Genomic DNA, 57,671 nt, shown 5'->3' with positions numbered 1-57,671 from the left:
TCATGGAAGTCCTCCTTTGGAGAAGCTTCCTCTGTGCGCGAGCGACGAGGCGGTTTGCGATCTATATTTTGCTCTGAGCGGATAAAGAACTCCAACTTTTTGCGTACAAGCTTTGGATTCTCTCCGTTTTGAATAGCCAGAATACCTTGCAAAAGCAAATCCATAGTGATAATTTCAATCTCACTGGCTGCTCTTATTTTGGATGCGATGGGCAGGAAAATCAGATTGGCGCTAGCAACGCCGTATAGTGTTGCGATAAAAGCAACAGCAATGGACGGACCAAGCGCAGTAGGCTCGGTCAGGCTGCCCAGTACATGGATCAGGCCCATGACAGTACCGATAATTCCCATCGTAGGGGCATAACCGCCTGCGGATTCAAATATTTTGGCGTACCCTTCATGTTTGTGTTCAATGGCATCTAACTCAAGCTCTAAAATCTGTTTGATCTGCTCCTGCTCGGTGCCGTCGATGACCAACTGAAGACCTTCACGCAAAAATGCATTCGGATGCTCTGATGAAGTACGCTCTAGCGCAAGCACACCGGATCGGCGTGAGGTGGCAGCCATGGAAACCAAATCTTCTATATATTGCTTCGTAGGATTGTCCTCACGGCTAAATGCCATCCGTAGAGCGGTGGGGATCGTCTTCAGCTTGGAAGCTGGGTAGCTGATCACAACTGCGGCGAAAGTTCCCCCAAATACAATTAGAGCCGATGTACCTTGAAGCAGCCCTGTAAATTCGCCGCCTTCCCATAAGAAGCCACCGATTAATGCTATGATCCCTGCGATGATGCCCAATACGATGGTGATATCCAAAATTTAATTCACTCCTATTCAAGACTTATCGTTTGCATCCATGGTAAGAAAGAGGTATAATACGGGAACAAACATTCTTATCCAACCATATTTCCCAAGTATCATTGCTCGGGAAATATCGACATAGAGTTACAGGCAAAGACGTTAAAGCTCGACTGGTGTAAAATCATGATGTTTCCATTTTAGACGATAAGGGTGATGCAGGGCAATGAGTGATATCGTTGTTAGCGATAAGACTTTTGAAATTCAGTCGGAATTCCAACCTCAAGGCGATCAGCCTCAGGCCATTTTTGAATTGGTAGAGGGAATTGCAGAAGGAAAGAAGCATCAAACGCTATTGGGTGCTACGGGAACAGGTAAGACGTTTACCATCGCACAGACCATTGCCAAGTTGAATCGGCCTACGCTGGTTATTGCACATAATAAGACTTTGGCTGCTCAACTGGCGAGTGAGTTTAAAGAGTTCTTTCCAAATAACTCAGTCGATTATTTTGTCAGCTACTATGATTACTATCAACCGGAAGCATACATTCCGTCTTCCGATACGTATATTGAGAAGGATTCCAGCATCAATGAGGAGATTGATAAACTTCGTCACTCAGCGACAAGCTCTCTATTTGAGCGTCGTGACGTTATTATTGTAGCGAGTGTCTCCTGCATTTATGGTTTGGGTTCCCCGAAAGAATATTCAAGCTTGCTGCTTTCGCTTAGAGTCGGCATGGAGAAACCCCGCAATCAGATTTTGTCCCGCTTGGTCGATATTCAATATCAGCGGAACGATATCAACTTCGTGCGGGGTACTTTCCGTGTACGGGGGGATGTTGTCGAGATATTCCCGGCTTCCCACGGGGAACACGCTATACGTGTAGAACTGTTCGGGGATGAAATTGAACGAATTACCGAGATTAATGTGCTTACGGGTGAATTGATCGGTGAACGTGATCATATTGCCATTTTCCCGGCATCTCACTTCGTTACTCATGAGGATACGATGAAGGTAGCATTGGTCAACATTGAGCGTGAGCTTGAAGAACGATTAGCGGAGTTGAAAGAGCAAGGGAAGCTGTTAGAGGCGCAACGTTTGGAGCAACGTACCCGCTATGATATCGAGATGATGAAAGAGGTTGGCTTTTGTTCCGGTGTTGAGAATTATTCAGGTCCACTGACGTTCCGCGAGCGAGGAGCAACACCATATACGCTGATGGATTATTTCCCGGATGATATGCTGATCGTCATTGACGAGTCCCATGTTACGTTGCCGCAGATTCGTGCCATGTATAACGGTGACCAGGCACGTAAGAATGTACTGGTAGAACATGGATTTCGTTTGCCATCTGCATTGGATAATCGCCCGTTGAAGTTTGAAGAGTTCGAGGACAAGGTAAGTCAAATCGTCTATGTATCGGCTACTCCAGGACCCTATGAGATGGAGAAATGCGAAACGATGGTACAGCAGATTATTCGTCCTACCGGGCTTCTTGATCCGATTATTGAGGTGCGTCCGAGCAAGGGGCAGATTGACGATCTCATTAGTGAGATACGGCTTCGCATGGAACGTGAGGAACGGGTACTGGTGACCACACTTACGAAGAAGATGTCTGAAGATTTGACTGACTATTTAAAAGAAGTGGGCATCAAGGTTCGGTATATGCACTCCGAGATTAAGACGTTGGAGCGGATGGCTATTTTGCGGGATCTTCGTCTGGGGACCTTCGACGTGCTAATCGGGATCAACCTGTTGCGGGAAGGTCTTGATTTGCCGGAAGTATCGCTAGTTGCAATTTTGGATGCGGACAAAGAAGGCTTCCTGCGTTCTGAGCGCTCTCTGATTCAGACGATCGGACGGGCAGCACGGAACAGTGACGGTCGTGTTATTATGTACGGCGATAAGATTACCGATTCTATGGATAAAGCGCTAAAGGAAACGGAACGTCGTCGTGCGATTCAAATTCAGTATAATGAAGAACATGGGATTACCCCGCAAACCATTCGTAAAAAGATTCGTGATGTTATTGAAGCAACTAAGGTGGCAGAGTCAAAGAATGATTACCTTCCTAATGAGACGGGTAAACTTTCCAAGAAGGAGCGTCAATCACTCATTCAGCGTCTGGAAGCAGAGATGAAAGACGCCGCCAAGAACCTACAGTTCGAGCGGGCCGCCGAGCTGCGTGACGCTTTGCTGGAGTTGCGGGCTGATTAAACATCGAGAAACATATGAAAATAAAATGTTTGATTGCTTTGCTTTTAAAAATAGTGAGAGCGGCCTATGTGGTCGTTCTCTTTGCGATATATCACTTCCATGGGATAATCCAATGCGATATAGCATGACGTGAACTACGGCTAAGGAGATGAAACATTTGGCGAATGAAAGCATCATCATCAAAGGCGCACGCGCGCATAATCTCAAAAATATTGACGTGACGATTCCACGGGACAAGTTCGTCGTCCTGACAGGGCTTAGTGGCTCAGGTAAATCGTCACTGGCTTTCGATACGATCTATGCGGAAGGGCAACGTCGGTATGTGGAATCTTTATCTGCGTATGCCCGTCAATTCCTCGGGCAAATGGAGAAACCAGACGTTGATTCGATTGACGGTCTGTCTCCTGCCATTTCCATTGACCAAAAAACGACAAGTCGGAATCCGCGTTCTACCGTCGGAACGGTTACCGAAATCTATGATTACCTGCGGTTGTTGTTTGCCCGGGTGGGTCATCCTCATTGTCCTGAACATGGCATTGAAATTACTTCACAGACCGTTGAACAGATGGTAGACCGCATTTTGCAGTATCCTGAAAAGACAAGACTACAGATTCTGGCTCCATTGGTATCCGGCCGCAAAGGTGAGCATAAAACACTGTTCACGGATATAGCCAAGCAGGGCTTTGTACGGGTACGTGTGAATGGAGAACTACGTGAATTGTCTGAGAAGATTGAGCTGGAAAAGAACAAGAAGCACTCGATTGAAGTGGTCGTAGACCGCATCGTAGTCAAGGAAGATGTGCGTGCGCGTCTGTCTGACTCTATTGAGACGGCACTGAATCTTTCAGGTGGGCAGTTGCTTGTAGACATTATGGGGCAAGAGGAGTTGCGGTTCAGCTCCAACTTTGCATGCCCGATTTGTGGATTCAGCATAGATGAACTGTCTCCAAGAATGTTCTCCTTTAATAGTCCGTTCGGCGCTTGTCCGGATTGTGATGGGTTAGGAGTTAAAATGGTAGTTGACCCTGATTTGCTCATTCCCGATCCTGAAAAAAGTGTCGAGGATGGGGCTTTTCAGGCTTGGAGTGGTGGAACTTCCACTTATTATCCTCAATTTTTACAGTCAGTATGCGAGCACTACGGTATTCCGCAGGACATTCCTGTTAGTCAATTGACAACAGAGCAAATGAACCTTATTTTACATGGAACGGGTGAGCAGAAGATCCGTTTCCGCTATGAAAATGATTTTGGTCAACGTAAGGAAGCCTATGTGACCTTTGAGGGGATTATCCCCAATCTGGAGCGTCGTTATCGTGATACGGCTTCTGAGGGTATACGTGAATTTATTGAAGGCTTTATGAGTGCAAAGCCATGTAACACTTGTAAGGGACACCGACTGAAAAAAGAAAGTCTGTCGGTAACCATTCAAGAGCGTAATATAGCTTTTGTGACAGCTTTGTCTATCGGTGAAGCCTCAAACTTTTTCCATACACTGGAGCTGAGTGAGAAGGAGAAGTCGATTGCCAATCTCATTTTAAAAGAAATTAACAGCCGTCTGGGATTCCTCGTTAACGTTGGTCTGGAATACCTGACTTTAAGCCGTGCGGCAGGGACGTTGTCAGGCGGTGAGGCACAGCGTATCCGACTGGCGACACAGATTGGGTCCAGTCTGATGGGCGTGCTTTATATTTTGGACGAGCCTAGTATCGGGCTGCATCAGCGAGATAATGACCGTCTGATTAGTGCTTTGGAGCATATGCGGAATCTTGGCAATACGTTGATTGTGGTGGAGCATGACGAAGATACGATGATGGCGGCGGACTATATCATTGATATCGGGCCAGGAGCTGGGATTCATGGTGGGATGATCATGTCGCAGGGGACCCCGCAGGAAGTCATGGAAGACCCGAATTCCTTAACCGGGCAGTATTTGAGCGGACGCAAGTTCATTCCGGTCAATACCGAGCGGCGCAAGCCTGCTGATAAATGGCTGGAGATTCGCGGAGCCAAGGAGAACAATCTCAAAAATGTGAATGTCAAAATTCCGTTGGGTGTTTTCTCAGCTGTTACTGGTGTATCCGGCTCTGGAAAATCGACGCTGGTCAATGAAATTTTGTACAAAACGTTGGCGCGTGATCTGAACCGGGCGAGAGTACGCCCAGGGCAGCATAAAGAAATTCGCGGACTAGAACATATCGAAAAGGTTGTTGAGATCGATCAATCGCCAATTGGTCGTACACCGCGTTCCAATCCTGCAACGTATACTGGTGTATTTGATGATATCCGTGACTTATTCTCGCAGACGAACGAGGCCAAAGTACGAGGCTACAAGAAAGGCCGCTTTAGCTTTAACGTTAAGGGAGGTCGTTGTGAAGCTTGTAGAGGCGACGGCATCATCAAGATTGAGATGCATTTTCTGCCGGATGTGTATGTTCCATGCGAAGTGTGTAAAGGCAAGCGTTATAACCGGGAGACCCTAGAGGTTAAATACAAAGGGAAAAGTATTGCCGATGTGCTGGAGATGACGGTAGAGGATGCAACGGAGTTTTTTGTAAATATTCCAAAGATTCATCGCAAGATCCAGACACTGATGGATGTAGGTTTGGGGTATATCAAGCTGGGTCAGCCTGCGACTACCTTGTCTGGCGGTGAAGCACAGCGTGTGAAGCTGGCCTCCGAATTGTATCGTCGCAGTACAGGCAAAACCATTTATATTTTGGACGAGCCGACAACCGGCCTGCATGTTCACGATATTGACCGATTATTGACGGTGCTGCATCGTTTGGTTGATTCAGGAGAGACGGTGCTGGTCATTGAGCATAATCTGGATGTGATTAAAACAGCCGATTATCTGATTGATTTGGGACCGGAAGGCGGAAGTGGCGGTGGAACGATCTTGGCTACGGGGACACCGGAGCAGCTCGTGAAAGTCGAAGAATCCTATACAGGTCGATACTTAAAGCCGATCCTTGAACGGGATACCCAGCGTAGTCAAGCGCTTCAGACAGTCGATCTATAGATACCGTTTAGCATAGTTTTAAAAACCCTGCACAGGCAGGAAGGCAGAATACGAACTAGTGTATTGATGTCTTCGCCTTGGCAGGGTTTTATTTTTTTTGTAAAAAAAGAAAACTTTTATCAAATTCCTGCGTTAAAGCATGTGACACATACTTTACCAAGCGCTGGAATAATAAGTCTATACGTATATTCAATCGACAGAAAGTCTCTGAGTAGTCTCTGGAGTTTTGGTGTTTAGGCTCGGGCTTGAAGAGGTAAATATATAACTCATGATTATATAGCATCATACGAAGTTCCGTGCCCGCGTGACAACCATTACAAGTTGAAGCGAAACCGTCTGAAGTTTTATCACATCTAAGGTTCATACCACATCTCTGAGGAAGTCATGAAGGGAGCTGGAACGCTTGAAGATTAAGCAAAGTAGAGTTTTACGTACACGTGTATATTCATGGGCAGCTGGAGCTGCTTTGGCGGCATGTTTGATGGGATTTAGTGCTGCACCGTCCTATGCCTCCGAGGTGTCTGAGGCGTTTGCGCCCAAACAAGCCGAAATCGAAACAAGTGCGGCAATTGGCAGCATTAAGGATTTAGGAAACGCTCACAATTACATTCAACCCGCAGCGAATGGTGGGTTCTTTATGCTGAATGTCGAGGACGATACAGAAGCAAGTGTAGTACACGTCACATATGGCAAGCTGGATAGTTCTGTGGAGGCTGTATGGAAACATCAGCAGGATCTGGACGTACAACCCGGAACAAGCAGCAGTGGAGTCCAGCGGGAGACGTCGGATGGGGGCTTGCTGTTTCTGGTTGATTATACAAAACCGAACGGAACACGAGATGTGCAGGCTTCACGATTGGACGAGGATGGAAACACCTTGTGGTCCAAAACATTACCCACAGATGGCTTGATATCTCATGGACAGGATTCGCAGGTTGGTTTAGAGCCACTGGAGGATGGCAGTTTCCTGGTCTCCTATCTGAACCTTGCGGAACAGTCCTTCACTGTACTCAAATACACTGAAACTGGCGATATACAATGGAATCGAACGACGGCCGGAGTGACCTCGGGTTGGCTGGTCGGCAGTCACAATGGATATTATGCGCTTTTGAACAGTTCAGATGGTCCCGTTGGGGTACAAGCAGATGTATATGGTCGCGATATCCGTGACATCCATCTGGACTTAGGATCAGGTAAAGAAATTGCCGCAGTACGTGAGTTGCCGAGTGGTCATATTGCTGTAACAGGGCTTAAAGGAAACAGCAAGCGTACACAGGTGCTAAGTAATGGTCTGCAATTATTTAGTAATACAGAGGACTATGCGGCTGACCGGGTGTATCTGCCTGAGGAGCAGTTGTATGTCCAGTTCAGTGATCAATATGATCCACTGGGTAAAACCACGAAGATGCATGGCATCACCATTACAGGCTTGAAAGGAAACGGTACGAAGGTGTGGGAAACGAGGACTCATTATAAGGAGGATAATTCCTTCGGCATCCGGTATGATACGGGATTGATATATAAGATACCTTCAGGCTACGCAGTGGTGACATCTACAACAGGTGCTCATAAGCCAACAGTACTCGATTTTGCGAAAATATTGATACCGGAGTAATCCGGTGTCTTTTTTTTGTGAAAGTGAGGAAAACGATATTGAGGGGTTGTATGGCGATAAGAAACAGCCTGCTTGTATATGTCATACAAGCAGGCTGTTAATAGACTCTATATTTAGGATGCAACGTGGCTGGACTGTAAAATAGCAGACAGCTTTTCCTGAAAAGTCGGAATCCCTACACGCTGTACATATGTGTAAAAGCTTTCGCCAGCGTTCCTGTTTTCTTTGTAGAACAGAATGAGCTCTGCCAGTACAGGTCCAACCTGATCCCCGCGTACGCGACCTTTGAGCGCCTTGTTAAATTGGGCGCCTGCTCCAAGCGCTCCGCCGACAGCGATGTCGAACGCGTCGACCAAGCCTTCCGGTGTCTTTATGAGCGAGCCTTGCAGACCAATGTCCGCAATATGCTTTTGACCGCAGGAATTCGGGCAACCGATAAAATGAATGCGCACCTTTTCATCCAATTGTACGTGCTGATCCAAATACTCGGCAACGTCAACCGCCCGTTTTTTGGTTTCCACAATTGCCAGATTGCAAAACTCATTTCCTGTGCACGATACCGTACGGCTCATAAAATGCTTGGGCTGTGGTGTCAGGCGTTGCAGCACGGGGGCTTCCAGTAGTTCATCCACTTGCTCATTCGGCACGCCGCTCAGCAAAATATTTTGCGACATCGTGGTACGAATCTGACCATCGCCATAGCGGTCAGCTAGGTCGGCCAGTTCATGCAACTCGTCAGCACTAAGGCGACCAACAGGCACGTTCAGACCGACATAGTTCAGGCCTTTTTGGGCTTGAGGATGCACACCGTCAAAATAGGCGGCTTGCCAGCCAATTGTTTTGTCCTCACCGCGTCCGGGCATTTCACCGATGTACTCGGTGAGCTTAGCCAGAAATTTGTCCGGGCCCCAATCGGCAACGAGGAATTTTAGGCGGGCATGGTGCCTCTTTTCCCGATAGCCGTAATCACGGAAAATGGTGGTGACAGCAATAGCAACCTTCAGTACTTCCTCAGGACGAACAAACAAATCCAGAGACTGTGCCATATGCGGCTTGGCGGACAAACCTCCACCAACCATCACATGGAAGCCGACCACTTCTTTTCCGTCGAGGATCTTGGTGGCCGGAGTGAAGGACAGGTCGTTAATTTCAGCCTGTGCATTGTTGTACGTATTACCGGAGATAGACATTTTGTACTTACGCGGCAGATTGGAGAAGTCTCGATTTAATAAGAAAAAACGATTTACTTCATCTACAATCTCCTGGGTATCCACCAATTCATTAGGATCGATGCCAGCCAGCGGATTACCAACAATGGTACGCGGGCAGTCTCCACAGGCTTCAAAGGAATACAAATTGACTTTTTCCAGTCTTTCGAAAATATCGGGCAAGCTTTCGACCGTCAACCAGTGAAATTGAATCGCCTGGCGAGTAGTGACATCCACAAGTCCGCGTCCGTATAGCGCGGATATGTCCGCCAATGCATGTGCCTGTGCTGAAGTCATGATCCCTGTGTTGATGCGGACCCGCATCATGAAATGACCATCTTTGGGCTTTTGCTGATATACCCCAGCCCATTTAAAACGGTCCATATCGTCCGCAGAGATCGAGTCATAGCCATCGTTGGCATAGTTTTCGATAATGGTACGGATAACGTCGAGACCGTCCTTTTCCAGCTTGACCAGCTCGAATTTGTTAAGCTTATCGGGATGAGCGTTCCAGATTGGTTCGTAGGCCATTCTTTTAACCTCCTTTAAGTGCTTATTTATACTTTAGTGTTTTGGAAAGAGGACTCATGATTTTATTCTTTATTTCCGACAATAAAACTAAGATATAATGTGATGGTATCATAGTTGGTTATGCCCGTAAACGAAGGAATGACCTAATCGGTATAACGATTATTTATCGTTTTTGCTTATTTTTTTGATATAAGGATTTGGAAAATTTATAATATAAATAGCATGAGGGGACAGGGATGTAGCAAACGGAGCCTTTTAGAAAAAGATAGGGCTTAAAGCGATTGTATACGTGTCCCCTCTATGGTAGATTTGGACTAACTGATAGAACAGGGTCATGTAAGAGAGGAAATGGTGAGTATATGCGTAAGATGGGGAAAAGGGCAGTTGTACTGGCTTTGGGCAGCGCCCTATGTGTTTCTGGAACGGCAGGTGCAGCTAGCAGTGGAACTGCGTTAAAGGCCAAAGTCATTAATGGTGGGGTCTATGTTAACGTAAGCGATATGAATAAAGCATTAGGAACCAGCGGCGCATATAACAGCGCAAATGGTACATATACGTTATCGGCCGATCGTGTGCCGCAGGTTGTTAAAAATGTATCTCCTTCTGTGGTCGGTATCATTGGCCGTTCAGCCACAGGAGAGACCGTAGCAGGAGGAGATCGATACAACCTAGCTCACGGCACGGGTGTCATCATTCGTACAGATGGATGGATTGTGACGAATGCGCATGTTATCGAAGGATTAGGTGATGCCGTGGTCGTAACCTCGGACGGAAAATCTTACGGAATCACCGACAGCTACAGCGATCCGATCAGTGATTTGGCATTAGTCAAAATCAAGGCAGGCGGCCTCAAACCCGCTACCTTGGCAGTTTCAACGAACAGTCTACAGGTAGGTGAGCAGGTAGTGGCTATTGGTACGCCTATATCCTTTTCACTTCGCAATTCGGCAACCTCGGGTGTTGTTAGCGGGCTGAACCGCGGTGTCAATGCTGCTTATCGTTTGATCCAAAGCGATACCGCGATCAATCCTGGTAACAGCGGCGGTCCACTGGTCAATCTCAAGGGTGAGGTTATCGGGATCAATACGATGAAATTCTCGGCGGTCGGTATTGAAAATATGGGCTTTTCGATTCCGTCGGATACAGTGAAATATGTCATCGGCCAATTTTTCAAATACGGAGAGGTTCGGCGCGCCAGTCTTGGTCTAGGGCTGGAAGAGAGCTGGTCAGCTATCGTCGGATTACCTACCGAGGATCCTTTGAAAGTAACGAAAATTACTTCAGCCAATGCTGTTCAGGCCAAAATCAAGGAAGGCGATGAGCTGTATAGTATTAACGGTAAGCGTGTAGCTTCGGCCATTGACGTCAATGAGCTACTTAAAAACTATCAACCGGGTCAAACGGTGAATGTGCTTATGCAGTCGGACGGTGATATTGTGAAGCGCAAGCTGGTACTGACACAGGATAATGGTGAAATCTATGAGTCCATTCAGTCTGGAGACGATGGTGAAGATTCGAACGGTTCGGAAGCCGCTGAAGATGGTGGCATAGCGCTTTCTAAGGAAACATCGGAGCCAGCTCAAGGGGCAACTACTGGAAAGTGAACAATAAGGGCTCTTGAATCTATAAAATAAAGCTAAAGGGAGATTTACTGTGAAGCATATTCAAAGAAAAATGATGCGTAAGCTGGGGGTCGGCGCTGTCGCATTGTCCCTTCTGCTTTCCGCTTTGCCAGCAGTTGCAGCAGATCAAGATAAAAACATGCTGGAATTGCGTCTGCAAAGCGGCAGCAATACAGCCGTCGTAAACGGCCAAAATGCAAATATCACGAAGCCCTATTCCAAAAGTGGTGCACTGATGGTTCCGGCTGGTGTGTTTAAAAAGGCATTTAACAGCAAAATTCGATTGGCTGAAGATAATGTGGTTAAAATCACCAGCGGAACTCATGTTGTATCGCTGACCATTGGTAGCCGTACAGCATGGGTGAGAGGTCACAAGGTAACACTTCCAGCTCCACCGGAAATGTCAGCAGGTATTCTCATGGTGCCTCTGCGTCAAGTAGCAGAAGGGCTTGGCGGTAAGTTGGAGAAGAATGGTGCCGGAATCATTATTCGGATGGAAGCACAAGAAGAGGCGGGCACGGTAGCTGAAGAGACACCAAACATTGATAATGATGAGGGCAAGACGCAGATCGGGAACAGTTACTATGACTGGTCTATGAACTATCCAACAGGGCTCGTCATCGGTCAGGGAGGTGGAGATGAGAGTATCTCCACTTTTATGGATGAGAACAGTGCGTACTATATGGAAGTGCACACAGCGTCACAGCCGGTTCCACTGAATGCGGACGATCTGTTGCAACAATTAGTGCAGGCAGCCAAGGAAACGGGAGAAACTGTGATCGATCGAAAATCCTTCCCGAAAGCGAAGGTACCTTATGCTCGTGTCATTACGAAGGATGGGGACGGCGTATTGTGGGAAAATCGTCAGTACTATGACAACGGACGATTATATGTAGTTTATTTTTCCGATGCTAAAGCAACGAATTATAAAGATCTGGCCCAGTATGCAGGACTTTTAAATTCCTTCAAGACCTCCTTTAATGCGCAGGATAAAAGTATTAAAGACTTGTCTACTGTTGTAGGAGGCACACGCGAGGCAGGGAATCCAGACTACGGTGTGTCACTCAGCATACCCGCAGGCTGGAAAATGGACGATCAACGGATGCAATATGAAAGTAATGATGGATCGAGCTTCCGCATGAAAATAACCTCGGCTCCAGCGGATGGGAAGTTGGAGAACTGGGGCCAGCAGCTGCAAAAATGGCTGAGGGATTCCTTTGTGTCTACGGCTTATGAGGCACAGAAGACGTATCCGCTGGAGGTTGCAGGCGTTCAAGGGTTAGTACAGGAGTACCGTTATAATTTTGGCGATGGATGGATCAAGGAGTACAATGTGCTAATTCAGCAAAATGGATACCGCTATTTGGCTGAATACGCAGTGCCTGAAAAAGTAAGCAAAGGAAATGATCAGTTCAACGCGCTCATTTCCTCGCTTCAAATCGATTTTCAAACCGTAGCGAGTAACTTTGGACAGTTGGAAGAAGACGACTATTTGACAGACAAGACGAAAACGATCAAAAAGACGTCAAAAGCCTATGAATATACGGTGAATATCCCACGATATTGGACCGCGATTAGCGATCAATTTGAATTGGGCGATGTAGAGTACCAGTTTACTGGAGGACGTTTTTCCGTCAAAATCGACAACGATCAGTCATTTGAACTAACGGTATCCCAGCTCAAGGACTTCTATGATAAGCAAGCAAAGAACTACAAAAACCTCAAAGTTGAGGAGGTTAAGGACGTAACGTTTGCTGGTGTTCCGGCAGTGTCCTTTACATTCCATCGTATAGAGGAAGGCATCGGCTACACAGGCCACCAATTGGTTTTGGAACGTGATGGAAAAACGTATACCGTGACAACGACATTGAATGATGCGAACAACACGGCTGTACAGTCTAATGCACTGGATTCGACGTTAAATTCGTTTAATTTTGTGAAGTAGAGGATGTGGGTAAAAGATTCGCGAGGTATGGTGGGAAGAGGCTACGCGTGCCATTTGATCCTACGATCGCTGTTGACCCGGGATTCTTGGATGGTATAAGGATTTAATATGTAAGAATCCCAGGTCAAAGGCGAGCGCTGACGCTTCTACGGATTCAAATGGCCCGCTTCGCTGGCGCCCGCCATAAGATTTCCAATCTTTTTAAAGAGTGAGGTAAGTAGGGAAGAGAGAAGGCAGCTATTTACGTACTTAGATCAGCGAATACGAACGCCTTTTCTCGGATTCATTGTCTAGTATGCTGGTATCACCACAAGGATGCCGTTTTCTAAAGGGCTGAGATGTGGCTTACTAGCGCGTCTAAATTGCCTAGTCTTTTTCCTATTTGCCTACCTGTTGAATATCACTGTTCTTCGTTGTTCCTTTTGTTTTATATGATTCCTCACCTCCAAGGTACCGTTTGACGGGAATGGGGGTGTTTTTTATGTTTTAGTAAGATATTTTTACGAGGAATCGCTTGGAAAGTGTAGAAGCTTGGGGCGCAGTCTGGTACACTAGATTAGTTACAAGATAAGAATGATTACGCCGCAAATGTTCGTGATGCGGATTTTTTGAGTTGGATGCCATTTATCCCTCGAGCCAGTGGTTCAGAGTGGGGATGATCGGATAGGATGATAATTCATAGGGCTATAAAATAAGCAGCATCGCTGCTCTGGAAAATAACGTTTAGCTCAAGGTTAATCAGTTATTTTTCCATATAGGGAGGACAAAGATGAAATCAGTAGTACGAAGAGAAGATGTTGAGCTTCTGGCACCAGCCGGTGACTGGGATTGTATGCGTGCGGCGGTGGCAAACGGGGCTGATGCGATCTTTTTCGGGGTGGAAAAGTTCAACGCACGAGCACGGGCGAATAATTTCCGCATGGAGGAACTGCCTGAAATTATGGCGTTTTTGCATAGCTATGGGGTTAAAGGTTTTTTAACATTCAATATATTGGTATTTGAAAACGAGTTGGAGGACGCTAAGGAGCTGGTCGATGCCTGTATTGATGCTGGAGTCGATGCTTTAATTGTCCAGGATATGGGCCTGGTGAAAATGATCCGCGACATTTCACCGGATTTTCCGATTCATGGTTCTACCCAAATGACGATTACCTCGCCGGAAGCGGTAGAGTTTACAAAGCCGTACAATATGGAACGGGTCGTGCTTGGACGCGAAAACAACTTGAAACAGATCCAAAAAATAGGCGATCAGGCGAGACTTCCAATGGAGGTATTCGTACATGGAGCGTTATGCGTATCTTATTCTGGCCAATGCCTGACTTCAGAAATGTGGGGCGGCCGCTCTGCTAACCGTGGTGAGTGTGCACAGGCATGTCGTTTGCCTTACGATCTGATGGTGGATGGAGAGCAGAAACCAATGGCAGATGTGACGTATCTGCTGTCACCTAAGGATCTAGCAGCGATCGACTTGATGCCTGAACTGATCGACGCGGGTGTTGTTTCTTTTAAAATTGAAGGGCGACTGAAAACACCTGAATATGTGGCAAATGTGGTCAGCAAGTACCGCAAGGCCATTGATAAGTATTTTGATGGCGATACGTCCAAGACCAGCAAAGAAGATATCCGCGAGCTGCAGCAGAGCTTTTCACGCGGCTTTACGCACGGTTTTCTCGAAGGAACCAATAACAAGAAGCTGGTTGACGGTACGTTCCCGAAAAGCCGGGGTGTGTATCTGGGGCGAGTGGAACAAATTCTTCGTGATGGCGTAGTGTGCCGTATTGATGCACCGCTCAAGCGTGGCGATGGTATTGTATTCGATGCGGGAGATCCCACGCAAAAAGAAGAAGGCGGACGCGTATACGATATCCGTCGCAAGGGCGTGAAGATTGAAGGCGAAGCCGGAGAAGGCTGGATCATTGACATCGTAGCGGGACGCAACGATGTGGATCTGCGCCGTGTACACGTGGGCGACCGCATTTGGAAGACCAACGACCCGGCGCTGGACAAGCGTCTGCGCCAGTCGTATGACACGGACAAGCCGTACCGTGTCTTCCCGGTACATGTGCGGGTCAGCGGCTCCCCGGGGCAACCGCTGTCGACATGGTGGACCGACGTGCAGAAGGGCACAACGGTCCGCGTGGACTCTGAGCTGGAACTCGAAATTGCCCAGAAGCGTCCGATGACGCACGAACTGCTCGAAGAGCAGTTCGGACGACTGGGCGGAACGGTGTTCCAGCTGGAAGAGCTGGACGTCCATCTGCATGGGGACGTCATCGTGCCGATGCGCGAGCTGAACGGTATCCGCCGTCAGGCGGTGGAACTGCTCGCGGGTGAGCGCCCCAAACCGCCCGTGTACACGAAGCGGACGGTCGAGGTGTATGACGATGCATCGACTCCGGCATCGTCTGTGGCACGCGGTCAGGCAGAGCTGACCGCGTTGTGCCGCAGCCTCCCTCAGGTGGAGGCTGCGCTCGAGGCCGGCGTGGAATTCATTTACGCCGACTTCGAATTCATCAAGCAATTCCCGGCAGCCGTAGAGGCTGTGCATGCTGTAGGCCGCCGAATTGCGCTAGCGACCCCGCGTATTCACATGCCGGGTGAAAATGGCTACCACCACAACATCCTACGCCTGAAGCCGGATGCTGTGTTGGTACGCAATCCAGGGGCACTGTATTTCTACTTGCGACACCGGTTGGAGAACCCGGACGCACATCACCCGCAATTGATTGGTGACTTCTCGCTGAATATAGCCAATCATAAAGCGGCTGATCTGTTCCTGGATTCCGGCTGCGACTTGGTTACGCCTTCGTACGATCTGAACATTCAGCAAATGGTCGATATGCTCAGACGTACGCGTACCGATAAGCTGGAGATTGTGATCCAGCAGCATATGCCAATGTTCCATACTGAACATTGCGTATACTGTACCTTTATGAGTGAAGGCACCGACTACACTAACTGTGGACGTCCGTGTGAGGACCATCGCGCATCCCTGCGTGATCGAATTGGTATGTCTCATCCGGTCCGTGTGGACGAAGGCTGCCGCAACACGGTATACAACGCGATTGAGCAATCCGGCGCGGAATACCTGTCCAATTTCCTGGAGCTAGGCGTGTCCCGTTACCGCGTGGAATTTTTGGAGGAGACACCGGAGCAAGTGCATGAGGTTATTGATCTCTATAACCGTGCCCTGCGCGGAGAAATCAGCGGAACACAAGTATGGAAGACGCTTAAAGCAACGAATCAGTTGGGTGTTACACGTGGGCAGCTGGTGAAGTAAAAGGATGCTATAGGTTATCACAGTTATTTATTTTGATATTTGAACGTAGTAAAAGAAAAAATAGGGTATGTGCGTTGAGAGCACATACCCTGTTTTTATTAATAAGTTCATTTGAACTACTGTGAATCTCGTATCGTTATACTTTCTGAACTTTCGTTTTTTTCGAAAAAACAATGAACTTTTGTCCGATATAATTAATTAAAGTATAAAAGATATTCCCGATTAGGATGGACAGGTTGCCTAAAATAGCATTGTTTTTAATACTCAGACTTGAGATCAGGAAGTGGCTGATTAAATAGCTGAGACAATACGATAATAAATAGCATATCAATATGATAAAGACAAACTTCCAAATGGTCTGTCCATGGCTTGCATTGTTTTTGAAAGTAAATCTTTTGTTTAAGAAATAGCTTACAGTGGCACCTACAGAATTACCAATGAAGGTCGATATCCAGTAGTTAGTCCCTAAAGTATTAAAGAGCAGGAACATGACGGACATGCCGCATATTGTATTTAGGACACCTACGACAAGAAAACGGAAAAAGCTATTCTGAAATAAAGTCAAATTAGTCACCTGTTCGCATCTGTTTATTGGACAGCCACAGCTTCCCTTTCACTATTTTTCACTTTTTTTGTGTTTTCAGTATCTAGGGTGCTTTGGGAATCTAATAGGGTCTCAATAATATATTTGGGTCTTTGTTTTACCTCTTTATATATTTTACCGATATATTCGCCAATGAGCCCCAGTGCTACAAGTTGCAGACCACCTATAAACCAGATGGACAACATTAAAGAAGACCAGCCCCAGACAGTGGTTCCAAGGAGCTTACTAATAATGGTATACACAGCTATTAATAAGCTTATGCCAAACATTGCAAAACCTACAGCTGAGATAAGCCGGATTGGGGTTATACTAAATGAAGTGATTCCATCGAAAGCAAAAGCGAGCATTTTCTTTAAAGGATATTTGGATTCTCCTGCAAAGCGTTCATGTCGATCGTAATAAACTTCAGTAGACTTATAACCTATTAACGGAACTAGACCACGTAAAAAAAGATTGACCTCTTTAAAGTTGCTTAATTCCTGAAGAACTCTTTTGCTCATTAAACGGTAATCCGCATGATTGTATACAATATTGACTCCCATCTTACTCATAACACGATAAAAACCTTGGGCTGTTGAACGCTTGAAGAATGTGTCGGTGGTTCTACTTTTTCGAACCCCATATACGATGTCATAACCTTCTTTGAATTTTATTATAAATTCTCGGATGGCATTGAGATCATCCTGCAGGTCAGCGTCAACGGATATCACACAATCAGATGTCTCTTTAGCTTCCATTAACCCAGATAATAGGGCGTTTTGATGGCCGGCATTTTTCGCCAATTTGAGACCACTGACAAAAGGATTTTTTAGATTATATGATGCTATGATGTCCCATGTTTTATCACGGCTACCATCATCAACAAACAACATTTTACTATGTTTAGAAATGAGCTGACTCTCTGCCAACTCCTCAAGAATGACCGTAAGTCTGCTTATAGTTTCAGGCAGTACTTCTTCTTCGTTATAACAGGGAATAACTAACGTTAAAACAGGGTTACTGATTATTGAATCCAAAGAACTCTCTCCTCAAATTTTGGCATATCTGGTACTCAAATTTCTATCTTTTTTAGTTTATAATATGGTTTACTTAAAGTATATAACATTGCAATGACTAAGTGCTATAATAAACTATTAGCAATTTACAAACGTTACTCGAATTATTGAATAATTTAGTAAGTTTTGTTGAAAAGGAGTTTAACCTATGAAAATCCGTAAAGCGATTATTCCTGCTGCGGGATTAGGAACCCGGTTCCTTCCTGCTACAAAAGCGATGCCTAAAGAGATGCTTCCCATTGTAGACAAACCAACAATTCAATATATTATTGAAGAAGCTGTTGCATCTGGTATTGAGGATATCATTATCGTTACTGGTAAAGGCAAAAGGGCGATTGAGGATCATTTTGACTACTCTTTTGAGCTGGAGCATAATTTGACTGCGAAGGAAAAATGGAACCTGCTAAATGAAGTGCGTAAACCATCGGAAATGGCAGATATCCACTATATTCGTCAAAAGGAACCTAAAGGGTTGGGACATGCGATTTGGTGTGCACGTAAGTTTATCGGTGACGAACCTTTTGCCGTCCTTTTAGGGGATGACATCGTTGAGTCTGAGAATCCATGCCTCAAACAGATGATTGACGTGTTCGATGAGTATCAGCGTTCTGTTGTAGGTGTAAAACAAGTGGATTGGAACGAGGTACATCGTTACGGCATAGTTGAAGGTCATGCACTGACTTCCAAAATCTCTGAGGCGGAACGATTGGTAGAAAAGCCAAAGAAGGAAGAAGCAACCTCCAACTTGGCGATTATGGGACGTTATATCTTGACGCCTGATATTTTTGATATCCTGGGTCAGCAATCTGCGGGAGTAGGCGGGGAGATTCAATTGACGGACGCATTGTCCAAGCTGGGAGAAAAGAGTCCGATCCTGGCTTACGAGTTTGACGGGAATCGCCATGATGTTGGCGAGAAATTGGGATTCATTGAAACTACTATTCATTATGCTCTGCAGCATAACGAAATCAAGGATGAAGTACTGGCTTATATGAGACAGGTTATTGAAAAGATTGATCAACAAAAATAGACATCTCACCCAACCTCACTTTATTAAAATAAGAAAGAGACTACCGGATGATATAACATCATCTGATAGTCTCTTTTTTTCTACTATTTCTCCGATTTTAACTGAGCAATTTGCTCTTTTTCCGTCGGATCAGCTTTTATTAGCTTATCGTACAATGCTTTGTCATCCTGCCCCTGTTGCTGCAGAGCGACAATATAATAGCGAGCAACCTCACGATTTGTAGCGTCGCTCAGGTCGTCTTTCAAGCCGTTTTTGAGGATGCTTGCAGCCTCAGCAGGCTTACCTAACATGAACTCAATTTTTCCAGTACTGAGCGCAATACCTGGAGTTACTTCAAAAGTACGTGTCAACTCAATTTCAGGTGGAACCGTCTTAATATGAGCTACCCCATCCAGAACCTTCTGATAAGCAGCGAGACCTGCTTGGAAATATTTCTGTTCCTTGGCTGTGTCCTTCTGCTGATGTGCCTTATTACCAATAGTGTAAGCTTGGGTAATCAACATATTGTACCAGTCATTGTCCCAGACAAAGTTGGAAATGTTATTTTCCAAAATACTGAAGGCTTGCTCATGTTCACCTTTTGCTTTTAAAAGGTTAACTTTGGAGTTATACATGATTTTATTATACGGTTCTGCCTTCAGGCCCGTATTAAGTACCTCTATTGCAGCGTTATAAAATTCCTCTTTTTTCGTTTGATCATACACATTCTTGTACAGTGCAGCCAATCTTATAACCGAATCTGGGTGCGTAGGACGAAGTTCAAGATCCTTATTAATGGCACTTTGGATTTCCTCAAAAGATGAGCTGACCGCCATGATCTGTTTGGCAGATGTGGCAGCATTGGCCGATTGCACGAAGCGGAGACCTGCAAAAAGCACCACAATGCTTAGAATGCCGATGACTGCACTATACATGATTCGGAATCCGGAAGCACTCATGGACAGGCGTTTAAGCGGCTTGCTGTCCATAGCAGCGGCCATACCACCGAGACTCACAAATACCAGTATGCCCATGAACACGTAACTCAGATTAAAGTCTAGCAAGCTATGAAGTAAGATTGAGAGTGCCAAAATGAGATACAGGAAGTGAGAATCTCGTTCTTCATCATCTTGTCTCATATAGCTACGGATATATTTATAGAAAATATATAAGATAAATGACATGAAAATTACGAAGCCGAGAATGCCAACTTCAACTAGATACTGCATGAAGAAATTATGGGCCTGACGGCTTGTGTAAGGATAATCTTGGTATTTCTCGTATAAAGTAGCCCAACCGCCGCCGCCGGTGCCAATAACAGGATGATCTTTAATCAATTTGGCAGCATCCTGATAGAACACAAGTCGTTCCAGTACACTATGCTGCCGGAAATTGATATTTTCAAACCGGACCTGGACGTTTTCTGGTAGTACGCTACGCAGGCCAGTTCCAATAAACAGAAAAGCCATCAAGCCAATCACCACAACAGATCCGACAGGTAGCCACAGGTTGGATAACTTGCGGGAGGCCCATCCTTTGAGGGCATTTTCCAACTTCGGTGCCAGATAACGTTCAACAAGCCACAGTACGACAGCTACAGCCAGGGAGACCCCAATAAGTAACCCCCAAGCCTTCGCAGCCTCTCCGCCGTTGTAGGTCTTGTTGAGTTGTAAACCCATATTTGTAATTGGCGCCAAGATAGATATTGACGCTACACCAGCAATGGCACAATGCAAAATCCATATAATCTGACGTGCTGGTTTAAAGAAGAGCAAGAGCAGTACGAAAACGACTGGTAACATAACCAGACCGCCCCGTGACAAGGTCAGGAATAACGAGACCAGAATAGGTACCAACATGAAGCCGTGAATAGCCTTGCCATACCATAGTTTTGATTTCATCAGACAGAAAACGGCAGCGAATAGGAAAGCCATTAGAAAGGCCGCATATGTATTCGCATATTGAAACACTGATGTCAGCCGGAGACCATTTGTATCTGTCATAACTGCATTGGTATAACGATATTGATACACATATTGGGTAAACCAGCCTACCATCTTGCCGGCAAGTACCCACTGTCCAAACCAGTTAATAAAGCCAAAGCCTACAATGACATAAGCAACAGTCATAATCAGGTTGTGAATAATCTTATTGCCTAAGCGATCTTGTAGTAGATAGATTGAGATGATAAACAGAGCGGCATATATGCACTGTACCACCACCATATTCATGGCCAGGTAATGTGAAGCTGCTGAAGTCAGTGAAAGCACATAAGAAAGGGGAAGCAGCAGTACTAATACAGCCAGCCAATCCCTTTGCTCTTCCAGCTTGAATTTCTTATAATAAGATACGATTGCCAGGATCAACAGAATCGAGGCGATGATAACAGCCCAATAGAGAGGCTTTTCAAAATCGAGCATCTGCCCATTAAAAAGTGCAGCCTGGAAGGGAGCCCAAGCTAAAAACAGAATCATGCCAACAATTAACACCCAAAACATAGCCGGCCTTTTATCGTCACGGGTCGACGTTTTGGCCTGTTTCCCGTATACTGGATTCGACAAGGTTTACAATCTCCTTTTCTTGTAGATACGTCAACATTTTAGCATATCGTAGCTGTTAGAGCCATATCGCAAGAATAACACTGTCAAATTTTTACATTATTGTATTGTAAGAGACTTACCAAACCATGTTTAAGGTCGTGACACACTCGTATGAATTTAACTCAAAACTTTTCGAAGAATTTAAAGTTACTCTGGGAATTGTCTAAAAAAGATATTAAATCTAGATACCTTGGTTCATTTATGGGGGTACTCTGGGCTTTTATACATCCTATGGTATCTATACTTGTTTATTGGGTCGTATTTCAGGTTGGTTTTAAAAATGTACCTATTGGAGATACTCCCTTTATACTTTGGTTATTAACAGGAATGGTGCCTTGGTTATTCTTTTCTGAAAGCTTAGCAACTGCAACCAATAGTATTATAGAAAACAATTATTTGGTAAAGAAGATTGTTTTCCGAGTTGGTTTGCTACCGATGGTGAAAATTTTGTCTGCTCTTTTTGTACATGTATTTTTTATCATTGTTCTTTTCATTATGTTTAAAATATACAATGTTGAATTTACGATTTATAACATTCAAATCCTTTATTATTTATTAGCCACGATTTTTCTTTCCTTGTCCATTTCTTACATAACAGCGACATTAGTTGTTTTTGTAAAGGATGTTGGTCAAGTTGTTGCGGTATTTATTCAGCTATTCTTTTGGCTTACGCCGATCTTTTGGAATTTAAATATTGTTGAGGATAAGTATCAATTTTTCTTTAAACTAAATCCTGTTTTTTATATTGTCGAGGGATATCGGGATACTTTTATTGATCACAAATGGTTCTGGGAGCACCCATCAATGACGATCTACTTTTGGGCTATTGTGATTATCGCAGGTACTATAGGAATCAAAATTTTCAAGAAAATGAAATCTCATTTTGCAGATGTATTGTGAGGAGAAAATGATGAATCAAACAGAAACAGTTGCTGTGGAAGTTAATAACGTCACTAAAATATATAAAATATATGATAATCCCAATGAGCGATTAAAAGAGGCTGTTCACCCCTTTAAAAAAAAGTATCATTCTGAATTTAAGGCCATCAGTGACCTGTCCTTTTCCATAAATAAAGGACAAGCGATTGGTATTATTGGTAAAAATGGTTCTGGAAAATCGACTCTTTTAAAGATGATCACAGGCGTGATTACTCCCACCAACGGAAGCATTAAAGTGAATGGGAAAGTTGCTGCTCTTTTGGAATTGGGCGCGGGTTTTAATCCGGATTTAACAGGAATGGAAAACATATATTTGAACGGAACCCTTATGGGGTATAGCAAAATAGAAATGGATGGTAAACTTGAATCTATTGTATCCTTTGCGGATATCGGGGACTTCATTAATCAACCAGTCAAAATGTACTCCAGTGGTATGTTTGCCCGTTTAGCCTTTGCAGTAGCTATCAATGTTGATCCAGATATTTTGATTGTGGATGAGGCCTTGTCTGTTGGAGATATTTATTTTCAGGCAAAATGTATTACCAAAATGAAAGAGCTCTCCAAAAAAAGTACGGTTTTATTTGTCTCACATTCCATGGATACCATTAAAAGTTTTTGTGATACAGCGCTGCTGATTGATAAAGGACACATGGTCGAAATTGGTCCAGTGAAACGTGTAGCACAAATTTATGAAAACATTGTTAACCAGGAAATTGCAGATATGAAACGTGTTCAATCTTTGGATGTATTTGTTAATTCTGAAACAGATAAGAAGAGCTCGCTGTTGCTATTAGAAGAGGACCCTGCTTTTGCAAAACGTGCCAATGAGTTTCGTTCTGGAACGGGAGATGCGCGCTTTATAAGAGCGGACTTGTTAGTCAATGGAGAAGTTGTTAACCAGGTCCCTTTTGGCGAAATGGTTACTTTGCGTTTATTGGCACAATATTATAAAGATATAGATTCTGAGGGAACCATTGGCTACATGGTTAGAAACCATACTGGTGTCGATGTGTTTGGCATGAATATCTATAATAAAGCAAAATTAGTTCCGAAAATGCAAGCGGGGGGCATTCTAGAGGTTAACTTTAATTTCCGTAATCTATTATCTGAAAGTGGTAAATACACCATTTCTATTGGTTTGAAGCCTAAGCCTTTTGAGCCTCTTTATCTGGATAGCGTAAGTATAGCAGCTGTTTTTGAGGTTCCTAAGCCAGAGAATAATTACGTACCAGGATTAATATTTGTAGATAACACAATAGATTTGCAAGTCATTAATTAAGGCTGGTGATAAAATGTGTGGGATTTTGTTTTCTAATGTAGCCATAAATAAAGAAGTATTTCTTAATTCTTTAAATATAATGAAACACCGGGGGCCTACGGCCCCACTTTGTGTATATCAGAGTGAAAACTTTATGCTGGGGCATAACAGATTGAGTATCTTAGATTTGGATCGGAGAAGTGATCAGCCTTTTTTCTCTGATGACGGAAGATATGTGATTATATTTAACGGAGAGATTTATAATTATAAAGAATTAGCCTCCAATTATTCAATTCAAATGAGAACAAACTCAGATACTGAACTTTTATTGAAGCTTTATATTCAATATGGTCCCCAAATGTTGAATTGGCTTAATGGAATGTTCAGTTTTATTGTTTTAGACGTCCAGCAGAAATCATTTTTTGTAGCACGAGATCGTATGGGAGTAAAACCGCTTTATTACAGCAGATATGGGGAAGAGTTCATTTTCAGTTCTGAAATTGCTCCATTGCTCCCATTAGTCCACAACATTTCTATTGATCAAGAAGCCGTAAGACAATATAAAAAGATGAGATGCTTTTTTAATGATCGTACTATCTATAATGAAATAAAAGAGTTTCCACCAGGATATTATTACGAGAATGGCGAATTTATTAAATATTGGGAAATTGATTACTCTGAAAATGAACCTCCTTCCGATGAGGAACTTGAGTTTCTAATTCGCTCTGCAGTAGAGTACCGTAAGATCGCAGATGTTGAAATTGGAAGTTACCTAAGCGGGGGATTGGACAGTACGATTATTACTGCACTTGCCAGAGTAGAGCATACTTGGACTGTTGGTTTTGAAGATTATAATGAGTTTCAGTGGTCTGAAATCGCAGCAACAAGATACAATACCATTCATCATCCGATATTGTTTGAACCTGATTACTTTTTATCATTAGCTCGAGAGCTTATAACTGTAAAAAAAGAGCCTCTGTCTGTGCCCAACGAAGTGTTACTGTATCATATGACTCAGCAAGCATCTGCCAAAAATACAGTCATATTAAGCGGAGAAGGCGCTGATGAGCTTTTCTTTGGGTATGACCGTATTTTCAGATGGGCTAGTAGCGCTACAGACTTTGATATCCGAGCCTTTAGTGAACTCTACACCTACGGATCTGAAGATGATATAGAGATTGTAGAAGACGCTTTGGCACCTTTCATGAAGTTAAAGTCACCTCAAAAAATCGTAGCTGCATTCTTCCAGCAAGCCCATTTGAGAGGGTTACTTAAAAGGCTGGATAGTGCCTCAATGTTAAATTCCGTAGAAGCAAGATCCCCTTTCTTGGATTATAGATTAATTGAAAGGCTTGCAGGTGTAAACTCTCTGTACAAAATGAAGGATGGGGTTGTTAAGGCTCCTCTCAAGAGAATTTTTAAAGATATTGTCCCTGCAGAGATTGTAAACAGAAAAAAGGTGGGTTTTCCTGTTCAACTTGAAAAAGTCCTATCTTCTGAGAAAATTGAAGGGAAGACGACATTCGACAAATGGTTTAACTTCAATTTAACTACGTTAGGAGAAATCTTATGATTATCGGCTATACTTCCGGGGTCTTCGATTTATTTCATATTGGGCATTTGAATTTGTTGAGAAATGCTAAATCACTCTGTGATAAACTCATTGTTGGTGTGACAACAGATGAGTTAGTTTCATATAAGTACAAAAAAGCAGTAATTCCTTTTGAGGAAAGAATTGAGATTGTCAGGAACATCAGCTTTGTTGATACTGTAATTCCTCAGGACTCCATGGATAAATTTGAGGTTTGGCAAAAATTAAAATATGACGTAATGTTCGTTGGTGATGATTGGTTTCAAAATGAACGTTGGGACCAGTATGAGTTGCAATTTAAGGAAGTTGGAGTGAAAATTATATATTTTCCCTATACGAAGAGTACATCATCGACTTTACTGAATGAGACATTACTGAAATTAAGAAAATAAGTATAAGATTTTTGCCTGAAAGGAAGAGGTTTTGCAGTGAATATGAACAGATCTATAGCTTTTGTCATTCACAATCTAGTTTTATATGAAACGATAAAGCCTTTAATTGAGGAGTGTGAAAGAAAGCAGATCGTTTGTGATATTTATGTCCCTCACATTGAAGAAGAAGATTGGGGCAACATGTCCTTAGATACCTATCATTATTTGAAGAACAATGGTATAAAAGTGACTCTAACAAGCTCTGTACCTGACAAGACATATAAAATAGCCTTCTATCCTTATCTCCCTTATTATTTAGAAGTTAAGTCCGATTATAAGTTTAGATATCAGTATGGAATGGCTAAACCAAACTGGAATTTAGATACATGGAGTCGGAATTTCGATTTTATCTTTTGTAATGGGCTGTATGATTCCTCGGTTCTGGCAGCGTACACTCAGACTGAAATCGTTGGAATGATTAAATACGCTAAATTTCAAAGGAAGAAGCGCGAAACGGATAAATATAATTTGCTTTATTTGCCTACGTATGGGAATGAGTCGTCTATTGAGCTTGTTATGAACCATATTGAAGAAATGTCAGATACCTTTAATATGAAGGTGAAATTGCATCATGGCACTTCTTTTTTGGAGCATGATCGGGTTAGTCTAGTTAAGTCTCATATTCCTGATGTGCTTGATCACAAGGCTTCTCTTGTTCATTTAATAGAGGAAGCTGATGTGATATTGTCTGACGGCTCTGGGGCTATATTTGATGCGCTGTTTACGGACACTCCAATTGTAATATTCCAACATCCCCAAACAGAATCTTTCGAGGGGATTTTACCTTTGGAAGAGCAAATAGTTCAGCAAAACATTGTTCCTTTTGTGAGCGATAACGGCAATATTAAACAAACTTTACTTAATGCAATCTTAGATGAACAACTAATACAACAAAGAAGGAAATTTACTTTAGAGATGTTTCCGGTTAAAGGAAGAGAGACGATAGATAAGTGTATGGATGTAATTAACAGATTTCTAAAAGATGACGTGGACCATGCTTATAGAGCAGGGCATACACGCCTGAAAAATGAATTTAATGAATTACAAACTCATAATCAAACTCAAAGCCAAGAAATAGAGCAGCAAAAACAACACATTGTTGAGCATATGGATCAGATTAACACATTGATTCAAACGCGAGATCATCAGGGAAATGTAATAAGCAGCATGTCAGCAGATTTTAAATCTCTGTCTGAAAAGAAAGATGAATTAGAACAGAAATATGTTCAACTTACACAGGACTATAATAATGAAAAAAACAACTTGGATATATTAAATCATCAATATAGGCAACTATTTGGTCAATATAATGAACTGAACACCCAGTTCAGTGAGTTGGAAGAATATAATGGAAGACTGTCTACAGAGATTCATAATATTTATAACTCTAAAAGGTGGAAAATGGCGAATAAACTGAAACATATCTTACACAAGTCCAAAATGATATATGTTCTTAAGGGATATAGAGTATGGAAAAGTTATGGCACCACTATCTTACTGAAAAAGATAAAATCTAAAGTGTCGCATAAGCTTAAAAGAACTAACGCAGGGGATCAGCCGATTGATCTACGCAAAGATGTAGGGAATTACAATCAGTTATTAACCTGGTATGAGTATAAATTTTACAATTATAAAGTATCTAAAGACAACTCATTTTCTCTGGCGCTTGATAAGTTCGAGATTGAATTTGAGAAGGATCTTATATCGGTTGTCCTTCCTGTATATAACGGTGAGGATTATGTTTCAAAAGCTATTGATAGTATTCTGCAGCAATCTTACAAGTATTTTGAACTCATTATTATTAATGATGGTTCAAAAGACTCAACGGCAGAAATTATTGATGAGTATGCTAAAGCAGATCATCGTATCAGAGTAGTTCATCAGGAAAATCGTAAAATACCAAGAACATTATCCAGGGGTTTTAAGCTAGCCAAGGGTGAATATCATACGTGGACAAGTGCAGATAATATCCTCCCTGGAAATTTCCTGGAGAAGATGGTTGCTGATCTTAAAAGTGATGAAAATATTGGTATGGTATATGCAAACATGAGGTTAATCGACTCTGCCGGTCAAGTGATTTCCAACCATGGCTGGTATGAAGAACCACAGTTTAGTGGCAATGTTATGCTGCCTAAGTCTGCATTGGAGTTAAACGTATATCCTAACAATACGATTGGTGCAGCTTTTATGTATAGGGCCAAGGTAACCCAGTTATTGGGTGACTATTCTAGTTATAAGCATACCCTTGAAGATTACGATTACTGGATGAGAGTGAACTCTCTATTTGAGCTCAAACATGTGACATTTGATGAGCCTATATATGATTATCGCTGGCACGATAAGTCACTGACCGCTTTAGATCAAGAACTGGGCATCACCTCTAACAGATATAAACTCATGGTACTTGATGATTTTAGAAGAGATTTTTATCTGACCCCATTAGTATGGATCATTGAGGGAGATGCTACTGAAGCTGGTGAGTTTAAGAAATATGTTCTGACTAAAGGACATACTGTGGTTGGAAGAGATGAAGTCAATACGATTATTGGTCTTAATTTGGTAACGCCTATTTGCTATTTATATATAAAAACAGGCGAAGTCCATGATTTTGAGTTTATTGATTCTAGTGCTTTATCGTCTATGTATGCACTGCTTATAGATAAATCAGAGCAGTCAACAGATACATTTGTAGCTGACTATCCTTGGAATCTGAAAATAAAGGATAAAATGAATGGTGAAACGGATAGCAACTATGACTTTTTTGCGCAGGATACGGAAGTTCTGTTCTCTCTTATAAATACGAAGGTTAAGAACGATCACTTGTACCGTATTGAGGCGGTAATTGAAAGTGAACCTGTTTATAACAAGGGATTATCAGTTATTATTTGCACGTACCAGCGGAGCGAGAAACTTTCTAATGCAATTAAATCTGTCATAGAACAGTCGTTGGATAAAGCGGACTATGAAATTATTGTTGTAAATAATGATTATCTGAATGATGAGATTCATCATTTGGTTCGTGAGTTCAGAGCAACCTATAATATTGACGAATCCTTCCTACGATATATGGAGGCTCCATTAAAAGGTCTTTCCTTTGCACGTAATGTTGGTTTATTTGGGGCAGAGGGGGAGGTCATACTCTATATTGATGATGACGCTATCGCTAACTCCAACTTGCTTGAGGAAACCATCAGAGGATTCTCAGATCGTCCCGATATCGGGGTCATGGGTGGGAATATCATACTCAATTTACACGAGGAACGGCCTGAAGTGGTTAAACCAGGTACTGAAGCATACTGGAGTCAGCTTATTGTGGAAGGCGACGAAATTATCGATTCTAATTTTCAGTGGGAGTTCCCTTATGGAGCCAACTTTGCGGTTAGACATGCTGCGCTAATGCGAATTGGGGGCTTTAGAAGCGCCTATGGGCGTAAAGGAAACAATTACGCTGGAGGAGAAGAAATTGTTGTATCTTTTGCTATGAGAGAAATCGGCTATAAGGTTGGTCTTAATCCTAAGATGAAGGTCATTCATGATGTGGACACCTCCCGATATACTGTTGAGCATGTTAGAAAGACAATGCGAAACAGTATTTTAACCAATTACCAATTGCAAAAGGATCTGTATGCGCCGATGGAATCGGATATTGAGGCAGATAAGAATCACCTCGAAATTGTTAAAGCTGAATTAGATCATTTGCAGAAGATTCCGACTAAAAATCGAGACGTTGAAATTGATATTTTGTATAAGCAATACACAGTTGAAGCGTATGAAGAGTTAATACAAATGAAGGAAAACGATATGAATTCGCGAAAACAGTTGGCAGGATCGTATAGATAATTAATAAAACTTTAAAGGCGCCTCTTTTATAAAAATAAGGGGCGCCTTTATTAGTATGGAGCGGTTAAATTGAAAATTTTATATTTTTCTCCGATCTATTGGAATGATTTAAAACAACGTCCGCAACATTTGGCCGAAGAGTTTGCTAAAATGCCGGGGGTTCACATCACCTTTGTAGAACCATCCATTAGTATACTTAATAGTATTGTAAGGCAGAACTCAGATTATAAAAAAAGAAATCAAACCATAAATGATAGTCTTCAAATATTCAGGCCTTCGGGCAGTCTGAGATTACCCCGAAGCTTTGAAAGCTTAGACGTATTTCATATGAATCAATGGTTTGAAAAGAGACAGTTGGAAGATTTAGTTTCCAGTGCAGATATCATTTGGTTGGGAAGTCCAGTCTTTTATCCTCTTATAAAATCAAATAATAATAAGAAAATTGTGTTTGATCGAATGGACGACTATGTATTTCTAACTAACAATGCATTGATGAAGAAATTGCTCGGAAAGTGGGAACTTGAATTACTTGCCAAGGCGGATCTTGTTATTTCTACAAGTAACCATTTGCATAAGCATTCTCAAACATTGTGTAGACAATCTTATTTGGTGAAAAATGCTGTTGATAAAGCTATACTAAATATAAATGTAGCTAGCTTGGTTGTTAGCGAGTTAGAATGGTTAAAGCACGAGGGCTACTACATTTTTGGATATGTAGGGGCGATTGACCACTGGTTTGATGTGGAAGCGGTTAAGGCTATTACTGAATTTGATGAGAAATTTGTTGTATGTTTGGTTGGGAGAAATAACCTGAATTATAATTTTGAACAGCATAATAGGATTAAATATTATGAGACTGTCCCTAAATCAGAAATTGGTGCGATTATTGATGCTTTTGATGTTTGTTTATACCCCTTTTTGAGGAATTCGGATAGAATTGATACGATCAATCCAGTAAAAGTTTATGAGTATTTGAGTTTTAATAAAGTGATATTAGCGGTGGATAGCGAAGAAACAAGGTTTTTAAATCAGGAAGGGATTTATCTATATAATAGTTTAGAGGAAATAAGAAAGTATCTAAAGGATATAGATACCCTGCAATGCCCTTTTTATGATCAAGAGCAGCTGGAGGACTTCGTAGTCCATAACAATTGGGAAGCTCGTGCAAAAACCATTATGGAGCTGCTTATAAAAGAGCTTCAATAGGAGGGACTTAGACATGAAAGGGATTATATTAGCTGGAGGGACTGGATCTAGATTATACCCCCTTACTAAAGTTACAAACAAACATTTATTGCCAATTGGTAAATATCCGATGATATATTACTCTATTGATAAGCTCAAAAAGGCGAATATAAATGATATTTTAATCGTTACCGGAAAAGAACATATGGGAGATGTAGTTAATCTCTTAGGAAGTGGTGTCGACCTTGGAGTTACTCTGACTTACAAAGTGCAAGATGAAGCCGGGGGGATTGCACAGGCTTTGCTTTTAGCTGAGCACTTTGTTGGCAATGACAAGATGGTTGTTATTTTGGGGGACAATGTTTTTAAAGATGATATATCATCGTTTGTTGAAAAATTCAAACTTCAAGAATCAGGAGCGAAATTACTACTTCATAAAGTGCCCGATGCTAACCGCTATGGGGTACCAGAATTACAAGGCGATAACATTGTAAATATTGAAGAAAAGCCGGAGATTCCTAAGAGTGATTATGCAGTTACGGGCATTTATATGTTCAACCACTCGGTATTCAATATCATCAAGACCTTGACTCCTTCAGCAAGAGGAGAATATGAAATAACAGATGTTAATAACGCTTATATTCAACGAAACCAACTTACATTTGATATTTTAGAGAATTGGTGGACTGATGCAGGAACACATAGTTCATTGATGCTTGCTAACAAATTAGTAAGTGAAATGAATTATGAGCTTTTTTCTTAGTATTATCATAGAACTACACATCTTATGGTGATACTAAATAATTAAGAAAGCGAGACTGTTTAAATGCAAATTGTGAATGCTCTTCCAACTAGAATAAAGTGGGTGGATGTACTAAAGGGATTGGCAATTATTTTCTTAGTTTTCTCACATTTGGTGCCTCATGGTTTTAAAGAGAATGAGATGATGGATAAGAGCTTTATTATAGGCTATTTTTATTCCTTCCATATGCCTCTTTTCTTTTTTGCTTCTGGGTTTACTTCTAATTTTCAGAAGTATAAGTTTAGTAGTTTTTTGTGGTCTAAAATCAAAACAATTCTTTTACCATATACGACTCTTTATATATGCTCATTATTGTATTTTGGTTGGATGCATTGGATGGGGATTGTCGGAACGCTTGATCCAATGGTTGTTATTGAAACTTTTTTATATGCAGATGGAAATCACTTGAGTATTCTAAATATGTCACTTTGGTTCCTACCTTGTCTCTTCTTAGCCCAGATCATTTCGTACTTAGTCTTGAAAATTTCGTCTAAAAGAAGTTATATGTATGTATTTTGGATATTGCTAACCATACTTGGTGCATTCTTAAGTAAGCTTGACACACATGCACTTCCTTGGTCATTTGGCACGTCAATTAATGCAGCGTCTTTAATTATTTGTGGTTATATATTCAAGTTGAATGAACAATATTTTATTGAAAAAATCAGAATTAACAAACCATATTTTGCTTACGTGGCAGGTTTCCTGGGTCTTTTATTATTTTTAATAAATGATAAACCAGGCATGTCAGGGAATTACTATGGACATAATTATGTATTATTTTATCTGTCAGTGTTGGCTAGTTTAATATTTTATATATACGTATCCAAAAAAATAGAGTCATCTAGCTTGCTGTCTTATTTTGGTAAAAATTCTTTAATTATATTTGGTCTGCATGGTTTAATACTTAGCTTCTGGGAGAATGTGAATTTTTACGAGAAGTTTTCTGTTAAAACAAATATGTATTTAGACGGTATTTCATTTGTTGTTATTTCCACCTTACTTGTCTTCTTAAGTTGTATTCTTTTTATTGAACTATTTAATAGATTCTTACCTTTCCTGATTGGCAAAAAATTTAGTTTTGGCAGTTCTAAAACAACGACTATTCCTTATAAGAATGCTTGATAATTAACTTACAAAAAAGCCCCCGATTTTTTTTGAGGGCTTTTTTGTATGCATCGACATCTGTATTGAATTAGAAAAGATCTGGATTATCAGGGTATACTTTTTTAAATTGTGAACGTATAAGTTCAATTTTTTCTTTCGTGATGGATGATGTCTTTTTCAAGACTATGGCTTTTACGCTATTATCAAGAGTATAGCTCTTTAAAGGTATATAATTATTTTTAAGAGATCCGTTCATCACCTCTTCTGCGAGTATACCTACAACTTTTTGACCACTTTCACCTAAATGGTATTGTGTAGGTGATGCGATCACGACATAATCGGACTCAAAAAACGACACTGGAAAGCCATCTCTTAAATCAACGTGATGGGTCAGATTCATAAACGGAAGAGCGTTGCTATTGTCAGGCATTTCAATCTGTCTAAGTATGTCATCATTAAGAATTCCAGAGCTGGACAGAACATATACTTTATGCTGCTCTGATGAGATCTCCTTAAGATAAGCCGTTAATTGTTTTAAAACAGGTATATCCGTTCTTACTCTAGGTGTTTGTTTAAAGTCACTGAATAAAGAAGAAAAATAGGTAACAGGCCGTGCATTTACATTAGTGAATGTTACCAAGAAATTACAAGCGACTAAATAAACTAGAATAACTAAGAAAACATTTTTTGCATACTTTATCTTGGACAAATAGTTTAGAATAAGAATAACGCCACAAATAAATAGAATTAATACGTTCACTGTAAGAAGATAATAATGCTGAGAAGCTAAGCTTTGAATTCTTGTAAAAAGAAAGTACGTAATAAATAAGTTCGTAACTAGAAAGATTGATATATACCTAGTTTTACTCATAAATAACAAGCCTATGCAACCAACAAGAGCTATCAGAAAAATGAAGGCACCATAATGATAAAATAAATTCTGTAAGTTACTTAAGACATCACCAAAATAATAAGCTGAGTAGGCGTTTTTAAAGTTATTGGTTAGGGCTCTTTGAATAAATTCATTGAAGAATATAATAAGAAATAATGTGCTTGAAGATCCTATAATGAAAAAATTTAAAATAACCTGCAAGAGCTGTTTGAAGCGAAACTCTTTTTCTAGGATCCATTTGAACAAAAAAGCGATACTGATCGAGCCAAAAAGAGATACGATCCAGAACCCATACCATCTTCTTGTGAATGTTAGTAATACCAAGCAAGCTGCTAAGAGTAAAACTGCTTTTAAATTTAAGCGTTCAAAATCATTATTAAATAAGATAACAAGGGACAAGCAAATAAAAATAAGTCCTATAGAATCCAGATATCCACCTAACATAGGAGCTATCATAATTGGAAAGGTAAATGTAAGTACAAAGATCATAAAGACGTTCAACTTTGTGTTTAACTGGATTTGATCGGCAATCTTGATACATAATAAGAAAAGTATCAAACAAGAAGGGTACAAGAAGCAGGTATAGATTGCCAAGACATAGCTCATGTAGCTTGTACCTAAGAACTTTAATGGTAAAGAGAGAAAGACTGTTGGGAAAACGGAATAATCGTCTCTTAAAATGCTTGCATAGATTTGTTTAGATGCTGCTATAAAATCTGTACTTAAAAGGTTATTAAATTGTATGGATGTATTCCAATAGGCTGAAAAGTCCCAATAATAAATGAAATGTTCCCTTTGAAGGAAGGAGTAAATGAATATTATCCCAACTAGATAACCGCCAAAAGCTAGGTATTGCACCATTATTTCTTTCTTGGCATATGTTAAGATACCACTAATGTGTAAAATGTATGTAGCACCTATGACAAACGACTGCGCAATATTTAGACCGAATAATATGGAAATATAGTAAGAATCGACTTTAAACAGTATTAGAATCGGGATAAGTAGCCACATCAAAACCAAATAGGACCAAACAAAATTTTTATTAACTCTCGATAAATTCAAAAGCATATTCCCTCCCAATATAGTGTGCTTATTAATTTTATAGTAATCATAAATGAAAGTATATACTCAAGATGTTGGAGGTTTCGTGAATGATAATAAAGGAAGTACTTTCAGGTGCAAAAATCATTGAACCCGTGATTCATGGTGATCACCGTGGTTTCTTTATGGAAAGTTACAATGAACAAATCATGAAAGAAAACGGAATAGACCATGTTTTTATTCAGGATAACCAATCCTTGTCTGCAGAAGCTGGTGTGATTCGGGGCTTGCATTACCAACTTAATCCTAAAGCGCAGACCAAACTCATTCGTGTGCTTTCTGGAGCTATCTACGATGTGATTTTGGATATTCGTAAAAGTTCTCCAACATTCGGTCAATGGGTTGGGGTAATCTTAAGCGAGCATAATAGACGTCAGCTACTGGTGCCTAAGGGGTTTGCTCATGGGTTCTGTACGCTTGTTCCTAATACTCAAGTGCTGTATAAGGTAGACGAGTATTATTCACCTGAAAATGATCGTGGAATTCTGTGGAATGATCCTGCACTAGGGATTGATTGGCCCACTTCTCATGCTATTCTTTCAGAGAAGGATCAGAAGCATCCAGCACTGGGCGATGCAGACATTAATTTTGATTAGACGAATATAAGATTTAGGAGGTCTGTATGAAACTTCTTGTCACCGGCGGTGCCGGATTTATAGGTAGTAACTTTGTATTGTATATGTTAAAACACCATCCAGATTATGAAATTGTAAATATAGATGCTCTCACCTATGCAGGTAATCTGGAAAATTTGAAATCCATTGAAAATAACCCCAAACATAGCTTCATCAAAGTAGATATTACCGACGCACAAGCGATTGACCAGCTGATGCAGCAGGGAATTGATGTGGTGGTTAATTTTGCAGCGGAGTCACATGTGGATCGGAGTATTTTGGAACCGGAAGTGTTTGTGAAAACAAATGTATTGGGTACGCAAGTGCTACTGGACGCAACCAAGAAATATAACGTGGCCAAGTTTGTACAGGTATCAACAGATGAGGTGTACGGTTCTCTGGGAGAAACAGGATTGTTTACGGAGGAAACTCCGTTGCAGCCTAATAGTCCTTATTCTGCATCCAAGGCAGGTGGCGATCTGCTAGTTCGTGCATATCATGAAACCTTCGGTTTACCAGTGAATATCACGCGCTGTTCTAACAACTATGGTCCATACCAGTTTCCTGAAAAATTGATCCCGCTAATGATCTCTCGTGCACTGAGCGATCAACAGCTACCAGTATACGGGGATGGCTTGAACATTCGCGATTGGTTGTATGTAGAGGATCATTGCAGCGCAATTGACCTGGTCATTCATCAGGGTAAACTGGGTGAAGTATACAATATCGGGGGGAATAACGAGCGGACAAATGTGCATATCGTCAAAACGGTATTGGAGGAGCTGGGCAAGCCAGAATCTCTGATTTCGTATGTGCAGGATCGTCCAGGTCATGACCGCCGTTATGGTATTGATCCAACGAAGACGATGAATGAGTTGGGCTGGAAGCCAAAGCACTCTTTTGAAACCGGCATTAAAGAAACGATTCGCTGGTATTTAGACAACGAAGAATGGTGGACTCGCATTCAATCTGGCGAATATCAACAATACTATGCAAAGCAGTATGGTTCCCGCTTGGGGGATGCTTAGAATGAAGGTATTGGTTACTGGAGCATCCGGCCAACTTGGTAAAGACGTAGTAAAGGTTTTTCAGGAGCAAGGACATCATGTCCTTGGTTACGATCGGGAACAATTAGATATCACGGATTTGCAGCAGACCGTGAAGATTGTAGGACAATATCAACCTGACGCCGTAATCCACTGTGCAGCGTATACGGCTGTGGATGCAGCAGAGACTGATATAGACGGGGCTTATCAAGTCAACGCGGCAGGTACACGTAATATGGCACTGGCTACGGAAAAGGTTGGAGCCAAGCTGGTTTATATCAGCACAGATTATGTTTTCGATGGAACGGCAAAAGAGCCATATCATGAGTACGATAATACCAATCCGCAGAGTATCTATGGAAAGTCCAAACGGGCAGGAGAGGTATTGACCCAAACACTTTCCTCCAGGTATTTTATCGTTCGCACATCTTGGGTATATGGATTGTACGGGAACAATTTTGTCAAAACGATGCTGAAGCTTGGTCAGGAGAAGCCGCTCCTGCAGGTGGTGAATGATCAGAAGGGTTCACCTACCTATACAGTGGATTTGGCACGTTTTTTGGCGGAATTGATTCAAACGGAGAAGTATGGCGTATACCATGCATCCAATAGTGGCTCCTGTACCTGGTATGAATTTACGCAAGCTATTTTACAGGATGCGGCGGAAATATTAGATGCCAAGATCACAGCGAAATTGGAGCCGTGCAGCACAGAGCAATTCCCCAGACCGGCAGCGCGGCCACTTAATTCTGTTATGGAGCATATAGCGATCCGAACCAACGGGTTAAATGATTTGCGCGATTGGCGTGAGGGATTGCGTGATTTTTTGCGGGAGTATCTTAGTAAACCCGAGTAAATAAAACCTTATTATAAATATCAACAATCTCCCATCAGTTCATGATTGGGAGATTTTATTATATTAAAGCCTATGTTGATTAAGGTCGCTGAGCATTATAATGTATAAGCAGATGGAACCTAGTGCCCCACTATTACACATTTTAAAGAAGGAGGTCATTACTCTGAACAGACCTAACATACAAATTTTATTGTCTACATATAATGGAGCAGCTTATTTAGATGAGCAAATAGAAAGTCTCATAAATCAAAAAGACGTAGAAGTTCAGATCCTAATTCGTGATGATGGCTCGACAGATGATACGGTTGCCAAGTTGAGAGCGCTGAAGCAACGTTATCCTCAACAGATTATTTTATGCCTCGAGAGCAATGTAGGGGTTATTAGAAGCTTTTTTGATTTGATTCAAAGATCGTCTGAGACATTCGACTATTACGCTTTTTGTGATCAGGATGATGTGTGGATGCCGAACAAACTTGCTCAGGCTGTGGCTCATCTCAGGGATCAGGATGGGAGCCGGCCGCTGATGTACTGTTCTGCTACACAAATGGTCTCTCAAACATTGGAACCACTTAAAGTATGGCCAGCTGGCATCCCCCGACCTGTATCCTTCTATAATGCTCTTATTGAGAATGTGTGTGTAGGTTGTACCATGGTGATCAATACAGAAACCCTCCAGCTCGTGAAAAAGAGAATTCCGACTTCTTTGGATAACATTATTATGCATGACTGGTGGATTTACTTATGCACCTCCTCTTTTGGTAAGGTTGTTTTTGACCCCGAGCCGTCCATTTGGTATCGGCAGCATCAAAACAATGTGCTGGGAGGTTCTACCGATGGCTGGGTTAGCAAGTGGAGGAAAAGACTAAGTAGATTTTTAAAAGGAAAAAATCGCTATATTTTAAGCAAACAAGCCCAGCAATTTATTCAACTTTATGAACAAGACATGTCTCCTCAAATGTATAAAGATATGGATCAATTCCTGGACTGCTACCAAAAGGGCGTAATTTCTCGTATGAAATATATTTGGCAGTCCCCATTTTATAGGCAGTCACGGTTGGACAACTGGATTTATAAGTTGGTTTTCATAATGAGGAAGTTATAGAGGTATGGAAAGAAAAAATATTGAAACTTTTTTCCATATATGAGCGTCAAATAGTCAAAGGTGCAAATGAATACTAGATAAAATACCATCGAATGCGTGTTCCTTTATGGAAAAATATAGTATAATTGAAACGTGCAACCGATAGAGCTGGCAAGGGCGGTCGGCTAACTCTCCCGAGGAGGGGGGTGAAGCCTGTGACAGTGTTTGAGGCGCTCAGTTTAATGCTGACGTTCGGGGCGTTAATCGTCACACTGTTAGAGTTTAACAAACGAAAATAGACCGCCCCCGCAAGGAAGGGTCTATTTTCGGCCTGATTGTTCCAAAACCGTCCGCTCTTGGAGCGTTGGTTGCGCAGGGGCTGGCTGGCACCAGCCCTTTTTCCATGTATATCTTACCACGATGAATTTTAGACCTCAACCGAGGATTTTACAAAAATCTAATAAACGACTTCCAATGAACAATATATAGTTTGAAATGGTTTCGTTTGTCTATATTTGCCCTTTGGAGCGACAGGAATCGAATTTTGTGAAATTCTACTAACTATGTAAGGTTACAAGTTATGTGCTTTTTTGCGCCCCGTGGTCTGTGCGGTATGCTATAATAGGCGATAGTAGAATAGATTACTGAATTTGTCAGGAGCGTTTTAAATATGGATGTAAGCATACTGGTCGTCAACTATAATACGTGTCGATTGACGCTGGATTGTTTGCAGTCGGTGTATGCGTCAAAGTCGCAGTACCGATATGAAGTGATTGTTATTGATAATCACTCCAGTGACGGATCTGTTGAGGCTATTCGTGCTGCATACCCGGAGATTACGTTGATAGCCAACAAGGATAATACAGGTTTTGCCAAGGCAAACAACCAGGGGATGGAAGTAGCTAGCGGGCGTTATGTATTGTTATTGAATTCCGATACGTTGGTGCAACCGGACACGCTGGATACAATGCTTCAGTTTATGGATACGCATCCGGAGATGGGGGCATCGGGCTGCAAGGTCATCTTGCCGGATGGATCATTAGACAAGGCTTGTAAGCGAGGATTTCCAACGCCGTCAGCTTCTTTTTACTACGCTTTCGGCTGGTCGAAGCGTTACCCGGATAACCCGAAGTACAATCAATATCAGCTTGGGCATCTAAGCCCGGACGATGAGTATCCTGTAGATGTACTGGTAGGTGCTTTTATGCTGGTGCGCCGGGAGACGATTGACCAGGTCGGGGGTTTGGACGAAACCTTTTTTATGTATGGTGAGGATATTGACTGGTGTTACCGGATTAAGCAAGCCGGGTGGGGCATTTACTACTATCCGCGCACATATATTATTCATATCAAAGGGGGCAGCGCTCGCCGTCGTCCTTTGAAAATTATTTATGAGTTTCATAGAGCAATGTGGGTATTTCATCGTAAGCATTATAAACAGCAATACAGTTGGATCACCAATATGGCTGTATATGCGGGAATTACCGTGAAATTTGGAATGGCCTTTCTAAAAAATAAGTTGTCCACACCGGTCAAGCCAGACGGCGGGGAACAATCTCGTACTGAGGTGAAAGCATGATACGCAGAAATCAGCGTTTTTTAACCCAATTATATATTGTGGCGGATTTCGCGGTCATTCAGTTGTCCTTTCTGATCGCTTGGTTTTTCAAATTTGAAAGTGAATGGATCACCTATAAAGAACCGCTTCCTATTCAAGTATATGGAGGATGGAGCTTAATCTACGGCCTGATTGCTGTAGTGTTGGGGATGTTATTCTCGCTCTATTCGCCCAAACGCAAAAAACGGTTTGCAGATGACGTATTCCGCGTCACCCAGATTCATATCGTTGGCCTGTTCGTGCTGTTGAGTGTGATGTTCTTCGTGAAGCAAATCGACATTTCGCGTTCTTATCTGGCAATCTATATGCTTGGAAACGTGCTGCTTATTTTGTTTTACCGATTTTTTTTGAAGCAAGTTCTTAAAGCTCTCCGTCAAAAAGGATACAACAAGCAGTTCATGCTTATTCTCGGGGCTGGTACTCTAGGCCAACGATTTTATCATAATCTTGGACAGTATCCTGATTTAGGATATGAAGTAGTAGGATTTCTGGATGATAAGCGGCATTGGAGTGAAGAGGAAGAGGCACATTTCCGCCCGATTCTTGGAGGCTTAGATCAATTGGAGGCTACGCTGTCGCGTCTGATGATTGACGAGGTCATTCTGGCGCTCCCGCTGGATGCTCATGATAAGTACCCCAAGATTATCAACATGTGTGAAAAGGCTGGAGTGCGCACGCTTATAATCCCCGACTTTTTCGATTATTTGCCGGCTCGCCCGTACTTTGATAACTTTGCAGGTATGCCGATGATCAATGTACGGGATATTCCACTGGATGTGGCGGGGAATCGATTGTTTAAGCGTCTGTTCGATATTTTATTCTCTTTATTCGCGATTCTCCTGACCTCTCCGATCATGCTGGCAGTGGCGATTGGTGTGATGATTACATCCAGAGGGCCAATCATTTTTAAGCAGGAGCGGGTAGGCTTGAACCGTCGCACCTTCCGAATGTACAAATTTCGTTCGATGAAGGTGCTGCCCCCTGGAACTGAAGATACGGGCTGGACGACTGCTAATGACCCAAGACGCACACGTTTTGGTACTTTTATTCGTAAAACGAGTCTCGACGAGCTGCCGCAATTTTTCAACGTTCTGCTTGGTGATATGAGTGTCGTTGGTCCACGCCCAGAACGACCCTATTATGTGGATCAGTTCCGTGAGGAAATTCCAAAATACATGGTGAAGCATCATGTTCGTCCCGGAATCACAGGCTGGGCACAGAGCAACGGGTTGCGTGGAGATACATCTATTGAGGAACGGATTAAGCATGACATTTTCTATATTGAGAACTGGTCGCTCTTATTCGATATTAAAATTATTTTCCGTACGATTCGCAATGGTTTCAAGAACGCGTATTAATCCAGAGTCACCCTTCGGTTAGCCGGAGGGTGTTTTTGCGTCTGGCAGTTGTTTTGAGTATGCGTATGTGGGGTATTGACCTGTACGAAAAGGATGTGACACCCTATGAAACGATTGATTGCTACGGTCATTCTTTTAATGTTAATCGGCACGTTTTTACTGGCTTACAAAGGGCAATCTACAGAAGAACATACTGGCTTTACCACGCACCGCGTGATTTCGCATGCCATGGGAGCTGTTGATGGTTTGGCCTATACTAATGCGCGTGAAGCGTTTGTGGAAAATTATAAAAAAGGCAGCCGCGTATTCGAGGTCGACCTGATGTTTACTTCGGATGGACAATTGGTGGCGCGCCATGAATGGACAGAATCTTTTATAGAGCAAATGCAACAGGAACACGCAGTTGCTACAGAACAGGGCGGAAAACCTTGGAGCTATCACCAATTTAAGAACACACCCATACACGGTTCCTATACCCCAGTAGATTGGAAGGATGTATTGGATTTATTGGAAACATACCCGGATGCTTATATTGTGACCGATACGAAAGAACAGGACCCTGCCCAAATCAAACAGTTGTTTGCACAACTGACCCGTCAGGCACAGGAGAAAAACCCCAAGCTTTTGTCCCGTATTGTTCCTCAAATTTACAATGAAGAAATGCTGCAAACGTTGCGGAGTATTTATCCCTATCCATCCGTTATTTATACGCTCTATGCCACAGAGGATAAAGATGACCAAATCGTTCGATTTGTACAACAAAATGATATAACGGCAGTAACTTTACCAGAGAATCGGGTGAGTGGTACTTTAGTGGAAAGTTTGCGCCAGGCAGGAGCAGTGTGCTACGTAAATACCATTAATGAGTTGAAGGATGCGGCTGAGTATGAACAGATGGGTGTGCGAGGTTTCTATACAGATATTTTAACGGAAAAAGAACTTAGTAAACGCAGTTGGTTGTATGCGCTACGACCATGAGTAGTCTGAACGGGGTGTTCCCATTTGATACGAACATTGACACCTTTTAAGCACTGTCATAGACTTAGCATAGAACGCTTTTGGATATTGGAATTCGGCTCGACTGGATCATGACAAAAGCAATGGATGCTGGAGGAATGTGTGTTGGCAGATTCAATTCAATCATGGAAGCATGTGTTTAAGCTTGATCCTGACAAGGAACTGGATGATGAGGCACTTGACGCCGTGTGTATGTCTGGTACGGACGCCATTATGGTAGGAGGTTCATCGGGCGTAACCTATGAAAATACGGTGGATTTGCTGTCACGGGTTCGGCGTTATGAGGTGCCGTGTGTGCTTGAGGTGTCCGATCTGGAGGCTGTAGTGCCAGGGTTTGATCTATATATGATTCCCATGGTACTGAATACCGCTGACAGTAATTGGATTCTAGGGCAGCACCAACGTGCGATTGAACAGTTTGGTTATATGATCCCGTGGGATTTGCTTGTGGCGGAAGGATATATTGTTTTGAACGGTGATTCTACGGTCGCTAAGCTTACCGGAGCAGATACTTCGCTGGGTGCTTCATCTGCGGCCTCGTATGCACAGATTGCTGACAAGCTCATGCATCTGCCGATTGTATATGTGGAATATAGCGGTGCTTTTGGGGATATGGAGCTGGTGCAAAAAATACATCGCAGTACGGAGCGCTCTCGTGTCCTATACGGAGGAGGAATCGTGGATAAATCTACCGCGTTACAAGCGGCTGCTGTTTGTGACACCATTGTAGTAGGTAACATCATTTATCGTGATTTGGCGAAGGCGCTGGAGACGATAGCTGTGAAATTGGAAGTATAGAACGTGAATTTATGGAAGCTCAGGGAAAGGAGCATGCACGCATGCAATCAATAGATATACACGAGGCGGTAGCTCGCCTTAATCCGCCTCAGCGTCAGGCTGTGGAGGCGGTAGATGGTCCGCTGCTGATTATGGCTGGCGCAGGCAGTGGTAAAACACGGGTGCTCACGCACCGAATAGCTTACCTCATCGCGACCCGCAAGACGGCTCCATGGGGCATTTTGGCGATTACCTTTACGAACAAGGCTGCGCGTGAAATGCAAGATCGCGTATCCAAGCTGATTGGCCCGCAGGGGAGAGATGTGTGGGTATCCACCTTCCACTCGATGTGTGTGCGTATTTTGCGTCGGGATATCGAGCGGATTGGCTTCACCTCCAATTTCAGCATTTTGGATTCTACGGATCAATTGTCTGTCATTCGGAGCTGCATGAAGGATCTGAATATAGACACCAAAAAGTTTGAACCCAAAGCGGTTCAGTCTATGATGAGTACGGCTAAAAATGAACTGGTCACTCCCGAAATGTATGAGCGCAAGATTGGCGACTATTTTGAGGGGATTGTGGCGAAGGTATATACCAAGTACCAACAACGGCTTAAAAACAACAACTCTCTTGATTTTGATGATTTGATCATGGCAACGATTCAGCTCTTTAAAGAAGTACCTGAGGTACTGGATTTCTACCAGAAAAAATTTCAATACATTCATGTTGATGAATATCAGGATACGAACCGTGCGCAGTACATGCTGTGCAAAATGCTGGCCGACAAGCATCACCGGATTTGCGTAGTAGGTGACAGTGACCAATCCATCTATCGGTGGAGGGGTGCGGATATTAGCAACATTTTGAACTTTGAAGAGGACTACCCGGAAGCGCGTACCATTTTGCTGGAGCAGAACTACCGGTCCACCTCGAATATTCTCAATGCTGCCAACGAAGTAATTGGTCAAAATACAGGCCGCAAGCCGAAAAAACTATGGACTGACAAAGAAGGTGGCGCCAAGATTAAAGTTTATCGTGCTGACTCTGAGCATGATGAGGGCTACTTTATCGCTTCCGAAATTCATAAGAATATTAATGCAGGCAAAACCTATAGCCATCATGCCATTTTGTACCGTACGAATGCTCAGTCTCGGGTTGTCGAGGAAATTTTGATTAAATCGGATATTCCTTACCAGATCGTGGGCGGTATCAAGTTCTATGATCGTAAAGAAATTAAGGATTTGCTGGCGTATCTTCGCCTGCTCTCCAATCCTGACGACGACATCAGCTTGATCCGAATTATTAATGTGCCAAAACGAAGCATCGGAGACACAACCGTCGGCAAATTGCAGGCAGCTGCAGCGGAACGTGGAGTTTCGATTTTCCGTGTCCTTCAAGTTGTAGACGATTTGGGCTTTGCAGGACGTACGCGCAATGCGTTGGTCGAGTTTTACGATATGATCGAAGGTTTAAGTCGGATGGTAGACTACCTGTCGGTTACCGAGTTAACAGAAAAAATGCTGGAAACCACCCAATATCGATTGGAGCTGCAAAACGAGAATACACTCGAGTCACGCTCGCGTTTGGAGAATATTGATGAGTTCCTGTCGGTAACCATGGAATTTGAAAAAGGAGCGGAAGACAAGTCACTCGTCTCCTTCCTGACCGACCTTGCTCTGATTGCCGATATTGATTCCATGAATGACGATGAAGAAGAGCAAAGCGATGCGGTTGTATTGATGACCATGCATAGCGCCAAAGGACTGGAGTTTCCTATCGTATTTATTGTCGGTATGGAGGAGGGAGTATTCCCTCATAGTCGTGCCTTTTTGGATAACGAAGAGCTAGAGGAGGAGCGCAGATTGGCGTATGTCGGGATTACCCGTGCAGAGGAGCAACTGTTCCTTACATGCGCGCAGATGCGCACTTTGTTTGGCCGCACCACAGCTAACCCGCCTTCCCGCTTTCTCGAAGAGATTCCGGATGAGTTAAAAGAGGATACGATCATTAAACGTGACCGCTACCGCCGTTCAGGCAATGTAGGCGGATCTTATGGTGGGCGCGGACTGAATAAAGGTAGTGGTAGCAACTTTGGTGGAGAACGCTCGTTTGATACGATGAGCCGTAGTGGTTCGTCCGCTTCGGCGTCACCCCGCGTAACAGTAACGACATCTTCATCCGCGAAAGCAACTCCGGTTGCTTCGGCAGGAGGCCCCTCCATTTTTGCTGCTGGAGACAAGGTACAGCATGGCAAATGGGGAATTGGAACCATTGTCGCTGTAAAAGGGACGGGTAATGATATGGAGCTTCAAATTGCTTTCCCGGCTCCAGTAGGGGTTAAACGACTGCTGGCTGGCTTTGCACCAATTACAAAAGTAGAATAAATCTCAAACATCATTAAATCTCGAACCTCATGAGTGGCAGCTTGGCTTAGGCCTCTGCCCTGATGAAGTTCCCGGAGGGATACGCCTGCATGAACCCAATGCACAGGATGGAGCAGCTTGTTGCTGAACTGAACACATATAACTATCATTACTACACACTGGATGAACCCAAGATCAGCGACAAAGAATATGATGTGCTTTATGACGAACTGGTAGCGCTTGAACAGACGAGCGGTCTTGTGCTGCCGGATTCGCCGACACAGCGTGTGGGTGGGGAGTTACTCAAAGGTTTCACACCGCATCGCCACCTTGCCCCATTATGGAGCCTTGATAAAGCTCAGAATATGGAACAGCTGCGTGCATGGAATGCGCGTGTTGTGAAGCTGGTTAATGATTACAATACCAAGAACCCGGAGAAACCTTTGCCATCTCCAGGCTATGCGATAGAACTTAAATTCGATGGACTGACGCTGAACCTAACGTATACTGATGGACAGCTGGTACAGGCTTCTACCCGCGGTAATGGCGTGGTGGGTGAGGGAATACTGGCACAGGTGAAGACGATTAAATCCGTGCCACTTACAATTCCTTTTCGAAATGGAACAATTGAAGTACAGGGAGAAGGGATAATGAATCTCTCTGTATTGTCCAAATATAATGAGACTGCCGTGGACCCTCTTAAAAATGCACGCAACGCCGCAGCTGGCGCTTTGCGTAACTTGAATCCCAAAGTGACAGCAGAGCGGCGCTTGAATGCATTTTTCTACAATGTGGGATATGCAGATCGTATCCAGTTTAACAGCCACCAGGAAATGATGACTTTCCTGCGTGAAAATCATTTTAAGGTAAACCCTTACCTGACTTACTTTGATAATTTTGAAGATGTAATGGAGCAACTGATTGAGATTGAAGAATCTCGTGCCGGATTGGATTACCTCATTGATGGGGCAGTATTGAAAATTACAGATATGCGCACACGTGAGGCTCTCGGGTATACCGATAAATTCCCACGCTGGGCTGTGGCATATAAGTTCGAAGCTGAGGAAACAACTACAGTGCTTAACTCGGTTGAGTGGAATGTAGGACGAACCGGTAAAATCACCCCACTCGCAAGGGTAGAGCCGGTAGAGCTGGCGGGAGTCACTGTACAAAATTGTACACTGAACAATGCTGGTGACATCGAGCGCAAAAACCTGAAGTTTGCATTGGGTGCACGTGTGTTTATCCGTCGCTCAAACGATGTCATTCCGGAGATATTAGGAAAGGTAACGTCTGAGAACGACGGGGAGGAAATTGTCGTACCAGATCATTGTCCAGCCTGCGGGTTTCCGTTGCAGCAGCGAGGTGCCCATTTGTTTTGCGACAATAAGCTGGGGTGTAAACCACAAATTGTGGCTCGTATTTCCCATTTTGCTTCACGTGATGCTATGGATATTGAGACTTTTAGTGACAAAACGGCCATACAGCTACACGACGAACTGGAAGTGCGCGAGCCTGCGGATCTGTATACACTCCAATATGATGATCTTGTGAAACTGGAGCGGTTTGGTGAGAAAAAGGCCAGTAACCTCTTAGCGGCACTAGAAAAGAGTAAAGAGAGAGATTTGGCTTCTTTCCTTTATGCTCTGGGTATACCGAATACCGGTAAAGCGACAACACGCATGTTGGCTGAGCATTACCGTGATTTGCACAAGACGATGTCCGCTACGGTAGAAGAACTGATAGAACTACCGGATGTAGGCGGGATTGTAGCCGAAAGCATTGTTGCATTCTTTGCCGATCCTTTTACTCAGGCGGGAATTGAAAAGATGCTGTCTCTAGGGGTGAAAGCTCAAGCCCCTGAAGCTCCACAGGAGAAGAAGACAGACAGCTTTTTCAGTGGAAAAACGGTCGTGCTTACAGGTACCTTGCATCAGCTTACGCGTGACGAAGCTGTATCCAAGCTGGAGGCGCTGGGAGCGAAAGTTGCGGGGTCTGTATCGAAAAAGACGGATCTAGTCATAGCTGGTGAAAAGGCTGGGAGTAAGCTAGTTAAGGCCCAACAGCTCGGAATTGACACCATAGAAGATGAGGATGAATTTATCAGACTGCTGGAACAAGAATAAATAGTTTTGCAATGAGTGCAGTCATTCCGCTCTGGGGCGGGGTGGCTGCCTTATTATCTGTTGTATCGTAGGAAATAAAATAGATATAAATAAATGCTTGCTAAATAACTTTAGGCATGATATATTATTAGACGTTGCTTTGAGAATAACATTTCTTGAAGCGAGGTTGCTGAAAAAATAATCAAAAAAAGATTTGACAAGAAAACAACTAACATGATATGATCTAATTCCTGGCTCGTTGAACGAACGAGAACAGACAAGTTCTTTGAAAACTGAACAAATGGATGATGAAATAAAGATTTCTTCTTTTATGAAGAAGAATCGCTAGCATTAAAAATGAGCTTATCGCTCTTTCTATAAACCAACTTCGGTTGGTCTTTAATGGAGAGTTTGATCCTGGCTCAGGACGAACGCTGGCGGCGTGCCTAATACATGCAAGTCGAGCGGGGTTAATTAGAAGCTTGCTTCTAATTAACCTAGCGGCGGACGGGTGAGTAACACGTAGGCAACCTGCCCACAAGACAGGGATAACTACCGGAAACGGTAGCTAATACCCGATACATCCTTTTCCTGCATGGGAGAAGGAGGAAAGACGGAGCAATCTGTCACTTGTGGATGGGCCTGCGGCGCATTAGCTAGTTGGTGGGGTAAAGGCCTACCAAGGCGACGATGCGTAGCCGACCTGAGAGGGTGATCGGCCACACTGGGACTGAGACACGGCCCAGACTCCTACGGGAGGCAGCAGTAGGGAATCTTCCGCAATGGGCGAAAGCCTGACGGAGCAACGCCGCGTGAGTGATGAAGGTTTTCGGATCGTAAAGCTCTGTTGCCAGGGAAGAACGTCTTGTAGAGTAACTGCTACAAGAGTGACGGTACCTGAGAAGAAAGCCCCGGCTAACTACGTGCCAGCAGCCGCGGTAATACGTAGGGGGCAAGCGTTGTCCGGAATTATTGGGCGTAAAGCGCGCGCAGGCGGCTCTTTAAGTCTGGTGTTTAATCCCGAGGCTCAACTTCGGGTCGCACTGGAAACTGGGGAGCTTGAGTGCAGAAGAGGAGAGTGGAATTCCACGTGTAGCGGTGAAATGCGTAGATATGTGGAGGAACACCAGTGGCGAAGGCGACTCTCTGGGCTGTAACTGACGCTGAGGCGCGAAAGCGTGGGGAGCAAACAGGATTAGATACCCTGGTAGTCCACGCCGTAAACGATGAATGCTAGGTGTTAGGGGTTTCGATACCCTTGGTGCCGAAGTTAACACATTAAGCATTCCGCCTGGGGAGTACGGTCGCAAGACTGAAACTCAAAGGAATTGACGGGGACCCGCACAAGCAGTGGAGTATGTGGTTTAATTCGAAGCAACGCGAAGAACCTTACCAGGTCTTGACATCCCTCTGATCGGTCTAGAGATAGATCTTTCCTTCGGGACAGAGGAGACAGGTGGTGCATGGTTGTCGTCAGCTCGTGTCGTGAGATGTTGGGTTAAGTCCCGCAACGAGCGCAACCCTTATGCTTAGTTGCCAGCAGGTCAAGCTGGGCACTCTAAGCAGACTGCCGGTGACAAACCGGAGGAAGGTGGGGATGACGTCAAATCATCATGCCCCTTATGACCTGGGCTACACACGTACTACAATGGCCGGTACAACGGGAAGCGAAATCGCGAGGTGGAGCCAATCCTAGAAAAGCCGGTCTCAGTTCGGATTGTAGGCTGCAACTCGCCTACATGAAGTCGGAATTGCTAGTAATCGCGGATCAGCATGCCGCGGTGAATACGTTCCCGGGTCTTGTACACACCGCCCGTCACACCACGAGAGTTTACAACACCCGAAGTCGGTGGGGTAACCCGCAAGGGAGCCAGCCGCCGAAGGTGGGGTAGATGATTGGGGTGAAGTCGTAACAAGGTAGCCGTATCGGAAGGTGCGGCTGGATCACCTCCTTTCTATGGAGAATCGTTTCCTGCAACGGAAACATTCAAATATGAAGCGTAAGCTTCAAAAAATCATCATTCCATTTGTTCAGTTTTGATGGAACTTGTGAGGGGCCATAGCTCAGCTGGGAGAGCGCCTGCCTTGCACGCAGGAGGTCAGCGGTTCGATCCCGCTTGGCTCCACCAATTACAATTTCATCTATAACTGTATGAGAATCGTTAACTCTTTGGAGATTGACTGATAATCAAACAGCTTTGCACCTTGAAAACTGGATACCGAAACGAAATTGCGTTTTAGAATATTCCTTTAAGCTGATCTTGTGTAAACAAGTGAAATAAAGGTAGCTGCCTTGAATTCCATTCACACGTAAGTGTTGAACCGAAATTCAAAGCAAATCGTATTTACCATGTAAATACTAGGTTAAGCTACAAAGAGCACACGGAGGATGCCTAGGCGCCAGGAGCCGACGAAGGACGTGGCGAACAACGATAAGGCCTCGGGGAGCTGTAAGCAAGCTTTGATCCGGGGATGTCCGAATGGGGAAACCCGGCTGTCTTCATCGACAGTCACTTTCTGCTGAATACATAGGCAGAATAGAGGCAGACCAGGGGAACTGAAACATCTAAGTACCCTGAGGAAGAGAAAACAATAGTGATTCCGTCAGTAGCGGCGAGCGAACGCGGATTAGCCCAAACCAAGGAGCTTGCTCCTTGGGGTTGTGGGACGTCTCACATGGAGTTACAAAGGAACCGGTTAGATGAAGAGGTCTGGAAAGGCCCGCCAGAGAAGGTAAAAGCCCTGTAATTCAAAACTTGTTCTCTCCGAGACGGATCCCGAGTAGTGCGGGGCACGTGAAACCCCGTATGAATCCGGCAGGACCATCTGCCAAGGCTAAATACTCCCTGGCGACCGATAGTGAAGCAGTACCGTGAGGGAAAGGTGAAAAGCACCCCGGAAGGGGAGTGAAATAGATCCTGAAACCGTGTGCTTACAAGAAGTCAGAGCCCGATCTATGGGTGATGGCGTGCCTTTTGTAGAATGAACCGGCGAGTTACGTTCCCGTGCAAGGTTAAGGTGAAGAGCTGAAGCCGCAGCGAAAGCGAGTCTGAATAGGGCGAATGAGTACGTGGACGTAGACCCGAAACCGGGTGATCTACCCCTGTCCAGGGTGAAGGTGCGGTAACACGCACTGGAGGCCCGAACCCACGCATGTTGAAAAATGCGGGGATGAGGTGGGGGTAGCGGAGAAATTCCAATCGAACCCGGAGATAGCTGGTTCTCCCCGAAATAGCTTTAGGGCTAGCCTCGGAAAGAAGAATCGTGGAGGTAGAGCACTGATTGGGTGCGGGGCCCGCAAGGGTTACCAAGCTCAGTCAAACTCCGAATGCCATAGATTTAGTTCCGGGAGTCAGACAGTGAGTGCTAAGATCCATTGTCGAAAGGGAAACAGCCCAGACCATCAGCTAAGGTCCCCAAGTGTGTGTTAAGTGGGAAAGGATGTGGAGTTGCACAGACAACCAGGATGTTGGCTTAGAAGCAGCCACCATTGAAAGAGTGCGTAATAGCTCACTGGTCGAGTGACTCTGCGCCGAAAATGTAACGGGGCTAAACACACCACCGAAGCTATGGCTTGATGCTTATGCATCAGGGGTAGGGGAGCGTTGAATGCGGGTTGAAGGTGTACCGTAAGGAGCGCTGGACTGCATTCAAGTGAGAATGCCGGTATGAGTAACGAAAAGATCTGTGAGAATCAGATCCGCCGAAAGCCTAAGGGTTCCTGAGGAAGGTTCGTCCGCTCAGGGTAAGTCGGGACCTAAGGCGAGGCCGATAGGCGTAGTCGAAGGACAACAGGTCGAAATTCCTGTACCACCGTAATCCGTTATGAGCGATGGGGTGACGCAGTAGGGTAGTGACGCGGACTGATGGATGTCCGTCTAAGCAGTGAGGCTGGTGTGTAGGCAAATCCGCACATCGTTAAGGCTGGGCTGTGATGGGGAGCGAAAATTGTAGTAGCGAAGGTCATGATCTCAGACTGCCAAGAAAAGCCTCTAGCCAGGAGAAGGTGCCCGTACCGCAAACCGACACAGGTAGGCGAGAAGAGAATTCTAAGGCGCGCGGAAGAACTCTCGTTAAGGAACTCGGCAAAATGACCCCGTAACTTCGGGAGAAGGGGTGCCTCGGTAGGGTGAATAGCCCGAGGGGGCCGCAGTGAAAAGGCCCAAGCGACTGTTTAGCAAAAACACAGGTCTGTGCGAAGCCGCAAGGCGAAGTATACGGGCTGACGCCTGCCCGGTGCTGGAAGGTTAAGGGGAGTGGTAAGCCCTTCGGGGCGAAGCTATGAACCGAAGCCCCAGTAAACGGCGGCCGTAACTATAACGGTCCTAAGGTAGCGAAATTCCTTGTCAGGTAAATTCTGACCCGCACGAATGGCGTAACGACTTGGGCGCTGTCTCAACGAGAGATCCGGTGAAATTTTAATACCTGTGAAGATGCAGGTTACCCGCGACAAGACGGAAAGACCCCATGGAGCTTTACTGCAGCTTGATATTGAATTTGGGTACGATCTGTACAGGATAGGTGGGAGCCGTTGAATCTTGAGCGCCAGCTTGAGAGGAGGCATCCTTGGGATACCACCCTGATCGTATCTAGGTTCTAACTTGGTACCGTAATCCGGTGCGAGGACAGTGTCAGGTGGGCAGTTTGACTGGGGCGGTCGCCTCCTAAAGAGTAACGGAGGCGCCCCAAGGTTCCCTCAGAATGGTTGGAAATCATTCGAAGAGTGCAAAGGCAGAAGGGAGCTTGACTGCGAGACCTACAAGTCGAGCAGGGACGAAAGTCGGGCTTAGTGATCCGGTGGTACCGCATGGAAGGGCCATCGCTCAACGGATAAAAGCTACCCTGGGGATAACAGGCTTATCTCCCCCAAGAGTCCACATCGACGGGGAGGTTTGGCACCTCGATGTCGGCTCATCGCATCCTGGGGCTGAAGTAGGTCCCAAGGGTTGGGCTGTTCGCCCATTAAAGCGGTACGCGAGCTGGGTTCAGAACGTCGTGAGACAGTTCGGTCCCTATCTGTCGTGGGCGTAGGAAATTTGAGAGGAGCTGTCCTTAGTACGAGAGGACCGGGATGGACGTACCGCTGGTGTACCAGTTGTTCCGCCAGGAGCACCGCTGGGTAGCTATGTACGGAAGGGATAAGCGCTGAAAGCATCTAAGCGTGAAGCCCCCCTCAAGATGAGATTTCCCAATTAGTAAGACCCCTTGAAGACGACGAGGTAGATAGGTTGGGGGTGGAAGTGCAGTAATGCATGGAGCTGACCAATACTAATCGGTCGAGGGCTTATCCTAAAAATAAAACGCAAATGAGTTTCGGATCCAGTTTTCAGGGTGTAACCTTGAAGGTATGTACAAGTGACATACGACAAGCGCATGGCTATTCATTCACACGATAAGTGATGAACCGAATAACCATACGGTAGAATTTGCACAGCAAATTCATGTTTGGTGGCGATAGCGGAGGGGTTCCACACGTACCCATCCCGAACACGACCGTTAAGCCCTCCAGCGCCGATGGTACTTGGACCGCAGGGTCCTGGGAGAGTAGGACGTCGCCAAGCAACAAGTAAAGAGGACCATGATCTCAATGAGATTATGGTTCTTTTTTTATGCGTTTTAGATGACCACCTGTTTCTAAGGTTGACAGAGAGAATGGGGTTTGCCACACTCTTAGTGTGTAATCTTTTTATGGATGCCCAAGTATACAAGCGAGGTGACGAAGTTATGGAGATCAGACAATTACAACGTGAGGAATTTGAAGCGGCTATTGAATTATCTCAATATGCTTTTCAGTTTACAATGTCCCTGGAGGATCTGGAAAAATCCAAGAAGAAATTCAAACCAGAGCAAACATGGGGAATATTCGACGGACATGACTTGAATGCTAAATTGACTTTGTTACCCCTACAGGTATACATAAACGGTCAGGTTTTTGATATGGGGGGCATTGCTGGTGTGGCAACGTGGCCAGAAAAGCGTCGCGGAGGCATGGTGTCACGTTTGTTGACGCATGCGCTTGAAGAGATGAAGTCTGCGGGACAAAGCCTTTCTTTTCTGCATCCATTCTCCTTTGCCTTCTATCGTAAATTTGGTTGGGAAACGTATATTGAATATAAAAAGTACGTCATTCCCATTGATAAATTCCCTGCAAAACTTAAAACAGAAGGTACAGTCAAACGTGATGTCAAAGATATTTCAGAACTGGACCAAGTGTATCAAGCGTATGCATCTCGTTATAATGGCACGCTGGTACGAGATAAGGAATGGTGGCAAGAGCGGATTTTAAATGAGAACTATCGAACTGCGGTATATTACTCAGAAACAGGCGATCCTCAGGGATATGCGCTATACAAAATTGAAGATAAACAGTTGAATTGTGATGAGTTGGTATATGAAAATGAGACGGCTCGTCGGGCTTTATGGACTTATTTTGCAAATCATGACTCAATGATAGCCCAAGGTAAATTTAATTACGTTCCAGCAGATGACAATCTACCATTTTTACTCGATGATCCACGAATTCAACAAGAAACTGTGCCTTATTTTATGGGTCGTATTGTGGATGCAGCTGCTTTTATAGAAAGATACCCTTTTGAACAGATTGGAGAAGAAACAAGTTTAACCTTAAATCTGACTGATCGGTATGCTCCATGGAATGATGGATTATGGAGATTAACGATTACTACGGAGGGGCAAGGACATCTGGAGAGAGTGGATATAAGCAATTCATCTGAAAACGCCATAGTAGCTGACTTGAAACTTGGGATTCAGTCACTGATGACTCTGATGCTTGGTTACCAGCAGGCTGATGATCTGTATAAATGGGGGCGTATTGAAGGCAGCAGTGAGTCTGTGTCTGCCATTAAACGTGTAATACCGGTAAAACAAACGTTCTTATTGGATTTTTTCTGATAAAGGCCATTTAGTTCTTCTTAGGCTTCATCTTTCAGGGAGCATGACTTGTGTGGTTATCAAAATTTTCAAAACTCTTTCTGTAATGGGAAGAGTTTTTTTATGATATTGTATAAAACATAATTAGATTGCGAAAAATGGTATTGACCCCTTGGCAAAAATGAATAATGTGCTATAATATGAATATAGTCAAAGAAAGTCAAAGTCAATCAAACCTCGTGTGATTCTGTAGAAGTATTATGTTGATGGATTGGCTGTATAAGGTAATTTTGATAGCAAAGAAGTAAATGAGGATCGAAATGATTTGCGTATAGTTAGGAGCTGACTCTTATGAACATAAGAGAAGTGTATGATTAATCGCAAATAAAGGCCACACTAGAGACAAAACGGTACAATTCCAATGGATGTAGATAAGGCAATAGCCTGAATACAGCTTAGATTCGTGACTTTACCGTTTGGTTAAGTTCAATATACGGCGGACTCTGTGGAGCGTAAAATGTACTTGAATACTTGCGTTTCCGTTAGTGGAGGATGATGAAATGCGCAATGTTTCCGATATTATTGAACAATATTTGAAGAGTATATTGCTGGAAAGTCCCCAAGGTTTAGTGGAGATTCAGCGCAATGATCTGGCTGATCGCTTTTCCTGCGTGCCGTCGCAAATTAATTATGTAATTAGCACCCGGTTTACGCTGGAAAAAGGCTATGTAGTGGAAAGTAAACGCGGTGGCGGGGGCTACATTCGTATTCAGCGGATTCAGCTGCCTGCACAGCATGCCATCCATACACATCTTCATCAGAGCATCGGGGAGGAAATAAGCCAATCGGCAGCCGAAGGACTGATTTATCAGTTAGAGGAAGCCCATTTTTTAAGCAAAAGGGAAGCTAATCTAATGAAGGCTGCTTTATCAAGGGATACATTATTACTGAAGCTTCCCTATCGTGATCAACTGCGAGCAAGATTGCTTAAGGCTATGCTGATCTCGTTGCTGGCGACCAAATAGTATGTGAATAGAGACTAACGTTTGGATGTAGGGATTGGTATAAATCCTGACATTGAAGGAGGTGCTTTTATGCTGTGCCAAGAATGTAATATGCGGCCGGCAACTTTGCATTTCACCAAAATTGTGAATGGCGAAAAGACAGAGTTTCATATTTGTGAGACGTGTGCCAAGGAAAAAGGGGAGATGATCCCTGGAACACCTAACGGCTTTTCGATTCATAGCTTGTTGTCGGGGATGTTGGATTTTGACTCCAGTACAAAGAGCCAGTCTCCAGGCCACAGTGGTCCGCAGAACCTGCAATGCAAGGATTGTGGCATGACCTATGCACAGTTTAGTAAGCTGGGACGTTTCGGATGCCCATCGTGCTATCAATATTTTGATAGTCGTCTGGACCCTCTGTTCAAGCGTGTGCATGGCAGTACGAATCATGTTGGTAAAGTTCCGGTTCGCACTGGAGGCCGACTGAAGGTTAAACGGCAAATTGACGATTTGAAAAAAGAGATGCAACAGCATATTGTACAGGAAGAATTTGAATCAGCTGCTGAGCTTAGGGATCAAATCAGAGAGCTTGAAAAAGAAATGACTGAAGAGTAAAGTTTGTGAAGAGTAGGAGGGATGCGTAATGCCCAATATTCGGTTTACGGAGAAGCCGCTAAGTGACTGGATGCGTGGTGATGCTGCGGATTCGGAGATTGTCATTAGCAGCCGGGTGAGAATTGCGCGTAACTTGCAGCATCTGCCTTTTCCCATGCTTGCTACCAATCAGCAGTCGGAAGAAGCACTTCAACGCTTGACGGATATCCTTCAGTATGATGATTTAGGCGGTTTTGGTACTTTTCATACGTTGAAAATATCCGAGTTGGATGAGATCGACAAGCAGGTGCTGGTTGAGAAGCATTTGATAAGCCCAAATTTGGCGAACGAATCTCGTAACGGTGCTGTTTTAATTAGCGATGATGAATCGGTTAGTGTTATGATAAACGAAGAGGATCATCTGCGTATCCAGTGCTTATATCCGGGATGTCAGGTTAGGGAAGCTTGGGAACGCGCTATGGTTATTGATGATGCATTTGAAGCGCATGTTGATTATGCATTTGATGATCGGAGAGGTTTTCTGACCAGTTGTCCGACGAATGTCGGCACAGGTATGAGAGCTTCGGTGATGATGCATTTGCCTGCATTAGTTATGACTCATCAAATCAATCGTATATTGTCTGCTGTTTCACAGGTAGGTCTTACAGTTCGTGGCATTTACGGTGAAGGCAGCGAAGCGGTCGGAAATTTGTTTCAGGTATCTAATCAGATTACACTGGGACAAACCGAAGCGGAGATTATTGAAAATCTACATGGCGTGGTGCTACAAATTATTGAGCACGAGCGTTCTGCCAGAGAAAGGCTAATGAATGAATCTATGCTGCGAATTACAGATCGGGTGATGCGTTCATTCGGTATTTTGTCATATGCAGCAGTATTGGATTCCAAGGAGGCTGCACAGCGGCTATCCGATGTACGTCTTGGCGTAGATTTAGGAATTTTGGAGCGTCCTTCCACTGCAGCGATGAATGAGCTGAATGTGATGACACAACCCGGGTTCCTGCAAAAAAGCTTTGGGGATAAAATGAATACCGAAGAGCGCGATATGTACCGGGCGAAGCTGATCCGGCAAAAATTAGGCACAACCCTTTAATATATAGAATGATCTGAAATACACACTGTGGAGGTGCAGGATATATGATGTTTGGAAGATTTACGGAACGTGCACAGAAAGTGCTTGCTTTGGCTCAGGAAGAAGCTGTTCGATTGGGACACAACAACATTGGCACAGAGCACATTTTGCTAGGCCTCATTCGTGAAGGTGAAGGAATAGCCGCGAAAGCCTTAATCGGTTTAGGGCTGGGACTGGAAAAGATCCAGGATGAAGTGGAAACGCTGATTGGACGCGGTCAAGAGCAACCGACGAACATTGCCTATACTCCACGCGCCAAAAAAGTCATCGAACTGTCTATGGATGAAGCCCGCAAACTGGGTCATACCTATGTAGGTACAGAACATATTTTGCTTGGTCTTATTCGTGAAGGCGAAGGCGTAGCAGCACGTGTCCTGAACAACCTGGGCATCAGTCTGAACAAAGCGCGTCAGCAAGTGCTTCAATTGCTCGGCAGCAGCGAGGCTGTTTCCAGTCATCACGGTGCTCCAGCTAATGTCAGCACGCCAACTCTGGACAGTCTGGCACGTGATCTGACGGCATCTGCGAAGGAAAACAAC

General features: G+C 43.6%; 38 protein-coding genes, 1 tRNA gene and 3 rRNA genes (3 of these 42 only partly in view). 35 read left to right on the top strand and 7 right to left on the bottom strand.

The features are described from left to right. Positions 1–4 carry the start of a flagellar motor protein MotB gene (locus KAI37_RS23210; protein ID WP_013312222.1) on the bottom strand. It extends 812 nt beyond the left edge of the window, so the window shows 4 of its 816 coding nt (coding positions 1–4); it begins with the start codon at positions 2–4; its stop codon lies beyond the left edge, outside the window. Then, a protein-coding gene (locus KAI37_RS23205) for a flagellar motor protein (protein ID WP_071643237.1) crosses the window boundary here: on the bottom strand, positions 1–815 show its 5' portion. The gene continues 13 nt to the left of window position 1, outside the view; the window shows 815 of its 828 coding nt (coding positions 1–815); the start codon lies at positions 813–815; its stop codon lies beyond the left edge, outside the window. Before KAI37_RS23205 ends, KAI37_RS23210 begins: the two co-directional genes overlap by 17 nt. A 208-nt stretch (positions 816–1,023) precedes the next feature. On the opposite strand from KAI37_RS23205, the gene uvrB reads away from it, so the two are divergent. From uvrB to KAI37_RS23190, 3 genes are all read left to right on the top strand, one after another. Beyond that, positions 1,024–3,015, top strand: coding sequence for an excinuclease ABC subunit UvrB (gene uvrB / locus KAI37_RS23200; protein WP_071643235.1), 1,992 nt, complete (start codon positions 1,024–1,026; stop codon positions 3,013–3,015). Positions 3,016–3,172: 157 nt separating this feature from the next. Then, positions 3,173–6,034 (top strand): excinuclease ABC subunit UvrA, encoded by a 2,862-nt coding sequence (gene uvrA, locus KAI37_RS23195; RefSeq protein ID WP_071643233.1) that lies wholly within the window; start codon positions 3,173–3,175, stop codon positions 6,032–6,034. 403 nt (positions 6,035–6,437) lie between these two features. Beyond that, the gene (locus KAI37_RS23190; protein ID WP_220030285.1) at positions 6,438–7,649 is read left to right on the top strand and encodes a hypothetical protein; all 1,212 of its coding nucleotides are present in this window, start codon (positions 6,438–6,440) and stop codon (positions 7,647–7,649) included. A gap of 113 nt (positions 7,650–7,762) precedes the next feature. Here KAI37_RS23190 and KAI37_RS23185 read toward each other — a convergent pair whose 3' ends face one another. Beyond that, a complete protein-coding gene (locus tag KAI37_RS23185) occupies positions 7,763–9,388 on the bottom strand; it encodes a nitrite/sulfite reductase (protein ID WP_076294073.1) in 1,626 nt (541 codons plus the stop codon). Between the two features lie 359 nt (positions 9,389–9,747). Here KAI37_RS23185 and KAI37_RS23180 point away from each other — a divergent pair, with 359 nt between their 5' ends. From KAI37_RS23180 to KAI37_RS23170, 3 genes are all read left to right on the top strand, one after another. Continuing rightward, positions 9,748–10,992, top strand: a complete 1,245-nt coding sequence (locus tag KAI37_RS23180) for a S1C family serine protease (RefSeq protein ID WP_220030284.1) — start codon at positions 9,748–9,750, stop codon at positions 10,990–10,992. A 49-nt stretch (positions 10,993–11,041) separates the two neighbouring features. After that, the gene (locus tag KAI37_RS23175; RefSeq protein WP_220030282.1) at positions 11,042–12,955 is read left to right on the top strand and encodes a stalk domain-containing protein; all 1,914 of its coding nucleotides are present in this window, start codon (positions 11,042–11,044) and stop codon (positions 12,953–12,955) included. A gap of 769 nt (positions 12,956–13,724) precedes the next feature. Further along, positions 13,725–16,235, top strand: coding sequence for a U32 family peptidase (locus tag KAI37_RS23170; protein WP_220030281.1), 2,511 nt, complete (start codon positions 13,725–13,727; stop codon positions 16,233–16,235). A gap of 136 nt (positions 16,236–16,371) precedes the next feature. Here the strand turns inward: KAI37_RS23170 and KAI37_RS23165 are convergent, their stop codons facing one another. After that, a complete protein-coding gene (locus tag KAI37_RS23165) occupies positions 16,372–16,809 on the bottom strand; it encodes a GtrA family protein (RefSeq protein ID WP_256703361.1) in 438 nt (145 codons plus the stop codon). A 14-nt stretch (positions 16,810–16,823) separates the two neighbouring features. Beyond that, positions 16,824–17,855 carry a glycosyltransferase family 2 protein gene (locus KAI37_RS23160; protein ID WP_076294076.1) on the bottom strand — a complete coding sequence of 344 codons (1,032 nt, stop codon included), beginning with the start codon at positions 17,853–17,855 and terminating at the stop codon, positions 16,824–16,826. 187 nt (positions 17,856–18,042) lie between these two features. On the opposite strand from KAI37_RS23160, the gene galU reads away from it, so the two are divergent. Then, entirely contained in the window at positions 18,043–18,924 is an 882-nt protein-coding gene (gene galU, locus KAI37_RS23155; RefSeq protein ID WP_076294077.1) for a UTP--glucose-1-phosphate uridylyltransferase GalU, read from the top strand. 83 nt (positions 18,925–19,007) lie between these two features. Here the strand turns inward: galU and KAI37_RS23150 are convergent, their stop codons facing one another. After that, positions 19,008–21,464: an O-antigen ligase family protein gene (locus KAI37_RS23150; RefSeq protein ID WP_220030279.1), complete on the bottom strand. Its 2,457-nt coding sequence runs from the start codon at positions 21,462–21,464 to the stop codon at positions 19,008–19,010. Between the two features lie 150 nt (positions 21,465–21,614). Between KAI37_RS23150 and KAI37_RS23145 the strand changes: the two genes are divergently transcribed. The 8 genes from KAI37_RS23145 (at position 21,615) to KAI37_RS23110 (ending at position 32,674) form a co-directional block, all read left to right on the top strand. After that, the gene (locus KAI37_RS23145) at positions 21,615–22,403 is read left to right on the top strand and encodes an ABC transporter permease (RefSeq protein WP_028542104.1); all 789 of its coding nucleotides are present in this window, start codon (positions 21,615–21,617) and stop codon (positions 22,401–22,403) included. Between the two features lie 10 nt (positions 22,404–22,413). Continuing rightward, the gene (locus KAI37_RS23140) at positions 22,414–23,721 is read left to right on the top strand and encodes an ABC transporter ATP-binding protein (RefSeq protein ID WP_220031521.1); all 1,308 of its coding nucleotides are present in this window, start codon (positions 22,414–22,416) and stop codon (positions 23,719–23,721) included. Positions 23,722–23,734: 13 nt separating this feature from the next. Further along, positions 23,735–25,273, top strand: a complete 1,539-nt coding sequence (gene asnB / locus KAI37_RS23135; protein ID WP_220030278.1) for an asparagine synthase (glutamine-hydrolyzing) — start codon at positions 23,735–23,737, stop codon at positions 25,271–25,273. Next, positions 25,270–25,683, top strand: a complete 414-nt coding sequence (locus tag KAI37_RS23130) for an FAD synthase family protein (protein ID WP_013312205.1) — start codon at positions 25,270–25,272, stop codon at positions 25,681–25,683. Before asnB ends, KAI37_RS23130 begins: the two co-directional genes overlap by 4 nt. Positions 25,684–25,725: 42 nt before the next feature. After that, positions 25,726–29,562, top strand: a complete 3,837-nt coding sequence (locus KAI37_RS23125) for a glycosyltransferase (protein ID WP_258383101.1) — start codon at positions 25,726–25,728, stop codon at positions 29,560–29,562. Positions 29,563–29,631: 69 nt separating this feature from the next. After that, positions 29,632–30,768: a glycosyltransferase family protein gene (locus tag KAI37_RS23120; RefSeq protein WP_220030276.1), complete on the top strand. Its 1,137-nt coding sequence runs from the start codon at positions 29,632–29,634 to the stop codon at positions 30,766–30,768. Positions 30,769–30,781: 13 nt separating this feature from the next. Then, positions 30,782–31,510: a sugar phosphate nucleotidyltransferase gene (locus KAI37_RS23115; protein ID WP_028542099.1), complete on the top strand. Its 729-nt coding sequence runs from the start codon at positions 30,782–30,784 to the stop codon at positions 31,508–31,510. A 63-nt stretch (positions 31,511–31,573) separates the two neighbouring features. After that, on the top strand, positions 31,574–32,674 hold the full coding sequence (locus KAI37_RS23110; protein WP_076294082.1) for an acyltransferase family protein: 1,101 nt from the start codon (positions 31,574–31,576) through the stop codon (positions 32,672–32,674). Positions 32,675–32,744: 70 nt separating this feature from the next. Here KAI37_RS23110 and KAI37_RS23105 read toward each other — a convergent pair whose 3' ends face one another. After that, on the bottom strand, positions 32,745–34,619 hold the full coding sequence (locus KAI37_RS23105) for a hypothetical protein (RefSeq protein ID WP_220030275.1): 1,875 nt from the start codon (positions 34,617–34,619) through the stop codon (positions 32,745–32,747). Positions 34,620–34,702: 83 nt separating this feature from the next. Here KAI37_RS23105 and rfbC point away from each other — a divergent pair, with 83 nt between their 5' ends. The 20 genes from rfbC to clpC all read left to right on the top strand — a co-directional run. Further along, positions 34,703–35,248 carry a dTDP-4-dehydrorhamnose 3,5-epimerase gene (gene rfbC / locus KAI37_RS23100; protein WP_220030274.1) on the top strand — a complete coding sequence of 182 codons (546 nt, stop codon included), beginning with the start codon at positions 34,703–34,705 and terminating at the stop codon, positions 35,246–35,248. Between the two features lie 26 nt (positions 35,249–35,274). Further along, positions 35,275–36,294, top strand: coding sequence for a dTDP-glucose 4,6-dehydratase (gene rfbB / locus KAI37_RS23095; RefSeq protein WP_220030272.1), 1,020 nt, complete (start codon positions 35,275–35,277; stop codon positions 36,292–36,294). A gap of 1 nt (position 36,295) precedes the next feature. Next, on the top strand, positions 36,296–37,168 hold the full coding sequence (gene rfbD, locus KAI37_RS23090) for a dTDP-4-dehydrorhamnose reductase (protein WP_220030271.1): 873 nt from the start codon (positions 36,296–36,298) through the stop codon (positions 37,166–37,168). Positions 37,169–37,268: 100 nt separating this feature from the next. After that, positions 37,269–38,270, top strand: coding sequence for a glycosyltransferase family 2 protein (locus KAI37_RS23085; RefSeq protein WP_345945613.1), 1,002 nt, complete (start codon positions 37,269–37,271; stop codon positions 38,268–38,270). Positions 38,271–38,455: 185 nt separating this feature from the next. After that, complete coding sequence (locus KAI37_RS26835) at positions 38,456–38,548, top strand: putative holin-like toxin (RefSeq protein WP_219727884.1); 93 nt, start codon at positions 38,456–38,458, stop codon at positions 38,546–38,548. 371 nt (positions 38,549–38,919) lie between these two features. Beyond that, positions 38,920–39,828: a glycosyltransferase family 2 protein gene (locus KAI37_RS23075; RefSeq protein WP_220030270.1), complete on the top strand. Its 909-nt coding sequence runs from the start codon at positions 38,920–38,922 to the stop codon at positions 39,826–39,828. After that, positions 39,825–41,225 carry an undecaprenyl-phosphate glucose phosphotransferase gene (locus KAI37_RS23070; protein ID WP_076294088.1) on the top strand — a complete coding sequence of 467 codons (1,401 nt, stop codon included), beginning with the start codon at positions 39,825–39,827 and terminating at the stop codon, positions 41,223–41,225. Before KAI37_RS23075 ends, KAI37_RS23070 begins: the two co-directional genes overlap by 4 nt. Before the next feature lie 105 nt (positions 41,226–41,330). Next, positions 41,331–42,203, top strand: coding sequence for a phosphatidylinositol-specific phospholipase C/glycerophosphodiester phosphodiesterase family protein (locus tag KAI37_RS23065; protein WP_076294089.1), 873 nt, complete (start codon positions 41,331–41,333; stop codon positions 42,201–42,203). Positions 42,204–42,347: 144 nt separating this feature from the next. Then, on the top strand, positions 42,348–43,040 hold the full coding sequence (gene pcrB / locus KAI37_RS23060) for a heptaprenylglyceryl phosphate synthase (RefSeq protein WP_481856564.1): 693 nt from the start codon (positions 42,348–42,350) through the stop codon (positions 43,038–43,040). Between the two features lie 41 nt (positions 43,041–43,081). Beyond that, on the top strand, positions 43,082–45,406 hold the full coding sequence (gene pcrA / locus KAI37_RS23055) for a DNA helicase PcrA (protein WP_076294096.1): 2,325 nt from the start codon (positions 43,082–43,084) through the stop codon (positions 45,404–45,406). An 89-nt stretch (positions 45,407–45,495) separates the two neighbouring features. Beyond that, positions 45,496–47,511, top strand: coding sequence for an NAD-dependent DNA ligase LigA (ligA, locus tag KAI37_RS23050; protein ID WP_076294091.1), 2,016 nt, complete (start codon positions 45,496–45,498; stop codon positions 47,509–47,511). A gap of 378 nt (positions 47,512–47,889) precedes the next feature. Then, a 16S ribosomal RNA gene (locus tag KAI37_RS23045) occupies positions 47,890–49,445 on the top strand. A gap of 98 nt (positions 49,446–49,543) precedes the next feature. Then, positions 49,544–49,619 (top strand) — tRNA-Ala (locus tag KAI37_RS23040). A 233-nt stretch (positions 49,620–49,852) separates the two neighbouring features. Further along, positions 49,853–52,782, top strand: a 23S ribosomal RNA gene (locus KAI37_RS23035). 152 nt (positions 52,783–52,934) lie between these two features. Continuing rightward, positions 52,935–53,051: ribosomal RNA gene (gene rrf, locus KAI37_RS23030) — 5S ribosomal RNA — on the top strand. The 16S, 23S and 5S rRNA genes sit together here with 1 tRNA gene alongside, the layout of an rRNA operon. 163 nt (positions 53,052–53,214) lie before the next feature. Continuing rightward, a complete protein-coding gene (locus KAI37_RS23025; RefSeq protein ID WP_220030268.1) occupies positions 53,215–54,402 on the top strand; it encodes a GNAT family N-acetyltransferase in 1,188 nt (395 codons plus the stop codon). Between the two features lie 539 nt (positions 54,403–54,941). Next, positions 54,942–55,406, top strand: a complete 465-nt coding sequence (locus tag KAI37_RS23020; RefSeq protein ID WP_013312188.1) for a CtsR family transcriptional regulator — start codon at positions 54,942–54,944, stop codon at positions 55,404–55,406. Between the two features lie 69 nt (positions 55,407–55,475). Further along, positions 55,476–56,000 carry a protein-arginine kinase activator protein McsA gene (gene mcsA, locus KAI37_RS23015; protein ID WP_023990574.1) on the top strand — a complete coding sequence of 175 codons (525 nt, stop codon included), beginning with the start codon at positions 55,476–55,478 and terminating at the stop codon, positions 55,998–56,000. 28 nt (positions 56,001–56,028) lie between these two features. After that, the gene (gene mcsB, locus KAI37_RS23010; RefSeq protein WP_023990573.1) at positions 56,029–57,093 is read left to right on the top strand and encodes a protein-arginine kinase McsB; all 1,065 of its coding nucleotides are present in this window, start codon (positions 56,029–56,031) and stop codon (positions 57,091–57,093) included. Between the two features lie 44 nt (positions 57,094–57,137). Continuing rightward, positions 57,138–57,671: the 5' portion of an ATP-dependent protease ATP-binding subunit ClpC gene (clpC, locus tag KAI37_RS23005; RefSeq protein ID WP_023990572.1), read on the top strand. Its footprint extends 1,911 nt past the window's final position; only the first 534 of its 2,445 coding nucleotides appear in the window; its start codon is at positions 57,138–57,140; the stop codon falls past the right edge of the window.

The organism is Paenibacillus sp. S25, from assembly GCF_019454085.1.
GTDB lineage: Bacteria > Bacillota > Bacilli > Paenibacillales > Paenibacillaceae > Paenibacillus > Paenibacillus polymyxa_B.
The sequence above is the reverse complement of the archived record's forward strand: the minus strand, read 5'-3'. Positions and strand labels throughout refer to the sequence as shown.

Excerpts from the sequence above, each read along its gene's own strand:
- uvrB (WP_071643235.1), top strand. The coding sequence starts at position 1,024 with ATGAGTGATATCGTTGTTAGCGATAAGACTTTTGAAATTCAGTCGGAA.
- KAI37_RS23185 (WP_076294073.1), bottom strand. The coding sequence starts at position 9,388 with ATGGCCTACGAACCAATCTGGAACGCTCATCCCGATAAGCTTAACAAA.
- KAI37_RS23180 (WP_220030284.1), top strand. The coding sequence starts at position 9,748 with ATGCGTAAGATGGGGAAAAGGGCAGTTGTACTGGCTTTGGGCAGCGCC.
- KAI37_RS23170 (WP_220030281.1), top strand. The coding sequence starts at position 13,725 with ATGAAATCAGTAGTACGAAGAGAAGATGTTGAGCTTCTGGCACCAGCC.
- galU (WP_076294077.1), top strand. The coding sequence starts at position 18,043 with ATGAAAATCCGTAAAGCGATTATTCCTGCTGCGGGATTAGGAACCCGG.
- KAI37_RS23145 (WP_028542104.1), top strand. The coding sequence starts at position 21,615 with ATGAATTTAACTCAAAACTTTTCGAAGAATTTAAAGTTACTCTGGGAA.
- KAI37_RS23140 (WP_220031521.1), top strand. The coding sequence starts at position 22,414 with ATGAATCAAACAGAAACAGTTGCTGTGGAAGTTAATAACGTCACTAAA.
- asnB (WP_220030278.1), top strand. The coding sequence starts at position 23,735 with ATGTGTGGGATTTTGTTTTCTAATGTAGCCATAAATAAAGAAGTATTT.
- KAI37_RS23130 (WP_013312205.1), top strand. The coding sequence starts at position 25,270 with ATGATTATCGGCTATACTTCCGGGGTCTTCGATTTATTTCATATTGGG.
- KAI37_RS23125 (WP_258383101.1), top strand. The coding sequence starts at position 25,726 with ATGAACAGATCTATAGCTTTTGTCATTCACAATCTAGTTTTATATGAA.
- KAI37_RS23115 (WP_028542099.1), top strand. The coding sequence starts at position 30,782 with ATGAAAGGGATTATATTAGCTGGAGGGACTGGATCTAGATTATACCCC.
- KAI37_RS23110 (WP_076294082.1), top strand. The coding sequence starts at position 31,574 with ATGCAAATTGTGAATGCTCTTCCAACTAGAATAAAGTGGGTGGATGTA.
- KAI37_RS23105 (WP_220030275.1), bottom strand. The coding sequence starts at position 34,619 with ATGCTTTTGAATTTATCGAGAGTTAATAAAAATTTTGTTTGGTCCTAT.
- rfbC (WP_220030274.1), top strand. The coding sequence starts at position 34,703 with ATGATAATAAAGGAAGTACTTTCAGGTGCAAAAATCATTGAACCCGTG.
- rfbB (WP_220030272.1), top strand. The coding sequence starts at position 35,275 with ATGAAACTTCTTGTCACCGGCGGTGCCGGATTTATAGGTAGTAACTTT.
- rfbD (WP_220030271.1), top strand. The coding sequence starts at position 36,296 with ATGAAGGTATTGGTTACTGGAGCATCCGGCCAACTTGGTAAAGACGTA.
- KAI37_RS23085 (WP_345945613.1), top strand. The coding sequence starts at position 37,269 with ATGTATAAGCAGATGGAACCTAGTGCCCCACTATTACACATTTTAAAG.
- KAI37_RS23075 (WP_220030270.1), top strand. The coding sequence starts at position 38,920 with ATGGATGTAAGCATACTGGTCGTCAACTATAATACGTGTCGATTGACG.
- KAI37_RS23070 (WP_076294088.1), top strand. The coding sequence starts at position 39,825 with ATGATACGCAGAAATCAGCGTTTTTTAACCCAATTATATATTGTGGCG.
- KAI37_RS23065 (WP_076294089.1), top strand. The coding sequence starts at position 41,331 with ATGAAACGATTGATTGCTACGGTCATTCTTTTAATGTTAATCGGCACG.
- pcrA (WP_076294096.1), top strand. The coding sequence starts at position 43,082 with ATGCAATCAATAGATATACACGAGGCGGTAGCTCGCCTTAATCCGCCT.
- ligA (WP_076294091.1), top strand. The coding sequence starts at position 45,496 with ATGAACCCAATGCACAGGATGGAGCAGCTTGTTGCTGAACTGAACACA.
- KAI37_RS23025 (WP_220030268.1), top strand. The coding sequence starts at position 53,215 with ATGGAGATCAGACAATTACAACGTGAGGAATTTGAAGCGGCTATTGAA.
- KAI37_RS23020 (WP_013312188.1), top strand. The coding sequence starts at position 54,942 with ATGCGCAATGTTTCCGATATTATTGAACAATATTTGAAGAGTATATTG.
- mcsA (WP_023990574.1), top strand. The coding sequence starts at position 55,476 with ATGCTGTGCCAAGAATGTAATATGCGGCCGGCAACTTTGCATTTCACC.
- mcsB (WP_023990573.1), top strand. The coding sequence starts at position 56,029 with ATGCCCAATATTCGGTTTACGGAGAAGCCGCTAAGTGACTGGATGCGT.